Here is a 57,671-nt window from a genome sequence, read left to right as displayed (position 1 = left end):
TGTGGTATAACCTGCTCATAAGCATGTGCCTTTTGGCTTTTTCCCTGGTGGTTGGGGTAATTGGCTTTCATTTCCTCAATGAAAGCGGCTGGATTGATTCCCTCCACAATGCAAGTATGCTGCTGGGTGGCATGGGGCCGGTGGTTGAAATGAACAATAATGCCGCCAAGCTCTTTTCTTCGGGCTATGCCCTCTTTTGCGGTATAGTTTTTATCACCAATATTGGCATATTCCTGGCACCGGTCCTTCATCGCATAATACACCGGTTCCATCTCGGGGACGAGGGTAAATAAAGCCTTCAGCCGGTAAAGCTTACACTCTTCCCGATTTCGTAACCAGTATCGTTTTATCCTTGGTATTTTTGCGCCTACTAATAAGATGGCCAAAGGAATGTTTCAAATAGGATTAGTCGGCAACCCCAACAGCGGAAAAAGTTCACTTTTTAATGCCCTGACAGGATTAAACCAAAAGGTTGGCAATTTTCCGGGAGTTACAGTGGACAAAAAAACCGGGCAAAGCATATTGTCAGAGGGTGTATCTGCGTCTATTATTGACCTTCCCGGAACCTATAGCCTTTACCCCCGGAGAAGTGATGAGTGGGTCACTTACATGGTTCTAATGGGACAAGACCGGGAAGTGAAACTGGATATGCTGGTCTTACTGGTTGATGCCAGCAACCTGAAAAGGAACCTGCTCTTTGTTTCCCAGATTATTGACCTTAAAATCCCTGTTGTTGTAGCACTGACAATGATGGACCTCGCCCGCAGTAAGGGGATTGAAATTGATACTGATGGCCTTGAACGGGAGCTGGGTGTTCCAGTGGTTACGGTGAACCCCCGGAAAAACAAAGGTATACCGGCACTTAAAAAAGTGATGGCCGCAACCGCGAAACAACAATACAAGGCGCCACTAAGGGATTTTATACCCAACCGCGACCTGGCCATTAATGCCGTCGACAGGGTAAAAGAAATGGTAGACGGACTAAGTGATTATAAGGCCATTCACTACCTGATTAACCACGAAAGCTTCCATCTTTCGCATGACCTGCAGGAATCGATAGAAAAAGTAGAGACCGAAAACCTGTTTAATCCCACTAAGACACAGGCAGAAGAAATTATGCAACGTTATGTTCGCATAAAGGGGATCATGCAGCAGACTGTTTCAGAACCTGATCCGCTGCAAAAAAGCCTCTTTACCGAAAAACTGGACAACCTGCTGATTCACCGGGTTTGGGGGTACATCATTTTACTGGCGGTACTCTTCCTGCTTTTCCAAAGTGTATTCCTGATTGCACAATACCCCATGGATGCCATCGAATGGAGCTTTGGAAGTTTCGGGTCCTGGTTATCGTCTATCCTGCCTGAAAGCTGGTGGAGTGACCTTTTGATTAATGGCATAGTTGCCGGACTAAGCGGCATATTGGTATTTGTCCCGCAGATTATGATATTATTCGGACTGATTACCATACTGGAAGACACGGGCTATATGGCAAGGATAAGCTTCTTAACAGATAAGCTCATGCGAAAAGTCGGATTGAACGGGAAAAGTGTGATGCCCATGATCAGTGCATTTGCCTGTGCGGTTCCGGCCATCATGAGTGCAAGGAATATAGAAAACAAAAAAGAGCGCCTGCTGACAATACTGGTTACCCCTTTGATGAGTTGCAGTGCGCGATTGCCAGTATTTACCATTTTGATAGCCCTGGTTATCCCTCAGGAAAAAGTCTGGGGCCTGATCAGCTTACAGGGATTGGTAATGATGGGATTGTATTTGCTGGGCATTGTAATGGCCATGCTTGTTTCGTGGGTGGCCAAATGGTTCATCAATATCCAGGAGAAAAGTTTCTTCATCCTGGAATTACCCATGTACAGGGCTCCGCGCTGGAAGAATATTTTTACAACCATGGTTCAAAAGGCGCGGATATTCGTAACTGATGCCGGTAAGGTAATTATGATAATCAGTTTGTTGCTCTGGGCGCTCAGCACTTATGGTCCGGGTGACCGTATAGAGCAGGTAAAGGCAAAATACGCCCTCCTGAAACAGGAACAACCTGCAAGGGAGAAAGAGCTGAACCGGGAAGAAGGCGCAGCGAAACTGGCCAATTCTTACGCCGGTATAATCGGGAAATCCATGGAGCCTGTAATTGCACCGTTAGGCTACGATTGGAAGATTGGTATCGCACTGGTTACATCCTTTGCTGCAAGGGAAGTTTTTGTAGGCACAATGGCTACTTTGTATAGCGTAGGAGATAATGACGACGACAGTGGGATGTTGTTACGGGAAAAAATGCACCAGGCTAAAAAAGCTGATGGTACTGCAGTTTATACATTGGCAACCGGACTATCTTTAATGGTATTTTATGTGCTGGCCATGCAATGCATGAGTACCCTTGCTGTTGTTAAAAGGGAAACCCGAAGTTGGAAATGGCCGGTAATCCAACTTCTCTATATGACTACCCTGGCTTACCTGATGAGCCTGCTGGTTTATAAAATATTCTCCTGAGTTTATCAGCGTAAAGAAACCAACAGGCCCTTAACTTTTTCACGGATATAATCGCGGACCTTGTTGAATTCTGCTGGCTCCATATGTTTCGGATCTGGAATTTGCCAATCAATAAATTGCTTTGCCGGCATCCATGGACAAGCATCGCCACATCCCATAGTTACGACCACATCAAATGGTGCGAAGGCTTTAACTTCATCAAGTGATTTTGAATCGTGAGTAGTAAGGTCATAGCCCAATTCTTTCATCGCTGCAATGGCTTTTGGGTTTACCACACCACTTGGCCGGCTTCCTGCGCTGTAAGCTTCTACATTTTCGCCACCCAGTATTTTTGCAAATGCCTGGCTCATCTGGCTCCTGTTGGCATTCTCGACACAAACGAATAAAAGTTTCTTCTTGTCCATTTTATTACCCTGACTAAAATTATATGATCTTCTTCATGATGCTGTACGATGCCGGGCAAAGTCCATTGAATTCAGCGGATCTTGCAACTGCTTTTCTGATAATTACCTGTTCCATCATTGCCCCCTTTTATAACTTAACAGCATCCCTTTCCAGGTTCGCAGGCTGCCTTTGTATCCACCGGCTTTTGTGCAAAAACGGTGATGCTTTTAATTTTTACAGTCCCTGTTTTATAGGCACTGATTTCAGATGGGGTCAGGTATTGCGCCAGGATATCATCAGGTATCCTGATATCTTTTTCCTTCTGGATCGTGCGATTGGTAAACCCGGTTTGGTCAATGATTTGCAGGTAGTCCTTTTCCTGGATTGCACCTGATACACAACCAGCATAAAGTTCAGCGACTTCTTTCCATTTATCAGGCAGGTTGCCATCTAATACAATGTCAGAAATAGAAAAATGTCCGCCGGGTTTCAATACCCTGTAAATCTCTTTAAATACTGCGGTCTTATTGGGAACCAGGTTCAGTACACAATTACTCACCACCACATCTGCCTTGTTGGCGGTTACAGGCATATGTTCTATATCTCCCAGCCTGAACTCGACATTGTTGAAACCAAGCTGTTCGGCGTTTTCGCGGGCTTTGGCAATCATCTTTTCAGTAAAGTCGATGCCAATTACCTTACCTTTTTCACCAACAGCTGCCCTTGCGATAAAACAATCATTGCCTGCACCGCTGCCCAGGTCAATAACAGTATCGCCTGTTTTTATTTGTGCAAATGCGGTCGGCAATCCGCAACCCAATCCCAGGTCTGCGTTCTTGTGGTAACCCTCCAGCTGCGTATAATCATCTGCCATGATATGGTATACATCTTCACCACAGCAGGAAGTGGCGCCACAGCAGGATGTAGCATTTTGTGCGGCGGACTGTTCCGCGATTTCGCTGTATTTTTCTTTTACGACCGATTTAATAGCCTGATCATTTTGCATGATTATATATTTTAGTTAACAACATTTTTTTGCCTGGTCAATTTGCAGGGATTTGAAAAGGCCGCTAAATTCTGAATTGAATAATTCAAATGCTTCCCAGTTAATGCAGTAGCAACTACGCGGGCCATCGATGGATCCATTGATTAAGCCTGCGTCTTTCAGTTCTTTCAGGTGTTGCGATACGGTGCTTTGTGCAAGAGGGAGTATCTCCACTATTTCCCCGCAGATACACTCGTTTTTTTCAGCCAGTACTTTCAGGATAGCGATGCGGGCCGGATGGGCGATCGCTTTGGCGAAAGCCGCCAGGTCCTGCTCTTTCCGGGAGAATATTTCTTTTTTATGGATGGCCATTTCTTCTAGTTTAAATCCAGCGGGTACTTCAAAATGGATATACTGCTGCGATACCAATATCTTATATCGCAAATATACGATAAAGACTCATTCATCACCAAAAAACTTCCTGCTTTACTTTGTAATTGCCGGGTTAAAGTTCATATTTAACACCCGGTAATCTTTTTGAATAGCTTCAAATGCCGCCCCTTTTGGACCTTTCCTTAAAAACGGAAATCATAATCCCGCTACATATAATGCAAAGTATACCCGCCAGGCTGATTATATCAGGGAAATGGTCACCCATCAATACACCAAGAAATACACTGAATACAATATTGGCATAACTAATGGCCGATACAACACTTGCTTTATCCGATCCATAGGCACGTGTTACAAAATATTGACCAAACAGGGCAAACAATCCCATACCGATGATCCATATCCATTGCCCCCCAACCGGCCATTGCCATTTAATTAACCAGACGCCGTCTGCAGGAAGTCCGGAATAATATTGGATGCATGTAGAAAGCAGGGGAATTATAATTCCGCCCGAAACAAAAGACAACACAATTAAACGGGCATCAAAAAAACTGCTTAACCTGCCTACCGTCAGGTAGGCTATACCTGAACATATCCCCGAAATAAAACCCGCAAAATGAAAATACCAGGGCATGTGTATATTAGGTTGGTAGACTAGCACCATTCCTGCAAATCCTAAAAGGATGGCAATAATTACCGGCTTGCCGGCGTACTCCCTGAATACCAAAAAAGAAAATAAGGCTATCCAGATGGTGGAAGTAAGGTTATAGGTCATCGCCGTGCCCAATGGCATATTAATAACACAATACAATAAAGCATATACTGCTACAGTACCCATAAAGCCACGAAAAACCAGCCAACCGATTTTTCCACCGGTTTTCTTTTGTGGTGGCCTAAGGATTAATCCGGGTACCAATACTAAGGCGCCCATCATGTTGCGCCAAAAAACGAGTTGACCGGCGCTGAAAGTCTCTTTAACCATTTTCGCGGAAGCTCCCATCAGGGAAAAGCCGGCAGCGGCCAAAAGCATATATATAATGCCGCGGTATCTTCGTCCTGGTACCACTAGGTCAATATCGTTTTCCGTGTATATTCCAGATGTGCAAAAACCGCCTTTATTTCCGGGTAGCTGTATCCATCCCCCAATATTTCTTTTATTTGCCCCGAATGCTGCACGCCTTGCGATTGAATAGCTTCTGTTATTTTTTCTATTTTATCTGAATTTACCAACCTGTCAACCGCCAATTCCCCACTTGCAACAAAAGAAACAAGGTGACCCGTAATCGTTGAAATAGCAAGATCCCTTTCTTTGGCAATATCAGGAATGCTTTTCCCGGAAATGTACATGTCAAAACTAGTTCGGTGGCTGTCCCCCTTTTTTGCGGCTTCTTTTTTATTTCCGGTTTTTACCGGTTTTTCTGCATTACCATTAATACCCTTGTCTTTTGACGATATTACAGGCTCAATTTTAGGCTTTTCCGCAATTAATTGCAGGATGCTGCCGGCACTTGAACCCGTATGTAAAGCATTGGTCATTTTTTCTGATTTCCTGATTTGTTCAATCCTCAGTAATAGTACAGATTCAATTGTTTCCAGCTCCTTAATGTATTTTCCTGTTTTGGTTTGCTTTTTCAATGCTTCACTATGTTGCTTCAAGCCTTCCCGCATATGCTGTAATGCATTCGAAAAATAACCGGCTGCAGCACTGGTCCTTTCTACCAGCTGGCTGAAACCAGTGCTATCGCCTAACCGAAAATGAGCTTCAAGATGGTCCATGGTTTTTTTTGCTACCGGCACCAGTTGGTTCACCTGCTGCCGGAATAATAATGCCCATTCCCTGATCTCCACTTTACCGATATTGTTTTTCTTTTCGGATTCTGCCAGCCATTGTTCGGCTAATTCCTGTAACCCTTCAACCTGGAAGGCATTTATTAAAGAGTTCCTGATAAAATCCTGCTGCCCTTTTAACAACTCTGTTTCAAGAATATCCACCCCTTTTTCGAGGTCAGTAAATTGCAAGACCTTCGGATCTGTTTGAATAGCACCGCCACCAATCCTTGACCTTAGTACCAGGCCTTCAATATTTGTGAGCCGGCTAAGCGCCACATACACCTGCCCGGGTGCAAAAGCAGCCCCCGCATCTATAATAGCCTTGTTAAATGTAAGCCCCTGGCTTTTATGAATTGTTATTGCCCAGGCAAGCCGGACAGGATACTGGGTGAAAGTTCCCAGCTCTTCCTCTTCAATGCTGTCTTTTGTTTTATTATACTGGTACCTGATATTCCGCCAGGTTTCCCGTTCCAGTTCGAGTAGTTGTTCTTCGCCGGCAAAACTGACCTGGATGCTTTCCTCACTGATCGCCTGCACAATACCTAACTTACCATTAAAAAACCGGCGCTGTTCACCCTTATCATTTTTAATGAACATCACCTGAGCGCCTTTTTTCAAAACCAGTTCTTCATCTGCCGGAAAAGCTTTTTCTGAAAAGTCGCCAATTATTTCAGCCCTGAAATGAAAGACCTCCTCATTAAGTTGCAACAGTGCCTGCTGGTTGATCTGGTCGGCCCTGGAATTGTGTGTGGTCAATGTAATATATTGATCCCCCGAACCAGGTTGAAACCCATATTGATAACGGCTGTTCAATAACTGCAAATCTTCTGTACCCATACAGTTATTCCTGACTTTATTAAGCAGGTCAATAAATGACTGTTCGTTTTGCCGGTAGATTTTTTTCAGTTCGAGGAAGATTGGTTGTTCAGTTTTTAGTACCTGGGCATCGAAAAAAAACGGACTTGCATATTCTTCCTTTAAAAAACTCCATTCTTTGTCAGAAATAACCGGGGGCAACTGGAATAAATCGCCAATAAACAAGACCTGCACTCCCCCAAAAGCCTGCGAAGGCCTTTTCCTGACATGCCGAAGAATGACGTCAATAGCATCAAGCAAATCAGCACGCAGCATACTTACCTCATCAATCACTAATAATTCGAGCTCACGCATCAACTCACGCTTGGCTTGCGATAAGCGAAGGTTCCTGAGCAGGGTTTGCCGGTTATTAAACAATTGGTCGCCACTGTCTGGTATTATCCCGCCAGGCATATAGGCTCCCAATGGCAACTGGAAAAACGTATGCAGGGTTACACCGCCTGCATTAATAGCGGCTACCCCGGTCGGTGCAACAACTGCCACTTTCTTTGAGCAATGGCTCCTGATATATTTCAGGAAAGTTGTTTTACCTGTTCCTGCTTTACCTGTAAGGAAAATATTCCTGTTGGTATGCTGCACAAATCTGCTGGCCAGTTCAAAATACTTATTCGTTGTATCGGTTTCCATAATCTCCTGTAAAGCTAGGAATAATGAAAGGTATGCCCGCAAAAACGAGCTTTGCAGGCATACCAACCCGGTTTTTCATGCATCTGTTTTACTCCGCTGCTGAAGGCAAACCAATTCAATGACACTGATTTCCGTTACATTTTTCTTAGCGCCATCCTTGTCGATGTAATTGCGGTAAATAAGCTTTCCTTCAACAGAAACCTCAGCCCCCTTTTGCAATTCCTGTTCAGCCTTATCGGCCAGCTTACCCCAGGCAACCATATGGTGCCATTGTGTTTCAGTTACTTTCTCTCCCTGGCTGTTTTGGTAGGTCTCACTTGTTGCTACTGAAAATTTCGCCACTTTGCGGCCAGTCGGCGTTACTTTAATTTCGGGGTCTGATCCCAGGTTACCGACCAGCAGGACCCTGTTCTTGTTTTCACTCATCTTCCTTCTTTTTATTTGTTTATAATATTTGGTGTTCACCCCGGCGCCTGGGGGAACAGTGCAAATATGAAAAAAGCAAAATCCAGCAATCGGCTGCTAAGTGATTTTACCCTGAATTAACCGTTCAAAAACGATTGTAAAGAAATGTTGCCTGTAATACTTTAGCCTAAAAAAATGGCCAGACCAATCATCGCCCGTTATTGTCAATGGTGCGAAAAACAAATCAGGGGAAGATCAGATAAAAAATTTTGTGATGATACCTGTCGCAATGCCTTCAATAACCAGCGAAACATAGGCGAATACAACCTGGTACGGAATATCAACCATGCACTGGTGAGGAACCGGCGTATACTTGCCGATCACCTCAATGGCAATACCCTTATGGCCCGCACCAACAGGGAAAAACTTTTACAAAATGGATTTCAGTTCAAGTATTGCACCCACTTTCAACTTAATGAAAGTGGTGAATTGTTTTATTTCTGTTATGATTACGGATACCAGCCATTGCCACAGGATGGATACCTGGTGATCAGGCAACAAAATAAATTTTAGCAGGCGAAATCCACCTGTAGTAACTTTCAGGTATGTCTGCAAACCTGCTTTTATACGGCGCCAATGGTTACACAGGAAAACTGATTACCGAAACCGCGGCATTATATGGTTTACAACCCATTCTTGCCGGACGGAATAAAGCCGCCATCCAGCAATTGTCTGAGGAGTATAACCTCCCTTACCGGATTGCCGGATTAAATGATCCAGGTGATGTTGATGCACTCCTGGATGATATTGATGTTGTTTTGCATGCTGCAGGACCATTCTCCATCACCTCGAAACCAATGATAGAAGCCTGCATCAGGAACAAAGTGCATTACATCGATATCACCGGTGAAATTCCTGTTTTCGAAATGGCCCGTAAATTCCATGAAGAAGCCCGGGCAGCCGGCATTATGATTATGCCGGGTGCCGGGTTCGACGTGGTGCCTACGGATTGCATGGCCCTTTCACTAAAAGAACAATTGCCCGATGCCACACATCTTGAACTGGCATTCACAAGCCCCGGAGGTGGTATCTCCCATGGTACGGCCACAACCATGGTGCAGTCACTCGGGCAGGATGGCGCCATCAGGCAAAACGGCCTGATTATTTCAAAGCCTATTGGCTATACAACACGGAAGGTGGAATTTGGAAAAAGCCCCATACTGGTAATGAGCATTCCGTGGGGGGATATTTCCACTGCCTATCATACAACAGGTATCCCTAATATCATTACTTATACCGGTATTAATCCAGGCATTTACCGTATCCTGAAATTGCAAAAACTTTTCAATTGGTTTTTACAAACAAATTGGGCCAGGAAAAAAGCCCAGGATTATATTAACAGGAAACCAGCCGGCCCTTCTGCTGAAGAACGCAAAAGAGGGAAAAGCCTCGTTTGGGGTGAAGTATCGAATGCCCGGGGCGAAAGAAAAACCGGCAGGCTCAGTGGTCCGGATGGATATACCCTTACTGCGCACAGCAGCCTGATTATCGCCCGTAAAATATTGGAAGGAAATTTTTGTGCAGGTTACCAGACTCCCGCAGGTTGTTATGGCGCGAACCTTATTCTTGAAATTCCGGGAACAGAAAAATTCTGAACTATGCAATTCCTTAAAGTTATCCTCGGATTCCTTATCCTGTTCGCTTTTTATCATGGCGCAGAATACATGATGTTATTTAAAAATAGCCCTGCCGGGTTTTTACTCCTCCAGGCTGCTTTCTTTATTGCTGCCTATACAGTTGCGAGGTTCCAGGGTTTTGGCGGACTTGGAGCATGGGGCATACAATTCAATAAAAAATGGTGGCGGAACCTTTTTGCCGGTTTGATTGCTGGTGGACTTGTTTATATCCTTTACTTTATTACCAGCCTTGCCTTTGATGTTGAACGGATTTCCAATATGCCGTCCTTGAATAAATTCCTCCCTTCATTTTTTCTTTTCACGTTCGGAACATTTTTTTCCTCCTTATCGGAAGATGTATTGACAAGGGGCTATGTATATCGCCATTTTAACGGAATTCTTGCCCCGCGGATATTATTGTACGGTTCAGCAATCCTCTATGTTTTAAACCATATTTACAGGCTGGCAGACGGACTACCTGTCTGGACCTACCTTTTTGTTATTGGAATTTTCCTGATGATGGCCCTGGTTAAAACAGGTAACCTGGGACTGACCCTAGGATTGCATTGGTCCGGCAATATTGTTTACCAATCCACCAATAATATTATTCAAACAGGGCCCGGCAATAATGCTTTTGCCGGGAACTACCTATACATTTTCTTTCTTCTTACACTGATTCCTGTAACGCTTTATTTAGGTACGCGGTTAACGAATTCTTTTGGGGAAACTATTGGGCGGGAGAAATAATAATTGATGAGTTCAAGTCCAGGGCCCGTCATGAGGGTTGTTGATAAAGCCATAATAACCATCATGGCAAAAATCTCAGGGGAAAGAATGCCCAGGTCAAAACCTATATTCAACACTACAAGTTCCATGAGTCCCCGGGTATTCATCAATACGCCCACGGATAATGCATCCTTCCACGATTGTCCCACTATCCTTGCGGCTAAAGTACTGCCACCGAATTTTCCGGTTACCGCAACCAATATGATCAGGATGCAAATCCACCAGTAATTTCCTTCGGTCAATAATCCAATATGTGTCCTCAATCCGGTAAAAGCAAAAAATATAGGCAGGAACAGCAATACGCTGATATCTTCCACTTTATCCGTCAGCAGTTTCTTGATGGAAGCTTCCTGGGGCATGATCACCCCAGCCAGGAAGGCACCGAATAATGCATGTATGCCGATCACTTCGGCTAGCCATGCACTTAAGAGTAAAACAAAAAACGATCCCGCAATAAGTGTTTTTGAAGTGGCTTTTCGTTTTACCAAATAGGCAGAAGTTTTTGACCACCAATTTTTTAAAGGGTAAAGCATAAAAACCACAAATAATACAGCTAACCCAATTGCCAGTAACGCACTCAACATGCCTCCGGCTTTTACAATTGCTATAACAACCGCCAGGATACACCATGCGGTAACATCATCAGCTGCCGCACAGGTAACGGTCAGGATTCCCAGAGGCGTTTGAGTCAGCTTTCTTTCCTGTAAAATGCGAGCCAGGACCGGGAAAGCAGTTATACTCATGGCAATTCCCATAAATAAGGCAAAGGAGAGAAAACTTGTACCAGTATATGCGAAATGTTCATAAAGAAAATAAGCAAGTAATGTTCCCAGGAAATAGGGGAAAAGAATACTGGCATGACTAATTACAACCGCATCTTTTGCCTTATTCCGCACCTGGGCAATGTCCAGTTCCATACCAATAACAAACATGAATAATACCAGGCCAACCTGGCTTAGGAACTGAAGGCTTTTGAGGGAATCAGGGAAAAACAAAAACGCAGAAAAACGGGGAAACACCCAACCCAGTAATGAGGGACCAAGTACAATACCTGCAATCATTTCACCAACAACAGACTGTAACCTCAGCCTTCTTGCCAGTGTTCCAAAAATGCGCGCTACCAGCAGGATAACAATGACCTGGAGCAATAAGCGACTAAGCGGTTGTTGCATATGCTGGTAAAACACTTCCAGTGGCGTTTCAGAAATAATTGACGGTACCCGTTCTATTGGGGTATTTACATTTGTTTCAGTTTGGGCCAGGCTACTATAATGAGGCACCAGCTTCTTACCTTTAGATATTATCCACCACATCAATCCAATGAAAAGGACAAAAACAGCTGAATATGTTAGCATGTATTTTTTCATTCCGGAAGATTGACAGGACAAAGAAAGGATAATTAGACAATGAAACTATCTTTATCAGAATGATTAAAGTTTTTCTGTTGGTCAGCGTATTGGCTATGGGCTGCGAGCTTCCTGCACAAAAATCAGGAAGCCGGTCTTCGCATTCATTTTCGGATCATTTTGATGCGGGCCTGGAAGTTAGCAATGGATGGTTTGCCATTGAATATGGCCGCAAGGAAAACCTTAAACTGGTAACAGACACCGCAAGGGCAGGTGCAAAAGCATTGAAAATAACACTCAGGAAAAATGACCCCGAATCGCAATATGGCAATAAGAGGACTGAACTCACCTATAATTATTATCCTGATTCCAAATTAATTGATACCACATTGCGGTGGTATGGTTTTTCGAATTATTTTCCATCAACTTATGGCGCTGATCCTGCTGAAGAAATCATTGCGCAATGGCATATTAGTTCACCCAAATGCGGCGCCAGTCCCACCCTGGCAATTGAAATTAAGGATGATCATTTCAGGGCAGTTGTTCGTTTCAGTACTGCTGATTATTGTGACAGCCCTAAAAGCATAGTACAAAAAATCTTTGATCTGGGCCCTGTAAAAAAAGACAGCTGGATGGATTGGAAAATTCAATACAACCCCAACACCAATGCATCTGGGCGAATACAGATCTGGAGGAATGATAGTAGTGTATTGAAGTATTCCGGGCCCTGCCAATATATTGGATCACCCTTCCCTTATTTCAAAATTGGTTTGTATAAATGGTGCTGGATGCCAGGTTGGACAGGAACACAAAGTAAACAGGAAGAAAGAACTTATTTCCTGGATGAAGTTATGATCGGTGCAAACAAATCAGATATAAGGCGTCCCGCGGGTAAGGGCCGGCCTGCTTTATGAAAAACCTGTAACTTAAAATTATCACTCACACGTAGTAGTAAAAAATCTGCTTATGGTAACCCAAAGGGACCGGCAACATTATATTGACTGGATAAGAGTGCTTGCATTCATATTACTGATTATATTTCATTCGTCAATGCCTTTTGTACCTTATGGATGGGAAGTAAAAAATGCGCAAACATCACAAGCCTTAATGAATTTGATCTGGTGGTTCCACCAATGGCGACTTCCGCTGTTATTTTTTATTTCCGGCGTAGGCGTATATTTTTCACTTCAGCGCAGGCCGGTTCCGGTTTTTCTTTGGGAAAGGGTTAAAAGATTATTTATCCCGCTGGTTTTTGCAATGTTATTTACCATTCCACTGCAGGTATGGGTCGAATACACGCAAAAGGGCCGAATACATGAAAGTTACATCGATTTTTATCCATCAGTATGGAAGTTCATCCCCTATCCCGATGGTAGTTTAACCTGGAGCCATATGTGGTTTGTTGTTTACCTCTTCACCTTTATCCTTATACTAACCCCCATATTCTTCCTGTTCAAAATAAAATTGCTGGCCAATTTCAAGGAAAAAATTACTGGCCTGTTAGCTTCCCCTGTTGGTACTGTCCTTATGGTCATCCCGCTGATGTATATTTATTATACTTTATTTCTTGCCTGGCCCGAACAAGGAAGCCTGTTCGACGACTGGTTTGTCTTCATTTTTTCGATCACCCTACTGCTTTACGGGTATTTCCTGGGTGGGTCTTTATCCTTTTGGAGCAATTGTGAAAAATACCGGAAGCCTTACCTGCTTGTTGCAGTTATAACGGTGGCATCACTTTATGCAATGTACTGGTGGCCCTTGCAAATCCCAAAGGAGTATGGGCCAAAGTACACTTCCTACGCCTTATTAAACTGCCTGGAAATCTGGATGGTCATCCTGGCTATATCGGGTTATGCAAAAAAATACCTGAACTTTTCTTCCCCGGTCCTGACTTACCTGAACAGGGCTGTTTACCCTTTTTATATCCTGCACCAAACTGTAATTGTGGTTATAGGATACCAGGTTGTGCAATGGAGCCTGCCTTTACTGGTAAAACTTATAGTGCTAACCATTTTAAGCGCAATTACCATTTTTTCCATTTACCACTTTATCATCAGGCGAACCAGGTTAACCAGGTTTTTGTATGGGGTAAAAGATTGAATTAACCCGGAAGTATAGCTATTCTGTCCTCAGGCTTTTCACCGGGTTTTGCATGGCCGCACGCACGGTATTCACGCTAATGGTCAGCAGCGCTATGAGGATAGCTAAAAATGCTACGCCGGCAAAGATCCACCATGGCGTTTCGGCCTGGTAAGGAAAATCCTGCAGCCATTTATGCATGACTATCCAGGCAATAGGTGTCGCAATCAATACCGCGATCACCACAAGCAAAAGGAATTCTTTTGATATCAGCAATGAAATATTTTGCACGCTGGCCCCGAGGACTTTTCTGACACCAATTTCCTTAACGCGGTGCTGGATGACCAGCAATACCATGGCCAGCAGTCCCATACAGGAAAGCGCAATAGAAACAAAAGCGGCAATGCTGAATAATACGGACATCATTTTTTCCTGCCTGTACCAGTTGTTTATATTTTCTTCTACAAAGCTTCCCATGAATTCATGGCCGGGTTCCAGTTTGGCCATTTCATTTTTTAGTGTCTCCATTGCTGAGATCACATGCCGGGAAGATATTTTTACAAAACAATAGGATAACCTGTCATTTTTATACATTGTTAAGGTGAGCGGGTGTATAGCTTCATGCAGGGAATACAAATGGAAATCGGGGAAGATACCCACAACATGCCAGCGGGGTCCCGCACTGTCAATCAGCAGGTCCATGCCTACCAGGTTCTTTTCATTGAACTGCTTTGCCACACTTTCGGAAACCAGCACATTGTATAAGGAATCGCCTCCGTAAGCCATGTCAAAATCCCTTCCATCAATCGCCTTCAGGCCCATGGTCTTCAGGTAATCGTAGTCCACCGCCGCCAAATTGGTAATAATATTTTTTTCTTTGTAATCGAACCCGATTCTCGATCTGCTGGTGCTTCTGTCCAGACCCTCGCCAATATTGATATTGCTGCCGGTTATGGAAAGGATTTCCGGATCATTCACCAACCTGGTCCTTAGTTTATTGATCGTTTCTTTTCCTTTTTCCGGATTGTATAAAGGAATACTGACCATATAGTCTTTGTTGATGCCCAGGTCAGCGGATTGCAGGTATTGGAACTGCCGGTATATCACCAGAGTGCAGGTGATCATGATACAGGCTACGGAGAATTGTGCCACGATCAGTGCATTCCTTAAAATGCTTTTCCGCTGCAGGCTCAGCTTTCCTTTGAGCGTTTCTACCACCTTAAATTTTGCCATCAGCCATGAAGGATAACCGCCGGCGACCAGGGAAACAAACAATAAGAGTCCAAGTGAAAGGCCGATAAACACTGGCTGTAGCATAATTTCATTCATGTCAATATTCAACTCCCGGATATTGGTAATATAATGACCGCCTAATTTGATCATTAGAAGTGAACCCAGGAAAGCAATTGCACAGACCAGGAAACTCTCACTCCATAACTGCCCGAATAACCGGCCTTTTGCTGCACCCAGGCATTTCCGTACGCCGATTTCCTTGCTTCGCGTAAAAGCATTCGCCAGGTTAATATTGATAAAATTGAAACTGGCAATTAGAATGATCAGCAAACCAACAATCAGTATTGAAGCAATTTGTGCATAGCTGGTGGTAGAGCGTCCATTCACCCTTGGGCTAAAATGTATTTTACTTAAGGGCAGTAATCTTGTAGCCCATAGGTCGCCTTGCTTATCGGGAAGGCCGCCGTCTTTTTTCATCTCTGTATACCATTCAGGCAAGTACTTTTGGTTAACCTGCTTCAGTTGTGCTTCGGCCTGTGCCTGTGTGGCACTTTCTTTTAATAGCACATACACCGGGTGGTGCTGGTTGTCCCAACGATTTTTATTGATGGCATAATCCGACCGGTTTTCAATACGGGTCAGTACATCAAATTTTATACTTGAGTTAACAGGGAAATCTTTTAGTACTGCAGAAACCGTCAGCGCCTGCATGGTTTCGCCTGCGGAGGCATTGACGGTTTTCCCGATCGGGTCTTCATTACCAAAGATCTTTTTTGCAGCATATTCGGTAATAACAATATCTGTTAAGCGTGTGAGCGGATTGCCACTGTTGCCCTTAACGACAGGAAAACTGAAGATGGATAAAAAGTCTTCATCCACCATCATATTTGTTACGGAAAGCTCTTTGTTATTATAAATTAATTTTTTCCCGCCATTCAGGAAACGGGTAGATTTTTCTATAGCCGGGACTTCTGCTTTAAAAGTTGGTGCTGCCGGGTAACCAAAGGAATTGCCAATATCTTCACCGGTCTTTTTGTTGAAGACATTATAGGCCTGGTAGATCCGGTTACCGTTCTTATGAAAATTATCAAACCGCAATTGGGTGTACACGGCCATCAGGATAATAATCCCAATGGTAAAACCAATGATTAATCCACCGATATTGATCGAAGTATGCAGTTTATTCCGGAACAGGTTTCTCCAGGCAATTTTGAAATAGTTGGTCAGCATAACAGAATATTTTTCCCACTCCTGTCGCTACTAATGCAATGCCAATTTCATAAATAAATAAAGATCAACATATTATGGTAATATAAAGAGGGTACACTGTCCGGTTTTGATACGCAATCCGTCCGGTTTCAAAACCATCTTGTTTAACTTTTTAAAAAACCACCTGCTTTTTCCTGAAGGCTGTAGGATTCTCGCCCGCAAATTTTTTGAAGGTCTTGTTAAAGTGGGACAGGTTTTCAAATCCAGTTTCATAACAGGCATCTGTGACCGACATGTCCTGCATCAACAATTTTTTCGATTGGTTGATCCGGTACTGGTTTAAGAAGTCGGTGAAGGTCAGGTGTGTTGATTTCTTAAAATAACGGCAAAATGCAGGGGTAGATAAATTTACCAGCGCCGCCACTTCATGTACATCGATGGTTTCTGTATAATGGGATTCTATAAAATGATAGATCTTATGCAGGCGTTGTTGCTCTTTTAAAACAGAAGCCCTGGCAATCGGCCGGGTATTCAATGGAATAAATTCTTCACTTGATGCTAACAGCTGGAAAACCTGCAATAAGGTGATTAATTGGTCAAAGTGGTTAAGCGTCGTAAGTGTTTTTAATTTATTACCGGCCAGCCTTTTTGTTTCTCCATAAAAAGCAAATCCGCTCCTTGCCCGTTCAAATAAATCATTGATGGCAGCAATTTCAGGCAGGCCAAAAAATGATGCACCTAAAAAATGTTCTTTCATCTGCACGACCACTGTTTCTGCAATGGTCTTCACACCATAATCAAAATTCAGGTGGGGAATATTTGGCCCTATCAGGGCCAGGTCACTTCCTGCATATTTGGAAATATGGTCGCCGATATGCCGGATACCATTGTCGGCTTCTACATATACAATTTCATATTCCGGGTGGAAATGCCAGTAAAACAGTTCATTTAATTTAGGCGTTAGTAGTATCTTGAAAGAACTGTCCGCATCGGGTTGTATGGCTTCAAGTTTTACTTTCAATTTGGAAGATTTTGTCCTGGGTTGTGTTTTTTGTGCCAATAATTTACAAAAAATGTCAATACAGCACAAATACTTGCGATTACAGGGGTAGGAACCCGCTTATAGCAGGTTGTATTTTTGGTATATAATTCACAAAAACGATTGCACCATGAACTCCAGGATTTATACCGTTCGCTGGATTGCAAACACCACCACCTAAATAGCATTTTATGGAACAAAAAACAATGGCACCCACGATTCAGCCAACAATGGCACCTGCAATGATGCCCAACAATGCCCATAAAGATATTCCGGGCAATCCTTCAACTGCAAAAAGCAGTGCCACCAGCCTGAACGACCGCAGCAATGGTAAACCACTGCGTGTTTTGAGCGAAGAAGACTGGAATTTCTGGACCACAAATGGTTACATCGTTATTAAAAATGCAGTGCCCCGTGAACAGGCCCTGGCTACTGCCCGGTTCCTTTGGGAGTTTGAAGAGAAGGATCCCGATAATCCGGAAACCTGGTATACCCCGCCACGTGCAGAAATGAAAATGAAAGAACTGACCAATACGGGTATGGTTGAAGTTTACAACAACCAGCACTTATGGAATAACCGCCAGATGCAAAAGGTCTATGATGCCTTTGCAGATATCTGGGGGACTGAAAAACTTTGGGTTACCATTGATCGCGCCAACCTGAATTTTCCGATACGGCCAGGATTTGAATACAAGGGATTTATCCATTGGGATTATGATCCGGAAACCAAACCTGTAAATGTTCAGGGTGTATTGGCACTTGCTGACCAGGATGATGAAAACATGGGTGGGTTCCAGTGTATCCCTGAATTGTTCCGCACGTATGATACCTGGAAGCTTACACAGCCGGAAGACCGCGACCATTTTAAGCCGGATACTACAGGCTTTGAAACAGTGAAAGTGAAAATGGAAGCAGGCGATTTACTTATTTTCAACAGCCTCCAGCCTCATGGTATCCGGCCAAATTTAAGCGGTAATAAAGTTCGTATGGCACAATATATTTCCATGATGCCTGCTGAAGAAGATAACGAATCATTACGCCAATGGCGTATTACTTCCTGGCGCGACAGGGTTGCCCCTGAAGGTTATGCATTTCCTGGTGACCCAAGGAATTGGGAACAGACAAAATATGAAACCGCCGTATTATCTGAATTAGGAAAAAAATTATTAGGATTAGAAAAATGGTAAACAAACAACAACCTTACACCACGCTCAGCAATGGGATCCAAATGCCATTGCTGGGCCTTGGTGTTTATGACATGTATGATAAAGAAGCAGAACAGGCTACGCTCGATGCACTTGAAATTGGTTACCGGCTAATTGATACCGCATCCCTGTATAATAACGAAACTGAAATCGGAAGGGCAATAAAAAAATGCGGACTACCACGCAATGAAGTTTTTATAACTACAAAAGTGGGCAACGGTGACCATGGTTTTGACGCTACTATGAGGGCGTTTGAAACCAGCTTAGGGAAACTGCAGCTGGACTATGTTGACCTTTACCTTGTGCACTGGCCGGTAAGCGGGAAACGGAAAGAAACCTGGCTGGCGCTGGAAAAATTATACACTGACAAAAGAGTCAGGGCTATTGGTGTTGCCAATTACCTCGTTCCTTTCCTGGAAGAGCTTTCCGGTTATTCAAGTTTCACACCCATGCTGGACCAGGTTGAATTTACGCCCTGGCTGTTCCAGGAAAATTTACTGGAATATTGCCAGGAACGAAAAATCCAATTGCAATCTTATTCGCCAATCACGCGCGGAAAAAAATTGGGTGACCCGAGGCTATTGGAGCTCTCCAAAAAATATGGCAAAACACCAGCACAAATTGTACTGCGATGGAATCTCGAGCATGGCATTTCTACAATCCCAAAATCTTCCAGTAAGAACAGGCTGCTGGAAAATTTCGAGGCAACAGGTTTTTCACTGGGCAAAGAAGATGTCGCCTACATAGATACATTCAATGAGGATTTCAGGATTTGTGATAATCCTATGGACATGTTTTAAGCAAGTATTTTCGTGGTGATATTTTTATAGCTTGTTGCGATATTTTCCAACGGGTTTGGCGCGCCATCCTGCTCAACAAAAAAATGTTTCATGCCTGCATCTTTTGAGGCCGCAAATATTCTTTTGAAATCGACAGTACCATTACCCACTTCCGTCGGTGCCTGCTTTTCGGCTGTAATATCTTTTACATGCCATAAGGGAAAACGTCCCGGGTACTTTTTAAATAAAGCAACAGGATCGGCACCCGCTTTAGTAGCCCAGCCAAGGTCCAATTCCATTTTCAGGAGATCTGCGCTAACCTGTGAAAGCAGCATATCATAAGGAACCTGTCCTTCTACTGATTCAAATTCATGGGTATGGTTATGATAGCAAAAAGTAAGTCCCGCTTTTTTAGCTGCTTCACCTGACCGGTTTAATATCTCAATCGCTTCCTTGATTTCATCCAGTGTATTTAAGGGAATTGAAGAACAAACCAGGAATTTTACACCGCCTTCTGCAGCTTCATCAACAATCTGCTGGTGGTTCTCTTTCAGGTTCATCATCGGCGGGAATTTCATTGGCGGTTGTTGCTTAGTGGTATCCGCGCCTGCAGGTGGCTTGAATCCACCCGGTGGCATTTTGAATGGCGCCCCGATTGTATGATGTGATACCCAGGATAGCCCCAATTCCTTTGTTAACGCCGCAAATTCTTTTGGCTTCATTCCATAATACCCGCCTTTCATGCTAAAGGCCGATTCCAAATCCTTATACCCAATTTCAGCCACTTTTTGTAATGTGCCACGAACGTCATTATCAATTACTCTTCCCAGTGTATACAATTGTAGTCCCAATGGATGCATCTTTTTCTCTTCTAAAAATGCAGCGTATCCTTTGCGGGACAGAACCAGTCCGCCCAATGCCAGTAACCCGGAATTCCTGATAAAATTTCTCCTGTTATTCATATTGATATTTATTACTTGTTAATGAACGTGATATTTGAGAAAGACATTAATTGATCGTTGGGTTTTGCTTTATCATTCCTGAAAACAAAATACAGGTCATGCTGGCCATCAATTGGTTTGATATCTACCTTGATACCCGGCCTTGCAAAAGGATTGAAATTCGCAGGCATTTTTTTAGGCGCTGCATTTTGTTTTGTAGCAAGTGCTGCTGCTGGTGGCTTTATTGCATCTGCACCAGTCTTTGCTTTGGCTCCACCGGCGTTTTGTACTGAGTTTGCAGTCATCCCCGGAAAAACCGGGTTTGCCGCAACGATTTCAGTCTGGGCAAGTAATTCACCGGTCGGTCCGTCAAGCCTCGTTTCGATTGTCCCGCCAACAAATCCCTGCATAGGCATTGCTGAAGCGCTTAATTCGAGTTGTTTTATCCCGGTAAGGTCAATTTGCCTGAAACCAATATAGCCATTGGATTTTGGAATTACATTCAGGGAAACCGCGAACATTGTTTGCAGCTTGGTATTTGCATCCTGGAAAATATCAGCAGTACCCGGACTCACCTGCGGACTTCTTAACAGGACTATTTTTTCACTGGTAAGTGGTGCTGATGATGGTGCGCCTTTATCAGTATACGCTGCACGGACTACAATGCTACCCTTACCGTTATCACCTTCCGGAATTTTCGGGGTGTAATTGCCTTTTAATGGTAAAGAACTAATTGTTTTCTCCTTTACACGAAGGATATAGTTAACGATGGTGCGGGCATCATTTTCCGAAATGGAAGGATGGGCGGGCATATTCACTTCACCCCAAACGCCGGTTCCGCCTGTCCTGATTTTCCTGGGAAGGGAATCCAGTGCCCATGCAAACCTGGCCTGGTATTTATCTGCTATATCAATAAACATTGGGCCAATGGATTTGGTATCCACGTGGTGACAATTATTACAATCGCTTTTACTGATGAATGCCTTTGCAACTGCAAACCTTGTTGAAGCATCAACACTTCTTTGTCCCTGTATCAATTCTGCAAAATCAAATCCTTCAGAGGTATAATCAATACTTGCAGCAACCTGCGCCGGGTCGATACGGCCGTCTTCTTTATCACTTGCTTCGATCGTATAGGACAATGGTTTACCCGGGAAATAGAAAGTCTTGTTGCCCGTAATATTGAGGCTGATTACCGGGGGTTCATTACCCGCTATGATTTTCACGGACTGGTTGTTTTTGGCACCTTGCGGATCAGTAACTGTTAACGTTGCCGTGTATTCGCCGGGTTGTGTAAATTCAGCTTTTGGATTTGGTTCATTAAAGGTCATCGGCGCTGCACCTCCGGCTGAAGTAATCTTCCATTCATATTTCAGGGAATCGCCATCAAAATCTTTGGTGCCGGCAGACGAGAAGTTTATAGTTAGTGGAACAGCACCACCGCTGGCACTTGCTGATGCATGGACAGTTGGCGTGCGGTTGCCAGCATTGTACTCTATACGCACCAGTTTTGCATTATTACTTTTCCTGAACCAATTGCTGCCATACTCAAGCACATACAGGTCGCCGTTATGTCCAAATTTAATATCAATGGGTTCAATAGGCAGGTATGACGGCAGGAATTGTTCCATCGATTGGTAATCACCTTTATCATTCATGGTTATGGCCATTATCCAGCCCCTTGTAAGGTCAGCCGCAATCCATTTGCCTTCATAATATGCCGGGAAAGGACGTGTTGCATTTTTAAAATCAGACTGGTGGTATATTGGTCCGCCTACTGCGCAACGGCCACCGGAACCGACCAGCGGAAATTTTTCAGAACTCCTGTACGGGTATGATATAAATGCCGGCTGTGCCGGGGGCAATTCCGTCAGGCCGGTATTATTAACAGATAGATTGATGGGCTTTTTCGGATCCTTACCCGGATAAACAGAATCCTTTGTATAGTCGTAAAAAGGATATGCCCGGTTCTCCCCAATAAAATAGGGCCATCCAAAATAACCCGGTCCACGCGCCTGGTTTAATTCATCCATGCCTGCCCGGGTTGTGCGGGTATCTTCGTTAGCATCCGGACCAACTTCACCCCAGTACAGATAACCGGTCTTGCTATCGACGGAAGGGCGCCAGGGATTACGGTCACCCATGATATAAATTTCGGGCCTTGTTTTGGCGGTGCCCTTTGGAAAGAGGTTTCCATCCGGAATACTGTATGTTCCATCCGGTTCTGGATGTATCCGTAAAATTTTTCCACGAAGGTCATTAGTATTGGAAGAACCCCGTTGGTCATCCCAGCTGCTGCGGTCGGGCCTTTCGTCGGTTTGTGATTTATCGGCCACATTGCCGGTATTATTGCCTACAGTCAGGTAAAGGTCGCCATTAGCATCCCAGGTCATGCCGCCGCCGGTGTGGCAGCAGACCTCCCTTTGTGTGGGAATTTCAAGCATTACTTTTTCAGAACCCTGGACGAGTTTATCGTTCTGCAAGTCCCAGCGGGAAAGCACAAACTTTTTTTCAGTAGGATGTGCATAATATAAATAAGCCCAGTGGTTCTCCTCGAATTTCGGGTCAACGGTGAAGCCATTAAAACCTTCTTCAGCCTCAGTCACCCTTCCTTCCCTGCTGGTGTATTTTGTGTTTACAGCTATTGTCCCGGCATCTGAAACAGTTTTTGTAAGCGGGTCGAAGAGCTTCAGGGCGCCTTTTCTTTCAGCAATAAATACTTTGCCGTTTTTGAGCACTTCAAAATTCATTGGCTCATCCAGGGTCCCTTCCGGTGTAAGTGTTACGGGAGTAAACCTGTTATCATCCGGTTTATTATTGTCAGTTACGGTGGCCGTTTGTTCTGTGCCGGCCTGCTTTTGCTTACAGGAGCTGGCTAAAATAAATATTGCGGAAATTGCCAGCAGGCTGAACCGTGAAAAGATTTTTAGTCTTGTGCAGCAGTCGTTTTGCATATCGTGGGAGTTGTGTATTGAAAATATAACCAAACTCCACCCGGAAGCAAAAAAAGCGACAAACCTTAAAAATTCAGATACGTAGCCGAACTGCACACTTTACTAGAGTTTTCTCGGCGAATCGGCCAGGAAGTGGCCAGGACCATCTATGGAAGCTACTTGGACCTGTTACTGATAAACCCGTCACCACTATTAATATCATCCGCCAGCTGCTGGATTGTTTTTTTTTCAAATAAGTCAATCAATTGTTCCTTGATGACTTTATATTTTGAATGCATCGGACAGGGTTTTATTGAAGAACATTTCGCCAGTCCCAGTACACATTTTTCAAGAACATCGTCTTCTCCCATCGCTTCGAGTACAACCCTTACCGACTGCTTCCTGGCTTTTTCAGTCATGTAAAACCCACCATTCGGTCCGCTTACAGACCGAATGACTTTATTATTCTTTCGAAGCGACTGTAAAATTTTGGCAGTATAGGATTGTGGTGAATCGATGGCTTTAGCGATTTCGTCTATCCCGATTTTGCTTTCCTCAGTACCTTTTTGGGCGATGTAAATAGTTGCCCTGAGTGCGTATTCCGTTGCTTTAGAAAACATGAAAGGTTATTTATTAGGGAATGTACATCAATAGCCAATCGCTTCCAAAGCCACAGGCAAAATAATTAAGGACAAATATATCCTTAATTAGTATTTTTACCGGCAAATTCCTGCTTATGGCGAAAAATAATTCAATTATTTACCTGCTGAATCCGAAAAACTGGTGGCTGCCCCTGCTGGTTATTTTTGTGATCAGTATTGCCGGGGTTACTATGATTGGCGTACATACTTACACTGAAGCTCCGCCAATCCCTGCTTATGTATCCCCAGGTAACGAGGTGATATTTACCAGCGATGAAGTATTAAACGGACAGGCAGTTTTTCAAAAATACGCCCTGATGGAATACGGGAGCATGTTTGGTGATGGAGCCAATCGCGGTCCGGATTATACCGCAGAGGCATTGCACCTTGTTGCACTATACATGAATGACTTTTACCTGTCGCAGTATAAAGATGGTGTAAATGCTGATTTGCTGGAAAAGGGGGTTGCTGAAAAGGTAAAAGCTGAAATTAAAAACAACAGTTACCATGAAAAAGATAACCGTGTAATACTTACGGATGCACAGGTTTATGCAACCGGGGAACTTGTAAAATATTACCAGCAGAAGTTCACTGATGCCAGTGCACCCGGAGGTTTTAAACCATCCGGATATATTTCAGATGCAAAAGAAATCAGGTCACTAACTGCCTTTTTCTACTGGGGTGCCTGGGTTTGTGGCGTTGAAAGGCCAGGGGAGCAATACAGCTATACCCATAACTGGCCCTTTGATCCGAAAGCCGGTAACACACCAGGTGCTGCAATTGTGCTATGGAGTATAATTGGTTCCCTGGGATTGATCTTAGGATTAGGTATCGTATTGTATTACCATGGAAAACTTGAAAAGCTGGATGATGAAGCCTATACCAATCATGCACAAGCTTTTATGACCCGGGGTGAAATTCAAAAGTTTCAACCCGATGCTGTGCAAAAAGCAACTTACAAATACTTTTACGCAGCCATTTTACTGTTTGGGATCCAGGTGCTTTCAGGCATATTAACTGTTCATGATTTTGTAGGATTTGTCAATTATTTCGGATTTAATATTTCAGAAGTTTTACCAATTACAGTTACCAGGAGCTGGCACGTACAATTATCCATTTTATGGATTTCAGCCTGCTGGATTGGCGCTTCCTTTTTTATGATGTCACTGGTATCACCCAACCAGGCAAAAAGCCAGGTCAGGCTTATCAATACTATTTTCTGGCTTACCATAGTATTAGTGGGCGGTTCCTTTGCGGGAATGCTGCTGGGACCAAAAGGAATCCTTGGAAAGTACTGGTACTGGCTGGGCCACCAGGGATGGGAATATGTTGAAATTGGAAAACTTTGGCAGGTAATCCTTGGCGTTGTGTTTATCCTCTGGGCTGTTACTATTTACCGTGGCATTAAACCGGTAATGAAATTGAAGCAGCCCTGGGCCTTACCCAATTGGTTGGTATATACCACCTTCAGCATTATTTTTCTATTGATTTCAGGTTTTATTGCAACGCCAAAAACCAATTTCGTGATTGCAGATTTCTGGCGCTGGATGGTAGTACATATGTGGGCAGAAGCTTTTTTTGAAGTATTCACTACTGTTTTGATCGGTTACTTCATGGTGGTTATGGGATTGGTCAGCAAACAGGCTGCCACCCGTGTTATATACCTGGCCACGCTATTGTTTTTAGGCTCAGGTTTACTCGGTATCTCCCATAATTTTTATTGGAACGCCAAACCTGTTGGCACTATGGCATTAGGATCCGTGTTCTCCACTTTACAGGTATTACCACTTGTATTGCTAACCCTGGAAGCCTGGCGGTTCAGCAAGCTCCCAAAACTGTTGGAAAATAATAACGGTGCACATGGTGATGCCAGCAAGCGGTTTGGCTTTTCAGAAGTTTTCTTGTTTTTGGTGGCAGTGAATTTCTGGAATTTTTTCGGAGCCGGCGTTCTTGGATTTATCATCAACCTTCCTATCGCAAACTATTATGAACATGGTACCTACTTAACCGTAAACCATGGCCATGCCGCCCTTATGGGAGTTTATGGAAATCTCGCTATTGCAGCCGTATTATTTTGCTGTCAATTATTATTTAAGGCAGAATGGTGGAAACCCCGTGTTATTAAGATTTCCTTCTGGTCAATCAATATAGGCTTGCTCCTGATGGTATTCCTTGATTTATTCCCGGCAGGAATCTGGCAATTCAAAACTGTCACTGAACAGGGTTTATGGTTTGCCCGTAGCCATACATTTATTGAGAGCAATGCATTCCAAACGCTTACCTGGCTGCGAATTATCGGCGGTTCGGTATTTACCGCCGGAGGTGTAATACCATTAGTGTGGTTTATCACCAGCAGGAGAAAAGGATTGAAAGAAAAGGATATTCAGCTTACAACAAAAGAAATAGTAAATGAAATTATTACGGTGCCTGTGGCTCAATATTGAAATTCATACCATCAGGCGGATTGAATTTCAAATGTTATTGCTGAAGAAACATATTTCAGAAAGCATCAACACCGGATCGTAAAGCCAGGTCCATAAATGCGCTTTAACCAACAGCTGCTTTAAAAAGAAAAAAACCATATGAATTATACTTCAGCACACAAATTCCACATCCCGGTAATGGGCCTGGCATACACAATTGACAGTCCGATTAAAGTAGCAAGGTTTGGCATTTCGTCCGCTATTTCAATTGTCGAGGACCGGTTGATAGAAATGATGAGAAAACATTATTACCCGACTATTAACCAGGCGTACAAACCTATTTCTACCCATGAAGAAGATTACCGCGCTAAAAGGATTACAGATTACCTGAACCTGATAAATACCATAGTAAAGGCACAGGTTGAAAAACTAAAGCAGCTTCGGTTTGAGGCTGGCTCCGAAATAGAAAAATATTTTGAAATGCTGCCAGAGGATAATTCGCTGAAACAATTCTACCGAAGCATGACGAAAACCCATAACCCTGCGGAAAAAGAAAAGCTTGAATCTTTTTTACGGGAACAAATTAGTCCGGGTAGCATTGATGTAAACATCATGACCAAAGTAGACCGGAATAATTATGACAGCCGGGGCATTTTACTGGAAAATGGATCAGACGCTGTTGCTGCTTTAAGGGGCTTTGTAAAAAGCAACCTCGATAATTCTTCCGTAGTATTTTCAGCCGGTTTGAACCCAAGGTTATATAATTACCTGGAAAACTGCACTGAATTTGATGCTGATGAAAATGGCAGGTTTGCCAAAAAGGTAATTGTAAAAGTCAGTGATTACCGTTCCGCATTGATACAAGGCAAATACCTTGCAAAAAAAGGCATTTGGGTAAGTGAATTCCGCATTGAATCAGGACTAAACTGTGGCGGCCATGCTTTCGCAACAGATGGCTACCTGTTGGGCCCAATACTTGAAGAATTCAAAACCAACCGGCAGGAACTGATTGATTCCATATTTGACTTATACCAGGCTGCACTACTTAAAAAAAATGGCCGGCAATTTAACGCCCCTCATGAAATAGCAGTTTCTGTACAGGGTGGCATTGGTACCCATGAAGAAGATAATTTTTTACACCAGCAGTATAATATTACAAGTACAGGATGGGGAACGCCTTTTCTATTGGTTCCGGAAGCAACTACTGTAGATGATCATACCCTGAAGCTATTAAGCGAGGCGAAGGAAAAAGATGTAGTACTGAGCCGCAACTCACCCCTTGGCGTAAGGTTCCATTACCTGAAAGGGACCAGCTCCGAAAATGAAAAATTACTGCACATAAAAGAAGGAAAACCAGGTAGTCCGTGTACCGAAAAACACCTGGCATTAAATACTGAATTTTCAAAGGATCCCATCTGTACAGCTTCTAAAAAATACCAAAAGCTGAAACTTGAAGAACTGAAATCACAAAACCTGCCGGAACAGGAATACCAGCGGCTGGTGAATAACGTGCTGGACAAAGAATGTTTATGCGTAGGCCTGAGTAATTCGGCAGCCATTACCTACAAAGAAACCTTCGTTAAAAACCGGAAGGAAGTGAATATCTGCCCAGGCCCGAATATTGCCAACTTTTCCAGGGTTGTGTCCTTACAAACTATGACCGACCATATTTATGGAAGGAAAAACCTGGTTACCAACCCCAACAGGCCACATATGTTTATTGCCGAACTGCACATATACATTGATTACCTGAAATCAGTACTGGAAGAAGATCTTCAATCGGGGGAATTTTCTAAAAGGAAAAAATTTTACACTTCCTTTTACCAGAATCTCAAAGATGGCATAAAATACTACCGCCGGTTCTCGTATACATCGGAGCCTTTCGGTTACCAATTTGTTAAATCCCTCGACAATGCTTCAACAGAACTGGATGCTTTAATTAAACAGTACGCTCTCCAGGATGTGAACAGCTGACGGCTAAAATAATTTCCATAATAAAAGTATTTAAATGCTTTTATTATGGATTTCTTTATATCTTTGCAGTATTGATTCAAATCTAAACATCAGTATATGCAAGCCACAGCAGAAAATATCTTGAATGTAACGCTACTGGAACCACGGCAAAAACATCCCACCATTTTTGTTCGTTTTGATGAGCTGGAAGAAGGTGAAAGCCTGACTATCCATAACGACCATGACCCTAAACCATTATACTACCAGTTATTGGGGGAAAGGGGAAATATTTTTACCTGGGAATACCTTGAACAGGGTCCGGAGTGGTGGAAAGTTCAGATCACAAAGCGCATCACGGGAGAAAATGAGGAAACACTTGGGCAGATTGTTGCAAGGGACTTGCGTAAAGCGCAAATCTTTAAAAAATATGGCATCGACTTTTGCTGCGGTGGTAAAAAAACAGTGAAGGAAGCTTGTGCAGAAAAAGGGCTCGATACCACTAAAATTGAACAGGAATTGCAACAGGCAGATAAAATGCCCGCATCCCGGCCACTTCCTTACGGGGACTGGAGCCTTGATTTCCTGGCAGATTACATTGTTAATACCCATCACGCCTATGTCAGGAAAAATTTACCCGATATCCGGGCTTATGCAGAAAAAGTAAACCTGGTACATGGCGGCCGGCATCCTGAATTAGTTCGTATTCACCAGCTCGTAGAAGAAGTGTATGCAGAACTTACAAGCCACATGATAAAGGAAGAAAAAGTACTGTTTCCCTATATCAAAGAATTAGTGGCAAGCCTGAACAATGCACAACCATTGCACGCCGCACACTTTGGAACAGTACAAAACCCCATCAATATGATGGAGATGGAACATGAGATGGTGGGAAAGAACCTGGAAGAAATCAGGCAACTTTCCGGCAATTATAAATTACCAGAAGACGCTTGTGCCTCCTACAGCCTATTGTACAGGTTGCTTGACGAATTTGAGGATGACCTTCATTTGCATATCCATCTTGAAAATAATATCCTGTTTCCGAAAGCGCTTGAAATTGAACAACGAATCACCAAATGAAAGACCATACTCCTATAAAACGGCACCAGGCCCTTGTCTCATTTTCCAAAGACCATCACTTTGGTCTGTTATTGGTTTGGAAAATCAGGCAGGGCCTGGACAATGCCATAAGTACTGAACGGATCTGCAATTATATCCAGTACTTTTTTAAAGAAGACCTTGCAAAACATTTTAAGGAAGAAGAGGAAATGCTTTTTAGCAAATTGCCTGCTGATGATAGTTTGAGAAAACAGGCAGAAGGAGAACACCAGTTGATTAAGAACCTTGTAGCAAATATGGCATCTAAAAACCCTGCACTCCCCGGCCAACTGGCAGACCTTTTAGAGAAACATATCCGGTTTGAAGAAAGGGAATTATTCAACCACCTGCAGGAATCAATGCCCATCCATGATTTGGAAGCTATTACCATGCGCATGTCAAATAACAGCAAGGAGATTGATGATAAATGGCCGGATGCTTTCTGGCAGAAATAAACCGGGATATTATGACAATCAATGCCCATACAAAAATTGGCGCTCTACTGAAGCAAAATCCCGAAGCGCTGGATGCTATAGTTAGCCTCTCCCCAAAATTCATCAAATTGCGAAACCCTGTTTTACGTAAAGTAATTGCAGGCAGGACGAGTATTGCTACTGCATCCAGACTGGGGGGTTGTTCCGTGGAAGATTTTTTTAACAAACTACAACCATTGGGATTTGAGATAGACAGGACATCAACAATACAGGAAGCAACTGGTATAAGTAGCGTGATGCCCGATTTCCTGAAAAATTGCCCGGCTGATCAAATTACCGAATTGGATGTAAGGCCATTAATTGAATCCGGAAAAGACCCGCTGGATATTATCCTGTATAAATTAAAAGCGCTGGAATCCGGCAAGGTTTTAATGATTGTCAATAGTTTTGAACCAACGCCATTAATATTATTGCTCAGTAAGAAGGGTTTTAAATCATTTACTGATACGATTAGCAACGACCTGGTGCATACTTTTTTTTATAAAGATTCAGAGGCGCCCCTGATATTTGATGCTAATGAATCCCTGCATTTACCAGAAGGGAAGCCTGAAAGCTGGGCAGAATTATTGGACCGGTTTAAAGGCCGGCTGGAAACCATTGATGTCCGGAGCCTGCCAATGCCCTTGCCCATGCATACCATCCTGGAAGCACTTGAAAATTTGCCGATGGATAAGGCCCTTTTTGTTTATCATAAACGAATCCCCGTATTCCTGCTACCAGAACTTAATGAACGGAAATTAAGTTACCGTATCAATGAAATCAGCGAAACGGAAGTTGAGCTCTTAATTTACAAGGAACAACATGCTTAGTTTTAACGGAAGTCCCGGACCTGCACGTACTACTTCATACAATGTAGTCCTTCCGTTTTATACATATGCTGCCTTTGCATTTTTCGCAGCTACATTACTGATGGTATTCTCACCTGGTGATTTTATTAACCATTATTTCCAGCCGCATATATTGGCCATCACCCATATTATGGTTCTGGGCTTTGGCACAATGATTATTCTCGGCGCCAGCCACCAGTTGGTACCGGTGCTGATTGAAGGAGAATTATATAGTAAGCAGCTCGCTCTATTTTCCTTTTTAGTTGCGGCTGCCGGTATCCCGGTATTGTCTTATGGCTTTTATGTTTTTAATATGGGCTGGCCGGCCAAATGGGGTGGGCTACTTGTGGTTCTTGCCATTATTGCATATGTCATAAACCTGGCAATGAGTATGCATAAAAGTAGCCAGGAAAATGTGCATGCTGTATTTGTGTTAACCGCTTCACTATGGTTGCTGGCAACCGCCTCCGTAGGGTTATTACTGGTGTACAATTTCAGTTACCCGATATTGTCCAGGAATTCGGTTGAATATTTATCCCTCCATGCACATATGGGAATAACCGGTTGGTTTTTATTACTGATTATCGGGATTGGTTCGAGACTGATTCCCATGTTCATGATTTCCAAATATAACCAACCAAAAATTCTTTGGTGGATCTACGGATTGATCAATGCCGGGTTATTGTTGTTCGTATTGATTTTTATTTATAGGCCTGGTGGATGGATATGGATATTTCCGGTTTTTCCTATCGGCATGGCGCTGGTTTTATTTGGAAATTATTGTTACCGCTCCTGGCAGCAGCGTATTCGCAAGAAACTGGACGAACAAATGAAAATCTCGCTGCTATCTGTGCTGTTGGTGTCTCTGCCGCTGCTCTTTCTTATAGGGATTATCATTGCGATAGTGATGGCAAATGAAGTACAGAGAAGTCTTGTTATTGCTTACGGTTTCATAATAATTTTTGGATGGATCGCTTCTATCATCCTGGGAATGACCTTTAAAACACTCCCTTTCATTGTATGGAATAAAGTATATCACCTGAAAGCAGGGATTTCAAAAACACCTAACCCAAAAGACCTCTTCAGTGCCGGAATTTTTAAATGGATGATCCTGTTTTATATACCCGGGCTTGCATTATTTACAGCAGGGATCCTGTTCCGTGAAATCATTGTTTTACAATTGTCGGCTATCCTGTTACTATTCGCAGCTGCATTGTATAACCTGAATGTAATAAAAGTGATGATGCATAAACCTGTTACCTTATGAGCGTTATTACCAACGACAATATAAAATGTACAGAAGCCCTCGCGGGTTTGGAAAATGTCATTGATCCCGAGATTGGTTTAAATGTTGTTGACCTTGGATTAATTTACCAACTGGATTTTGATGAGATGGATAAAAAGCTTTATTGTACTATGACATTAACCACGCAATTTTGCCCAATGGGTGAATCCATTGTACATGCCGTGAAAGAAAACTTAGGTAAAAGCTTCAGTAATTACGATGTTCAGGTAGCATTAAATTTTGACCGGCCCTGGAGCCATGAGATGATATCAACCAAAGGAATGAATTTTTTAAACGAATAATAAATGCTCAGCTTAACCTGCAAGACAGCTATTAAAGCCGTTATTTACCTGGCATCAAAATTTGAGAGCGGTGAGAAATCTGGCATTAAAGAAATAGCAGAATTCATTGATGCCAGCGAACATACCGTTGGCAAAATGCTGCAAACACTGGTGAAGGCCGAAGTAATTAATAGTGCAAAAGGTCCTACTGGTGGATTCTTTATTACTGGGAAGCAAAAGAACCAGGCAATAATTAAAATTATCGATGCCGTTGATGGCAAAAACGTTTTTGAGGAATGCGGACTTGGGTTAAGTAAATGTTCCGCAACCCATCAATGCCCGATACATAATGACTATAAGGTTGTCAGGGATAAGTTCAAGACCCTTTGCCAGCAAAAAAAAGTAAGCGATTTGTGTGATACCGTAAATGATGGACTGGCTTACCTGGTTGGTTAAATCAATATGGATTAGACGGGCTCAATTCCCATGCTTTCACCGTTTTTACTTTCAAATTACCTCCCTTTGCAAACAGGCTTATCCCTTTGCCCCCGAGTGTAGGATAAACCCTTCTTGCAATCGCCTGGCGATCGTTAGCAAATACTTCAACTATCGATTTATCAATGAAAATCCTTAAAACAAGCGGTTCCCCGTTTTTTAGTTCCAGTGGCGCTTCTTCAATAATTTTACGACCAGGTCCTAAACCGGATTTCCTGGTATCAACCTTTAATTTCTTATCTGAATTATCGTAATAAATTACAGTTTCCTCGCGACCATCTTCAGATACATTTACTTTTACGCCATACTGCTTAGCAGTATTAGGACGGAATGTTACTTCCAGCTCCATCAATTCATTTCCCGGCTTTTCCAATTTTACTTCGGTACCAGAGTTTACATTCACATCTGAAAGCAAGGATTCTTTCATTCTTAAGGTTTCATATTCTTTTACCGGCCTCATCCTGAGCGTGCCATCCTCGCCTGACCACAAAGTCCGGGCCAGTCCATAAGTGCCTGTCCAGCCATTATAATCAATGGCTGAATCGGGCCTGTCATCAAATATCCAGCTCCAGGTGATTTGTCGCCCTTTGTCATCCACCAGGGCTTCAGGGGCAAAATAGGCATTGTCATTCCAGGTCATCCGGCCATGACTCCCAGGGTAAAATAAATTGTTAGCGTAGTTGCCTACATAATATTGCGCACCCTTGTTATGGCTGATAAAGAGCAAAAGATGTTTGCCACCTGGCTTCCCGCCTTCCGGCCCGGATGGTAAAGGCAAAAAACTGGGACACATATTATCTTCCGTATTATCGGTCCATTTGCGGTCCGATTTATAAAACTCATGCAGGTATTCCCATTGATTCAGGTTATCAGATGAAAATAAATAGAGATGATCACCCTGGTAATTCAGCGAGTCGGGAGGAAGTCCAGGTCCATCTTCCATATTTGCAGGTAACCCTGGCCCGCGGGACCCGTATTTCCTGAGTACTAATAAATTCCCGGTGAGGAGATAATATTTACCGTCTTTCTTCCAAATGTTGGAGGGGTCTGCAGAGCCTATATGGAACTCTTTACCCTTTGCATCCTTCATATCAGTGATACCCCATTCGGTTGACTTAATAACCGGGTTATTTTCCAGTTTCTTCCACTGGTTAAAGTTATGGTCTGTACTTTTTGCAAGTCCAATACCTTTATTTCCCCAAAGCATCCAATAAGACAATATTGCCGAGCCATCATCATCAACAAATGCCCCGCCGCTAAAACATCCTTCATCTCCATTTCCAGGCATGATTGCATCCGGATGATGGCGCCAGTGCAAAAGATCCGAACTTGAAACATGCCCCCATGAAAAACCTGTTCCCTCCCTGTTATACAGGTACATTAAATGATATTGCCCATTAGCGTAAAATGCCCCGTTAGGATCACCCGGACGGCCGTCACCTTCGGGAAAAGAAAAATGATATGCAGGCCTATAAGGATCTGCCAAAAGGCGCTCCCTGAATTCACGGGTTGTATTAATGACCTCCTTAGGGATGTTTTGGTTCGCCTCAATATGAGCAGGGGCAGGCAATTGTTTTTCCTGTGATTCAGATGACAGGCTAAGTAAAAAAAGAGCTGCCAATAAAAATAGAAACTGTTTCATGATCAAAAAGGTAATCATTATGCAGCAAAATATATGACCTGGTATTTATATAATTGATTGTATTTTAACTCTAACTTTAAAATAGTCTATCCACCAAAAACAATTGCTATGAGCCTGAACCGCAGACAATTCATAAGAAATTCTTCTGCCCTGCTGGCCCTCACTTCCCTGCAAGCTGCCGGACTTCATGAATGGGGTTATCTGCCCAAACGGCGGGTCGCATTGATCGGTACCGGCTGGTATGGTAAAAGCGACCTGTTCAGGCTGATGCAGGTAGCGCCAACAGAAATAGTCGGGCTCTGCGATGTGGACAAACACCAGCTCGAGGAGGCTTCACAACTCATTGGCACTCGGTTGGGCAGCAATAAGAAAATTCCTCTTTTCGGCGATTACAGGAAACTGTTAGCAGAACAGAAACCAGAGATCGTGCTGATTGGATCACCAGACCATTGGCACGCCATGCAAGCCATTGATTCGATTAAATCCGGTGCACATGTATATGTCCAGAAGCCAATCAGCGTTGATGTGCTGGAAGGAGAAGCCATGCTTGCAGCGGCCAGGAAATATGACCGTGTTGTGCAAGTGGGCACCCAAAGGAGAAGTACGCCGCATTTAATTGAGGCTAAGAAGAATATCGTTGATGCCGGACTGTTAGGGGAGATCCATCATGTGGAAATGTGCTGCTATTACCACATGCGCAACAATAGCAATCCGCCTGCGCAGGCAGTGCCCGATTACCTGGATTATGAGATGTGGACCGGTCCCGCGCCATTGCGTCCTTATGACGGTTTACCGCACAGGGGCTGGTGGCGTGCATTCATGGAATATGGCAATGGGATCATGGGAGACATGTGTATCCATATGTTTGACGCAGTGCGGTGGATGCTTGGCCTGGGATGGCCAACCAGTATAAGTTCAACAGGAGGGATCTACCTTCCTAATCCTGGTAAAAGCAATATAGCAGATACGCAGACAGCGGTCTTTGCCTATGATAAATTGAATTGCGTATGGCAGCACCGCACCTGGGGAACAGCTTCGGATCCTGAATATCCCTGGGCTTTTAAAATTTATGGTGATAAAGGAACACTTTGCGGAAGCCCGATGCAATATGATTTCATACCGGCAGACAATGGTAAAAAGATCCACCGCGATACAGTGTATGAAAGGGAGAAATATCCGGAAGACCTGAAAGAAAAAGATATTGAGTTACATGCGGCACCAGCCACCAGGTTGCATATGCTAAACTTCCTGGATGCTATCAACACCCACAGCAGGCCTGTTGCAGATATCGAGCAGGGGCATATCTCCACGGCAAGTTGTATCCTGGCAAATTTGTCCATGAAACTAGGAAGGCCATTGCGCTATGATCCTGTAAAAAAAGAAGTGGTTGGCGATGCAGAAGCCACCAGGCTTTTGCAAAGGCCTTACCGGTCACCCTGGGTTCATCCGCATCCGGATACTATTTAAATTTAGTAGGTAAGGATCTTTTCTAAAAATCCAGTTGGCAGTTCGTGTGTTGGATTGAATTGGTTACCTGCTGCATAGTTTAATAAGCTTGCTTTCAATTGTCGTGCAGCGGGACGATTACCGGCATCGGTATCAAGGTCCAATGAACAGATAAGCAGCTTCCCCTTTCCAACCTTAGTTTCGAAAATAAGTCCCAGTTTATAATTACGTTCATAGTTGTCAATCATTTGTACGATAGGCCGGTAATCTGCGGGAGTCTCATTAAGAATGATTGCCTTCGACCTGTCGAATTTATCCTTCCAATCATGCTGTGCCGTATCGCCGGCTATGCTATAGGAGGACTGTGCCGTATACCTTCCCAACAGGTCGGCCCATTGCCAGTCGCTATGTTCTTCAGTCGGGAATCCAGCCAGGGCGGGATGCTTAGGGTTACAAAGAATACCCAATGTACCAACCTGGTTAAAAAGCCGCATGCTCCAGAAAGCGGGCATAAAAGAACCGGGAATGGCACTCCTGCCTTTCGTCACCGCAGGGAATTCACGTACTTCATCGGGGCCCATAAATGAAGACTGAATCTCATTCAGACCCTTATTGGGAGAAGAAAACAAAACGACATTTTCACCCCTTGCCAATGCCTGTTTTGTGGCATCATCAAAGTCATACACAACTTTAACCTGCCGGGGTATTTCCGGTTGCCGGTCCGGGTAGACCCAGATATTCCAACTGTTGGAAGTCCCCGCACCACTCAAGGTGACGATCAGGCGCGCCGGTCCGGGAACTGCTTTCAGTGATGCATGGATTTCTCCAAGTGCTGTGATTTTCCCGGTAATAATTTCCCGGTTTGCAAATTTTCCCGAGGCGATAATTTTCCCTTGTTCATCTTCTATCTTCCAGTTGGATGCCCCATTTAAACTTTTCGGGGCGTAATGGGATATTTCTGCTCGCGCATTAAATTCTTCATCGTTTGTATATACCCGTTTTGGCATACGCAACAGGCAAACAGTTGGACCGCAGAAGCGCCTGAAGGCTTCGGGTGTAATGAGACCCTTTGAATCCCAGAAAGCATCCAGCCAGCCGATCATTGCAGCACCCTCGCCCGTAAAATCACGGGCTTCAACAATTCCAAACCCGCCAAACGGATAAGTCCTGAAACAACCTTCGATCTCATCCTTATAAAGAGACACAGCAAACTGCCCGCTTGCCCGGGCAAATGATTTGTTCAGATCTGCCATATTATGCCTTGCGAGAGAATTGCGGTAGTTCTCGTAATTATATGGTTTCAGGTTGCCGGTGAACTTTGAAATCTGGTCATAGTCGGGGTAACTGGCCCACTGGCCCAGTTCATGGCCAATAGTTGGCAGGTCCAGCTGTTTGTATTTCTCCACTTCCTTTGTGCGGATTAGTGACCAGCGGTCCCAGTCGGTGGTCGGGCCTTTAACACCACGCATGCCGATCTCGGTTCCCCTTTCTGCGAAATCACCCTTTGTGATTGTATCGCCATCCTGGCAACGGTATAACATCCTTGTATCGACGCTTTTTCCCTTATTGACCAGTACATCCATTGGTCCGGGTGATTCGTTGCCCATAGCCATGAATGCGAAGGAGGGATTGTTGCCATAGTTTTCGAGAATGTGTTTCAGTTCATCTTCGAGGAACTGTTCGCGGGCAGGATGGGCTCCATATTCATCTGTAAAAATTGACCAGAAGGGAATTTCGACCTGTAAGAAATACCCCAATTCATTGGCGGCGAGGAAAGCAGCTTCAGGCGGGCACCAGGAATTGAAGCGCATGAAATTGAATCCGTAGGATTTGCAAATAGTAAATAGCCGAAGCCAGGAGGCTTTATCCATGGGCGGGTATTGCGTTTTCGGGTAAACGCATTCGTTATTCGGCCCCCGGAAAAGGGTGGGTCTTCCATTCAGGATAAACTGTCCGTTTTTTGTGGCCAGGCTTCTTATGCCATAAGGTATAATTTTCGTGTCGCTGTATTTTGGGGTGCTCAGGGTAACTTTCAATGCATTCATTTTGGGGGAGAACTCATCCCAATTGGGCAAGGTTGATTTGAAAGGTATCGCAATAACAGCACCACCAACGGGAACGGTTACGCGAGTATCCTGAACTGATGCCAGTTGCATTTTACCGGTAATGTTACCGATCTTAATTTTCAGGTTACCGGCAAAAACCTGTACCTGTTCAATCCAGACAGGATCTGTGGCGCGGAGTTCAATGCGGCCGATAATGCCATTCCAATTGCCCTGGGTATCATCAGCAATAGCAAAACCCCATTCACCGATGGGAAGCTTGATGGAATTGTCTACCCTGATGAGAAGGGTATGTTCACCAGGAGGGAGTATGCCGAGGTCGTACAGGTGCGGGGTAGATAAACTGTTCCTGAGGCCGAAGGGTTTACCATCCAGCCAGGCGGCGGTTTCCCACATGCATCTTTCCAGGAATAATTCCACACGCTTGCCTTGCCATTTTTGGGGAATCGATATTGTTTTCTGGTACCAGGCTTTACCGACGTACCTGAATTCGCGGGTCAGGCGGTTTGAGTCCTTGACCGTTGCCTTGGTGCCGAAGCCCTGTTCTTCACAGGAGCCAGGCAATTTGATATTGGCCAATTGCTGCACGGAATCAAAACGGAACTGCCATTCGCCGGCCAGGGATTGGACCTGGCTGAACACCTGTCCGGAGAAAAATAAGAGGATACCCAGCAGGATAGTCCTGTTTTTGCCAATGGGGTTCATTGGGGTTTGAATATTCATGCAAGTTTTTTTGGTCATGTTGCCTGTGGCGAAAAGATCGCGTAATAAGGGCAAAAAGCAAGTGATATTGCCGTAATCCCAGGAATAATCCTCTTTGGTTCCTGTTTACTTCTTTAGGTGAAAGGCCGGATGCCCGCACTGCCTGGATAGAAAGTTTTTTTCCTTTAATGTACGTGGTCGGGTCAAAAAGCAATTGCTCTTTTCCCATTATGCCCTGGCGGTAATATAATTTACCAAAGTTTTCGCCCGGCATTATTTTGAGATAAAAAACCCGTGCCCCTTCATAACGTGTCATCCCGGTCCCTGGCGGTTGCAATTTGTCCAGCATTTTCCATTCGGCAATCAATTCATCCCGACCCGTGATGTTATTCAAAACAGCATTACTAAAATCGGCTTGTTGTTTGAACCAATCAACGGCTTCGGGGTCTTTAAGATTTTCCAGCCAGCGATAAGGGTCTTTGTAGGTAACACCAAAATACGTATCGCTGCTGTCAACCGTTTTTGTTAGTGGATAGCGATACTGCGCCGATGAAGAGAAGAATAAAACGCATATAAGGAAAAAGGTGATGGAACTTTTCATATAATGCGATTTAGTTTTATGTTTTAGTACCCCTGGGAAACCGCTTAATTTAAGAGCCAATGAGCAGGCATTGCCAATGGTAAGGAATTTTATATTCGTCCTTCCGGAACAGCTGTTTCAGGAAATGTATTTACAGTAAAAATAAACAAGAATATAACCATAACGTTTCAAATGCGTAATAGCAGTGTTCGTGGCCTGTGAAACAGCCAATTTTCAGCAGGAAATTGTTATATTAATACCCTTGAAATTCTCCCCGGTCTATCAAATACAATCAAATGAAAAAGTATCTCCTGCTCCTGTTCATTGTAAGTGCAGCATTGACATCTCATGCGCAATTACAGGGTCAACCACTTATTGATTCTTTGATCACCCAAATTGCTAAAGCAAAGGAGGACACCAATAAAGTGATCATGCTGAATGATCTTAGCCTTACCTATTATTCGATAAACCCGGACGAAGGATTGAAGTATGGCCTGCAGGGCCTGTCGCTTGCTGAAAAATTGAATTGGAAAACAGGAATGGCTTATGCCTACAAAGTGATCGCCGGAAATTATGGATACGGAAAATCCGATTATGTCCGGGCGATAGAATATGCCTTAAAATCATTAGAACAGTTTAAGGAAATTGGCGATAAAAAAGGCACAGCTAAAATCCTGGGTGATATCGGGGTCATTTATTGGTTTAAATCCGATTTACCGAATGCCTTGAAATACTATTTTGATGCCTTGAAAATTCATGAAGAACGCGGCATAAAAAACGAAGTAGCCGCTACGCTTTGCAATATTGGCATCGTTTATAACAGCCTGGAAGATTACCCTAAAGCGCTGGATTATATGTTAAGGGCAAACAAGATAGATGAAGAACTGGGAAATAAAAGCGGCGTGGCAGCAAACCTGGCCAATATCGGGCAACTCTATATGAGCTTAGGCGACACTGCGAAATCTTTGGAAAGTAATCTACAATCGCTCGGGTTCTATGAAGCCGTAGGCGATAAAAATGGAATAGCCAGGAACCTTGGTAATATCGCCACGCTCTATACCTATAAAAAGGAGTATCCCAGGTCCCTGGAGTATAATGCAAAGGCCCTGGACTTATTTCAACAGCTTGGGGATAAAAGCGGAACAGCAAAAATCCTGGCTGATATCGGCAATACTTACTTAGAGATGGCAAAGAATAACAATACCGCTATGGCCTTGCAACATGCAAAAGACTATACGGCCCGGGCAATAACCATATCAGGGGAAATCGGTGATTTAAATACGCTATTGAACAATTATAAGCGATTGAGCGAAATACAATCCTTACAGGACGATTATAAAGGCGCGCTTGAAAGTTATAAGCAATACACCCTGTTCAAGGATTCTGTTTTCAATATGGAGAAAGATAAAAAGCTCACTGAAACAGCCATGCGATATGAGTTTGACAAAAAGGAAGCAGCCACCAAAGCAGCACAGGAGAAAAAAGATAGTACACAGCGTAATATTCGCAATTCCTTTATTGCCGGAGCTATCCTATTGTTATTGTTGCTTATCGGCTTAATAAATCGTTACCGGTATAAGCAAAAAGCCAATCAAGCGCTTACTGCAGCTTATGATAATTTAAAAGCCACACAACAGCAATTAATCCAATCAGAAAAAATGGCTGCATTTGGCGTTATGGCTACAAGAATGGCACATGAAATCCAGAACCCCCTCAACTTTGTCAATAACTTTTCAGAGATCTCTAAAGAATTGGTTGAGAACATGGTTACTGCTGAGGATGCAGCAGATAAAAAAGAAACTGCAGATCTATTGACCAGTAACCTTGAAAAAATACATCATCACGGCAACCGGGCAGCCGATATTATCAACCAATTGCAGAAACACGCACGGGCAGGAACAGTACAGAAATTTTTTGAGGATGAAAAAAATTAAGCCCTATAATAAAGCATACCAGGTCCTGTCCCGCCCAAGCGGGATATTTATTTACAACAGTTGAAAGCTCGTGATTATTATTTACGGGCTAATGCCGGGGGAGTTGGCTGAACTGAATTATTTTTTATGGGTTTAATGGTTCTCAGGTAGGCAAATATGGCCTTCAATTCATCGTCAGACATATGTTTAACCGGCATCATGGACATAGGGGGCATAAGGTGCCTTCCACCGGCAATTCCTTTACTGATACTATTCCTCAGTGCATAAACAAACTGTTCTTCCGTCCAACTGCCTGTGCCCGATGGATCAGGTGTCAGGTTAGCCGAATAAGAAATACCCCAGGGGCCGACCCAGGAAGTAAAATCTGCTGTAACGACCAAGCCCTTGCTTTCCGTTGCCTTCCTGTCGACTTCTGGTGCAGGTAATGTTTCAGGATGCCCGGATAACATTAAAGTGCTGTCATCTACAGGCCCCATGGGTGTCATTTTCTTGGGGGTATGGCAATCATTGCAACCTACAATAGTAACGAGGTGTTCACCCCATTTAGCCTGGGTTTCAAACCCTCCGAAATTGGGTTTTTCAGCTACAGTAGTTGGTTTAGTGGCCGGTTCTTCGGTTTTGTTGTTTGCACATCCGGTAAAACAAATGGCAGCGAATACCAGGCCTGTGATCAGGAGCAAATAGGACTTACGCATAAACGTGCGGTTTTATGATTAAAGAATAATTGTATAACTAAACCAGCAAGGGGGGTAATACAGATCATCGTTTGCCGATTAACCTGTTTTCGGAGAGCGGATCCTAATTTTAGAAAGGCCGGAATTCTATTTCAGTTAAAAGCTAAGAAATTTTATTCATTTCCGCAAACCCCTTTAGCGTGTACTGTACTTACTATATTGACCTATCCCGAGGTATGCCTGTTAATTAAAGACGCAATGAATTTGGTGGCTTCCTGTTCGCTCAATAGTAACACTACGGTTGGTCAACCCTGGTATAGATATCCTGAAAATGGATATCTTGTACGAATAACAAGAACCGGGATTCAATATGCAGACAATTCAATCATTCAAAAAAAGTTTATTTTATATTATCCTGTTTTTCTTGTCCCGGTCGGCTCATGCACAATTTACAGGTGATCGCAGTTATGTTTCAGGCAGTTCGTCGAATAGCAAAGACAGTATATTGAAGCCTGTTCGGGTGCATCCGGATAATCCGAAGTGTTTTTTATTCAGAGGTGAACCAATGGTGTTTTTAACAGCTACCGAACACTATGGCTCTGTGATGAACAGGCCGTTCCGATACGAACGGTACCTGGCAGATGCAGCTGCCAAAGGCATTACCTACACGAGATTGTTCCTCCTCTTCAGGGAACTTCAAAGTGCGCAGAATCCATACTCTACCTGTAAGCCGGAATCGCCGGATTATATTGCTCCTTTTCTTAGGACAGGCCCAGGCAAAGCCCTGGATGGAGAATTAAAATATGACCTCAATCAATGGAACCCTGAGTTTTTTTCCAGGCTGGATAAGTTTCTTGCCCTCGCCTCGCATTATGGAATTGTGGTGGAGTTAACGCTTTTGAGCAATACTTATGAACCGCCTGTCTGGGACCTGAACCCGGTAAAAGCAGAGAACAATATCAACGGAATGGAGAAGATAGAGTGGCCTGACTATATCACGATGCGTAATCCCAAAATATTTGACTTGCAAAAAAAATATGTCCGCAAGATCGTTGAGGTAACAAAGCGATTTGACAATATCATCTATGAAGTTTGTAACGAGGCCGGTGGAAATCTCCAGGGCAACAGCAAGAATGCCAGGCCATGGGAAGTCAATCAATGGCAGATGCAAATAGCAGATGTTATCCGCGATGCTGAAAAAGATATGCCCAATAAGCACCTGGTTGCGGGATTAGAGGCCTATAACGATTCTCCCTGGCAACAGTCTTCAGATAGTACTTTTCGTGGGCTGAAATTTGATATCGTGAATGTTCACCCTTTGCCAAATACCACCTATCATGGAAAGAGCTACTATATGGGTGATTTTATGTCAAAGCAACTAAAACTGAGGGAATTACTTGACTTTTGCCTCGCGACCTACAACGAAGCCAAACCTTTGAATTTTGATGAAGATAATGTTGCCAGTTCGTATAAGGATTACGAAGGATGGACGATTGACCGGAAGCGGGCATGGGTAACCCTTTTATCCGGGGCACATTATGATATCATTGATTTCAGTATCATTAACTATTCCGAAACAGGCACAGACAGTTCACAAAAATACCTCAGGACCTGGTTTAAAAATTTGTCTGCCTACATGCGAAGTGTTGACATCGTGCATGCGAAACCGATCGCGAACTGGTTAAAAGAAAAACCGGACCATTTATTAGCGGCAGTATATGGGATACCGGGTAAAGATTACAATATTTACCTGGCGGATGAACGGGAGCTGACCGATAAGGATGCAGGCAAACCGATTCGTGGCAATATCCGGTTTGACCTTCCAGAAGGATCTTATGAGATGCGTACTTACGCACCAGAAACCGGATTGTATTCACCTGGGATAAGCATTCAGGGATCAAAGGATCTACAGTTTTATACCCCAGAAATCCATGGAGATCTTGTTATACGGATAATGAGAATTAATTAGCCTGGGATAGCAGCTTTCCAGGTATAACGACTAACGATCACGGCTTAGCGGAGGTCCAAGCAGTGTCATTTCATATTTTTCAAAAAGTTGGGAGACCACCATTTTATCTGGCGAACCATTGTGCATAAGAGGCCCCAATTCTTCAAAAAATTTATGACCTCCTCCTGGAGTATACACAACAATAATTTCTGCGCCTTCATCGGTGAGATTAAGGAAGGCATGCGGCACTTTCGATGGCAGGTAGGCGAAGTCTCCTTCATTGAGATAGAAAATATCATCCCCTATCCGTACTTTAAACTTGCCTTTAAGAACGTGAATTGTTTCCTCCTGTTTATGGTGCACATGCAATGGCGGGCCTCCATATGGTGCTACCTCTACAATAAAATAATCGAATGCACCACCAGTATCTTCACCAGTAAGTTTGAAAATAAGGTCACGACCGGGGCCAGACTGTAACCTTAATCCCTCTTTGGGGGTTAGCACGTTTATTTGAGTTGAAGTCATGTTTTTTTTTTAGTGATTGCTTAATTAACAGATACTAAGGTGCCCTGGATAAAATAAAAAACACTTAACCAGGGTTAAGAAATTAAAGCAATAAAAACAAATTCAATGTTTATTTGTGAGCCTGTTTCTCATCCGGCTGAGGGATTGCGGTTCAATGTTCAAGTAAGATGCAATGTGTTGCAATGGAATACGCAGAAAAATATGAGGCTGTTTTTCTATTAATTTGAGGTAGCGTTCTTCTGCAGACAGGGTTTTCATTTCTTCAATTCTGTTTCTTGAAGCAATTGCTGAACGAAGCATTTTAGAAGAATACCATTGTTTGAGTTTAGGGATTTCCTGTTCTGCTTTTTGAAATTTTTCTTTTGAAATTACCAGTAGTTCTGAATCTTCCAGCATTTGGATATAGTTTGTTCCCGGATTTCCCGAATAGTAACTATCGAAGTCACCAAGCCACCAATCTTCAAATGGAAAGAATAAAATTCGTTCATGTCCTTGTTCATCCAACACAAAGTTTCTTGCGCATCCTTTATTGAGATATGCTTTTGATTTGCATACTTCGCCAGCTCTCAAATAATAATCTTTTTTGGAAATTGTTTTACACTTAAAAGAAGATAAAAACAATGCAAACTCCTCCTCAGTAAATGCGAAAGTTTGCGTGAACAGTTCTACAAACTTAGGATTGATATTTTTTAATTCAACTTCCATTTACGTTTGTTTGTTCATGTATGCCGAGTCGCCAATGGTTGCTGCTAATGGACCGAGTATTGGCGAAGGTGGGATATTTAATAACGTCCAGCCCGGAACTGCTGTCTGGTTTTTTGATAAAGTTAAATATTATGAATTAAAGCTGGGCTTTATTCGTCAAGCCCCGAACCGCAGTACGGCAGTATTGCCACTGCTGATTGTTTCAATGTCAAGCCCCACAATTGACAATACCAATTTTACCTGCTGTTTTTTCATTGTCTGTATGCGTCCCATATTAATTTTCCGTCAAAGTCTATTTTATATTTCGTCTTAGCAAAGTCAGTGAGCAAAATTCCATCATTTTCAATTTTAAACTCTTCTTCATTGTCTATGGATACAAAAATGTCCGCACCGCCAAATTCCCATTTTATTATTCCGTCTTTGTCAAGTTTTGTTATTTGAAGTTCTCCGTGTACAATGTAGTCGTCTTGCTGTTTGAAAATTTGAAAACAAGTCGCTTGGTCTGCTTGCGTTTTCCATTTTAATTCAAGGTCTGGGAGTGTCAAACAAAATATAGTATCACAACAACAGATTAGTAATTGGTCTTTGTCAAGAAGTGATGAATTTTGATGAATACCTGTCGCCCCACCAGAACCAATAATTATACAACTGTCAATAATTTGGTCGCTTTGATAAATTTTTATTCCGTGTTTTGAAGTCGGATACTCTGTCGCACCATTACCAAAGTAATGTTTTGAGAAATTGAAATTATTGTCAGACGACCCAAGCTTATAAGTCGGTTCGTCAAACACTTTAATTGTCAATTCTTTATATTGATGCCGGTTCATTTTATTATCGGTGTCTCGTCTTAAAATAGCAGGTAACGACCATGCATTGGTTTAGGTACGGCATTTTTTATCTACTGCCTGGTACTAAAGCTGATCATTGATATTTTGTTGATGTTTTATTACAAATTTTCAGTAGCACTACTGTCGGCGAAACTACTGCTGATCAGTGAAATAATTGTTGATTCGTATTGCGTCCGCCGTGCTTATACTAATGCATTTGTTATGTTCCACTTTTATTGTCATTTGTAGTAATAGTACCAATTACTTTGATAATTTTTGTCAAAATTTTCTTTGCTATCAATTAAAACTTGAATCTCATCTCTTTTAAAATAATTAAACTCGTCAAATTGCTTGACAAGTCCATGGTATCTGTCAGCCCACATTTGCTTTATTTCAGGTTTGTCATACTCTTTTACTTTCGCATCTGTATACATAAAAAATGTTGGAATAGTAAACCCAATAGAAATTGTCCAAATGTCAGGATTGTGAAATGAGTTAATAAAATCGTCAATCTGCTCTTTTTTGATTTTATAAGTTGCCTCAATTTTTGCTACAGGTTCAAATGCTCCATATATAACAAATACATTATCTGTAAAATATTTACCAGTTTGATTTACTCCGAATATTTTTGAAATAGAATTGTTACTTTTTGAAAGCCCTTTTTGGTTTATTATCTCACTAAATTTTTGTCCAATTGCGTCTTGTTTTGCTTTGTCAAAATATGAGCTGTCATGAGTCAAAAACTTATTCTTATCCTTCTCAAATTCGAAACATACTTGAATTCTAGGTATTTTATTTTCCTATGAATCGTAGATAATGTTTACCGTTCTTACATCATATGTTTTGTCTATCCACTCCGCAAGAGGTAAAAATTCAGGGCTCATCCGCTCTATCCCAAGGATAATTCGCTTAGTTTGAGTATACTCTTTGTCAGATGGCAAAATCATTTTGTAACTGTCGGGTTAAAGTGGCACATAACGAAAAGATTTACGAAAATAAATGATCCACATCGATAACACTGTGCCTGATTATCATTCACAATTACATTCCAGATTGTCGCTATTCAAATCATATTGTCGATGCCTGCGCATATTTAAATGGTAATCTCCGGCCTGGTATCATTTCCGAGTATATCTTAGGCTGTTACGCAGATAATGTAGCAGGCACAGACCAGGTTCACTTATGTAGCTGATCATAAAACTCTTTGCAAACCGAATCAAGCCATTCGATTGGTTCCGTTCCGATTCTTTGAGCATATTTTTTGTGATGTACCTGAGTAGCGGGTCTGCCGCAATGAACACAACACCAGTTGTCACGTTGTAGTACAATGAGACGTTTTTTCTGCCAGGCGGCTGAGTTAAGATAAACATCCCTGTAATAATCACGTCGACTTTTGAAGGTCTGTGATAAAATATCTGATAGAAAATCGTCGCCCTCGTACTTGTAAGGATTAGAACCACTTTTAGGGGAAGCTTACACCCGAACCGCTGCTGATAGCGAACAAAAGATGAGGAGTTATTCGTCTGCCAGCATATCAGCAAACCAGATGTTTGCTGCGGTAACTACTCGTTATCTGGAACGGTAATTTCATTTGCAAATTTTGCAGTCTTTGTTTTTAAGATGTTTCTATTTTTGTCCATCCATGACCAAAGTATTTGTTTGCCATTATTTATAACTTCACCTTTTATTATTTGTCCATTTTTTAGCCATTTATAATATGGAAAGTCCATACCATCACCATAATATTTCATCATTTTTAATGTGTCCCCATTTCCATAAAAGTAAAGTGCATATCCTTGAATAGTGTCATTTTGGAACGTTGCTTTAAACGCCAGTATGCCATTGTCAAAGTACTTTTCAGCTTTTCCATTTTTACGTCCATTGACCATTTCATATTTTGTTTCCAACCTGCCTAAAGTGTCGTATGTAAATACTAGCCCGTCTTCAACTCCGTTTTTATTTATAAACGTCTCTTGTAATATTCCATTTTCCCTATAACGTTTTACTAAACCGTCACAACAGCAAAAGTCTAAAGCACATGGTTTATATAAACTATCAATTTGCTTGATAGTGGCATTTTCATAGTAATTTATTTTCTGTCCTACAAATAATTTATTAATTACATTTCCTTCAAAGGATATTTGTCCGCTTGGATAATATTGAACGATTTTAAAATCGGTGCTGTCACTATTGAAATATGTTCTTTCCTCTTTTGGCTTCCCATTAGAGTGTCGTTCTGTTACTTCTGTGTGGTTGCAAGAAGTCAAGCAGAGTAATGTCGATATGAAAATTAAGGTGTGTCGCATGTTATCGCAGCTAACGTTTACGTATTGGCGAAAGCAGGGCCATTACTAACGTCCCACCCGGCCCAGCAGATTTATTATTTACAAATGTTCATGTTTAAATCCAATAGCCCTATTGAAAACTTGACAAGCCTGATCCGCTACCGATTATAGTTCCAATGCCGTTGACCTTTGATGTCCCGCCCTGCCTTTTGCCAATACGCCTGTTAGCACAAGTTTTTCATTGTCGCACTTGAAAAAATCCAGGAGGGCAAGCTGCTGATATAAATAACCTGTCTTTGTAAATCGCTGGGGCTTCAATGCACATTGGTGAAGGCATATCTTCTTTATTCCATGTTTTACCACCATCATTTGAAATAAGGAACGAACGAATTACTCCAATAGGTCCAACTTCGTCTTGCCTGTTGCCGATTGCCATTAATTTGTCACCATAAACAAATACCTCATCTGGTTCATACTTGGAATATGTGCCAAATTCAATTTTTTCATATCCTGCTTTATTTAATTTCAATATGTAGCCAACATTATCCTTGCTTGCGGCTAAATATAAATTGTTATTGTACTTGTAATGAGAAGCAATGAAATAACTTTTATCAAACTTAATTTCTTTGATGCTTCCGGTCTTTATATCAGTAAGTAAATAGCTACTATAATTCGTAGTTGAGGGAACATTCTTTAATGAAATCACTTCGTCCTTTAAGAAAGTACATGGATAATTCTCGGTGAATTTTTGAACTGTGTCGAACTGATTATGCTGATATATTATTAAATATTCATTCTGCCTGTCAGTCGTTATGAGTCGTCCATTAGTACTGTTTACGAAATCCATATCGACAATTCCAGCATGTTTGGTCAAGGTCAACAGGTTTCTCCAATCTTTACCGTGATTATTGCTCTTAACAAGTATTGTTGTGTCATTGTCGGTTTTTATTTTCAGTATCAAGGTGTCACCGAACGTAGTTATTTTTTCAACAGAACCTAAGAATGGTAGAGGTATTTGTTTCCAATCCCCTCCTTGATTATGAGTCTTATATAAAACTGCAGTGTTTTGAAAATTAATTGTGTCCTCACTTTTTGAGTCTAACAAAGTAAAATGTCTACCGCCAATGTATCCCGTCTGTCCGTCAACGAAGTATATATCGTTGTAAGTCACATCTTGGTCTGGAAGTCCATTACCAGAAAACTGTCTCCAGTTCGGATTTTCCCCACAGGAAACGAATAGAATGAGTAATGTGATTATTGAAACGGGTCTCATTAAAATGTGTGCTAACGTTTAAGCATTGGCGATGTGGCGGTATTCTGTGTTCCGTTTGCCTGGTGCTGCTGCTGGTTAAAGATTCAAAAGGTCATTGTTTATTCTGCTGTCCGGTTTTATTACTCTGCAAATACTGAACCTGAATAGCGAACAAAAAGCTTAGAATATAGTCGTCGCCCTCCATATAGCCAATGCATTGTTAGGAACAGTTATTCGGTTTCAGCCCGTTGCTTTTCAACGTGCAATATGTTATTCTGTATGTCCTTCATAATCCACTTTGCCCACCAACTTGCGTAGAAGTTAAAAGTCGTTGTCAATTTGAAATGACTATACAAATGAAGCCTATACTTCTTGTAGCTAAGCTTCTCAAGTTCATACGTTCCATTTAGAACGTCAAAATAATTTCCACCAATTACAACATGTTCGTCCATGGTTGTAGATGGTATTTCATGCGGATAGGCTTTGATGGTAAAAACCATTTTCTTTTTATCTATGTACTCTGTCACAGTCTCATGAAAAATAAGTCCATTGGTAAAGATTGCTTTTCTGTAAGCACCAACGCCCAAGAAATTTAATTCCGCTTTGACTGGTCTCGGAAAGCCTAAGCTCCTCGTAAGCCAACCTTTATCCTGTTGCACTGGAATTTCTTTTACCTGTGTCACGTTATCCCAAATCTTGTCAGCCGTAGATTTTATGTCTATGTAAGTGTATGCTTCATATGTTCCAGGAATAGCACCGACCATTCGTTCAACAGGCGCAATTAAAAGTGGAAAAAGTGTCAATACAGATACATAAACTATATTGTCTTTCTTGCGAAGTTTGAGGTAACCGCCGATTAGTCCACCGATTGATGCAGCAAGGAGAAATAGAGGAAGAGCCATTGTCCAACATGCCCAACCTTCCCAAGCTAAGGCAAGTGTCAAAACGAGAAAGATTAGAATAGGGAGCCACGGAACAAAAAATCGGTACGCAAATTTCTGCACCTTGTCAACACTTGAAAAGTATACTGTCAGCGCACCTACGATAGTTGGCAAGCAAAACAAAAAGGAAACTGACATAACTGAATACAGGTCTCGCCAAGTGTCAACGCCAAAAAGCAACCTGAGAAAAACGGCATAAAGTATCGGTATTCCTAATATTATAAGTATTCTTTTTAAAAGGTTTTTATCCATAGTGGAGTGTCGGTATAATTGTGCCTAACGAAAAGGTATTGGTGCAGGTGGGATATGTTATAATGTCTGCCCGGAACTGCTGCCCGGTTTTGTTTAGAATTTGAAGATAAGAACCTTTGCTGTGCTTTGCTTTATTCGTCTAGCCGAAACTGCTGCTGATAGCGTCCTGAAGCAGATTGCTAATACTTCAAGCCCCACTTGCAGCAATACCCTTGTTGGGCGTTCGGGCCTCTCACCGCGGCATCGCTCATTAGTGAAATCGGTGACATGCGAAGGTTTCCCAATTTTTATCACCTCAATAGTTTTATTGGACTGATGCCCATGGAACACAGTTTCGGAGAAAAACAATTGCGCTCTAATTTGACCGTTAGAAAACACCGACAACTTCGCAGTCATCTGATCGAATGCGCCTGGGCGGCTAAAAGAAATGATCCTGCCCTGGCATTATATTATATTGAACAAATCAAAAGAGGCATCAATAGGAAAAAAGCCATCGTAAAAGTTACCCGTAAACTGCTTAGCAGAATATGGTTTATATGGCTAATGGAACAACCTTATCAAACTTCTATTGCAAAATAAATTAAGTAATCAATCAACCATTAATCATTACCTAACTACTAAATTACTCAGCCGGACTACAAAACATCGGTTGTCAACATGAAATATTCATACAGCGAGTCATTGACTTTGGCAAGACTGTAGCCGGCTGTTTATTGCAGATAACAATCCAGCAAATCATTAAACATTTAATCACAAGGACTTGTAGTGCTGAGAACTTCAGTTTCTACTTATCGGATGCTGGTAATTGATAATGACTGATTAAATTAATTTAGAAATAGTTTATATCTATAGCAAGGAAATAAACACGCTTCTGAAGGCCAAGTGTGGTTTGAATCTCTCTTACGGATGTCCTTTGTTTTCAAAAGAAAATTGTTGATATTTATTAGTACCTCTAAAGGGCTTAATACATAGGAACCCAACGTTAGGCGCCATATTATTTAACTAGTCTAAGTTGTGCCGAAATTTTCTCTGTTATTAATTCCGAATACTCTATCTCAAACTTTTCATTCACTGATTTGTCTTTTATCTTTAATTGATTTGATAAATAGCCCAACTTTCTCTTATTCTGTTCAATGAGTTCAGCCCATTCCATTACATAAACTTCAATGTTTTTTTCACTTTTTCTGTCATATAAAAATGGGAAGTCAGGGAAGCTTTCCCTTCTTGATTTCACCTTCGACTTAGCAAATTTTGTCAACCTAGATGAAATTAATAAAAGCTTGTACTTTACTTTGTTTGAGGGTAGTGCTGAATTTTCTTCAATAGTGAAAGCATATCTGTCAATTTGATTTAGTTCTTTTTCGCTTATAGCACATTTTGGTGCTTTCAATTCAACAACCATAATTTCTCGCTCATCAGAATCGTTAACCTTTTCATTTAAAAAGAACAAGTCCGTAATGTCATCTGGCGTGCCTTCATTAGTTATAAGGTTTCCATCCTCTATGGTAGGTTCATAATTGAAATATCTATCTCTTAATTCCTTTAAAATATTGCCAATTTTCTTATCTGACCATAGATTGGGAGTGCCATTGTAGTTTTCTCCAAAAACCCATAATTCATTTTCTATAATTTTATGTAATTGGCTACGTTCCTTCAAATAAGCTGAAATGTCGCCATAAGTCAACTCATGAAGGAATTGAAGAAATTCCAATTTGTCGGCAACCAAATTTGCGAAATGAACTACATCTTCTAAGTCGGTTTTGTCCAAAAGTGTTCTAAATTTAAGAACATTTTCATCTGACATTTTAAGAATCTTTCTGAAAATATATTCTATGTCGCCATTTGATATAGACCTATCTAAAAGCGGATATAAAAAGGTTCTGATTGAGTTATTCTTTTTTATTAAACCATGTTGCTCCTCAATAAGATATGCAGCTTTTTTAAAAATTATTTCTTGAGCTTTAGAAGCTGGCAAATCGTCTTTGTAAGGATAGTATTTGTCTTTCTCGAGTTCAAATAAGAATTTTTCAAATTTCTTATTCCGTGACTTAAAAAATTCATTTATTGTGTCCTTTAAATTTTCTTTAACTCCTTTAACTTCCTCTTCTCCTAAAGATTCGATATCAAGATTTCTGAACAAGTCGCTATTAAAAAAGTCGGATTCAACGTAAATAAACCATGTCCCCAAATCAAGAGTGTACCAATCAGACGAATATGTATACTCATGTGCTACGCTTTTTATTCCTGCATTATCGATTTGAAAAAAGACCTTTACTTTATTTAATGAGGATTTTATGTTGTAGAAGTAGAATCTAATTTCATGTTCATTTCCTTTTTTATCGATATGTTGAATAGTTTTTTTAATCGGTAAACCAATTAAAAAGTCATCCCTTTTTATTACACTTCCATTAACATGAAATTTAACTTTGTCATGGAATACTTCGTAAGGATAATTTTCAAAGATGGATTGTGATATATTTTGGGGCAAAAAGTCTTGAGTAATTAGATTTTTTCTTGCAGGTTTATAATTGATGTTATGATGCAAGTTTTCAATTGTAACCTTATAATAGGGATTTATTGGCTTTTCAGAATATTCATAGTCAACTTTAAATTCTGTTTGTTCTAATTGTGCGTCACGAAAGTCTGTAGTGTCAATGCTAAAGGAAGTTTTAGAGTACTTTTTTGTGACTTCATCAAAAGCAACTGTCTCAATGTGCATTAACTCACCAATTTGAAAGGAACTAAACCGTCCAATTCCTTGTCCGCTCAATTTTGCTGTGGTTCCTATTTCAAGTATTTTATTGTCAAAGTCTGAATAAGAAACTCCATGTCCATCATCTAAAATAATGATTCTATTAATGCCTGATTTAGTCAACACATCAGAAGTATATTGAATATCCACTTCTATATTCTTTGAATTAGCTTGAAGTGAATTGTTTATGAGTTCTTTAAGTGCAGCAAAAGTATCGCTATACTTTGTAAGCAAGTCTTTTATTACTCTAGAATTTGTAGTAATCTTTTTATTTACTGTTGTCATGGTAGTATGTGTGAGTATATTGCGGCGAACGACCGGGTATTGCTGAAGACGGGTCATATCAGCATTACCGTTTAATAAAATTACAAATGCTTATATACTTCCGTCCTTTCAATAGAATTAGTAAAACCTCGCTATTGGCAATACTTTGTTTTTGGCTGCCATAAGGTCAATTCATTTTCTTATGTATTATTCGTCCAAGTTCGTCTACAGTAAGATAGTTTCCATCAATATTTTTTCGATGCAGCATTCTGTGGCAATTTGCACAAACAATAGCCAAATCCTCAACTCTGGTTTCTCTTATTCCTCCTTGTGAAATTGGCTGTTTGTGATGGCATTCGATAAAGTCAACACCTAATATTGGATATTGATTTTCGAAGTTGAAAAGACACACTTCACAAAAAAGTCGTTTTTCTCTTTTTGCATTCGCTTTTGCTTTTTTAATAACAGTAATATCTCTTTCTCTAAATTTATGTAATTTCAATATTGTTCTTTCCTTTCCTTCTGTAGCTACATAGTCGTCAATATCTTCTGGTTCAATAGTCAGATTTGGAATGTTCTTAAATAAGCCTTTGTCGATATTCTTGAATAATCCCCAAATGAATTTTTGTTTTTGTTCAATTGATTGATTCAGATTGGTTCTCTGTTCAATGGTTTTAATATTACAAATTTGCCCTCGATTGCATTTATAGAAACTCCAAACGATTGAATCAATTAGTTTCGGATTGGGATCAATAGCGATAACTGATACCAGTCTCACATATGGATGACTTCCATTGTCTTCTTTGCTAATGATTTCGTCAACTGGTGTTACTAGATGAGTAACATACCAACCTCCTGGAAGAGTATCCGTCGTTTCCAGCGTCTGGAATAGGGCGATAATTTCTCTAGGTTTGGCTATTAAATAATTGGTCGGATACCATTTGGGATTTTTTGAGAAGTTTAAAGGGAAAGTGTCTCCTACATTCACATCCAAATAAGCCCAAGCCTTTCCCTTGTCCCTGGTTACACTTTTAATCCATTTTATTTGGCTTGGATTGAACTCTTGTTCTTCTGTCATTTTTATTGTTGAGTTACGTTTGTTCGTAAAATGGTTGCCTCTAACGTTGACGGCTTTCTGCTGTGCTGGAATTTTACAACTGTCAGCCTGGCAACTGAAGCCGATTGAAAAACCAAAGTAAAAAATAAATTCTACTGCTCAATAGCGTTCAGACACGCTTGAATTACTGGTGATGAGCGAACAAAAGTTAATGCTTTGTAATGTCAGCTAGCATAGCAGCAAACCGATTGTTGTAGGCAGCATCTTGTCAGTCGTAACAATGGTTTTGTGAAAGCCATGGTTCAGCATAACTAATAATTCCAGCATCTTCAAGTTCAATCAACTTAAACTTAATCGGTATATAATCCTTGTCAACAGGAATTTCCATTGCAAAGTATCGGTCGTTAAGCTTCTCTGAAATGCACCCCATATCTTTGAACTTGTCTCGAATTGTATTTATCTCCTTAGTTGTGTCTATGAGTACAACCTGTACAGTTGAATTACCTGAAGATTCAACGGTATTTCGGTATTTTAGGATTTCCTCTGTGTCATCGTATTCGGCAAACACAATGTCATCCGAGGCAACAGGTGCATAAAAAGGGATGCTGTCAAGTTTATAAAATCCCTTTTCCGCGTCCACTGTGTCTGCCAACATGGTTTCTACTGTCCACTCGTCCAAGACATTGCTGAAAAAACGGAAGAGAATTTTTATGGAATTGTCCTTTGTCTGTGTCATTATTAGTGTGTCACCAAGTTGCCTAGAACAATAATATTTGCGAAATTATATGATCCTCTTCGATAAAATCATTCTTGATTATCATCCCTTTTAAAGTATGCAATATTAATTGCAGTTAGGACAATCCGATTTACTTAAAACCACTCGCAGATTCCATTCACGTTTAAGATTGTCGCTATACAAATCTTATTGTCAATGCCCGCGCTAAATTGCACACGGCTTCGCCACATCGGTCACAGCTAACCGAAAAACGGCTTTAATATAAACAAATCCCCAATATGGTCATACCGGGAAAATACCCGTATCCGTAATTTTTTTATACTAAGCCCGGGAATGCCATGGTATCCTCCCGGGAAATGAGCTTGCTGAGCATGGGAATAGATTCGATTTTGGTTTTTTCGATAATGAAATTGAGCAGCAGGTCAAATAAACATTCATTGGCGGCGCTTTCGTTTATCAACTCGTCTAATTCATTCTTTTCTTCACCGGTCGCTATGTGCTGAAAATAATTATGCAGCAATGCTTCTGTATGTGGGGTAATATTGGCATAGGCCGCCACTTCTTTAATCCGTTGTTCCAGGGTAAAGGACTTTCCGGTTTTCGTATGCCTGAACTACAGCCCAGTCATCAGGCTCTTTTTCCTGCTCCCTGCTCAGTCGGATTTCACGGATTCTGAGTTTGAAAAGGTGGGCTATCCCCGGCGTGCGCATCAACAAAGTTTCGTAAACCTTTTATATAATACGGACCTCACCCGGCGTGATACGGGTAATGACCTGCCGGCAATGGTCAGGTCGGATTTGCCGATGGAACTGATATAACAAACTGAGCCGATACTCCCGGTCAACCTTTACCAGTTTGCGCAACCGCTTGTCGCAAACAACATACTGGATCCGGGAGATGGGTACACTGTCCCATTTACTGCCATTGGGTAACAACATTTCAGACTTGAGCATAAGAGGAATATTTGAATGGATATTCACCTGAAGCACGCACATCAATTTGGCACTGCCGGTGAGCTCCACTCTCTTCCGGGACCAGAAAAAGTCATTGGGGAAGCCGATCTTCGAATGCGGCAGCAATTCAACGCGGGAGCTGTCTGGCAGCCAAACGGTTTTGGTCTCATCTCCCGTTTCCACAGTGCGCTCCTCAAAATTCGGACCCTTTGGACCATATACCAATTCGCTGAGCGGATGCGATGGCATAAAATGATCCAGCAAAAGCACCACTACAACCACCAGTAAGCAACTGAGCATGAATTTCTTCTTACGGCTCATTGGTTTCGGAGGTGATTTTTTTACCAGCTTCATGAGCAAATGGAAGGAGGCCGCACCGGTTCCGCCCCTGTTCGCCTCAATCATCAGGTCGAACATCGTTTCATTGGCCTGGCTTTCATTCATCCACTCGTCGAGTTCATCCTTATCTGCCAGGGTCGCGACATCCAAAAAAAAGCGCTGTATCAGTTCTGCTGCCCCGGGCGTGAGGTTGAGTTTATCGATATCCTGTTGTTTCATAGGTTTGGGTTTAAAAACGAGGCTCAGAGCGTTTGTTCCAGCATGGTTTGGTTCCTGGGACGATCCGTTGCGGTAACACGGATGAGTGTTCCGGGCAGGGAGTCGTTTTGGGTTTTGATGGAGTAGTTCCAATCCAGGCTGTTTTCAGTGCAGACAATTCAGGCGGCATGAAAGCATCGGCAAAAGCGGCATTGTAAGCGGTTTGTCCGGGCAGCACTTTAGCTTCATAATCGAGCCGCAGCAGCGGGTCATTAGAAACGCTGGTGGCATATTTAGCCGCTTCCCGGAACCTTTGGCGGACTTCAAGTTGTTTGGGTGTTTTGACCCTGCGCTTCCTTCTTTTGGGGCGGTTGGAGAGAAAGGAATCGTTACCGCGGTTGCGGAGAACGAGCTGATTTCCGATAGCCCCGCTAGAGAAGCGGGTCGTGATGTTGTTGTCTACGCGAGCCATAAGAAATTGGTTTTAAAAGGGTTAAAGGATCTATTTGTACGAATTGTATAAGCTTTGCTTAAGGTGCGTATTAAGATCTGCTTAGCTGGTACATAAGCCCGACATAACGTTTACATAGCCGAAGCAGTCTAATCTAAGTCTCATCTAAGCTTCATCTAATAGTCATCCTATAGCCGGTGTATAAGCTGAGGAGGGTGTATAGCGGTTTCAGGATTAACGGTTCGGGCATGTATAGCGATTCCAGGATTAAGCGAGGCAGGAAACGCATAGGAACCACCGAGGCTGTAAAATGAACTGTGTCAAAGGTTAACTTTAATGCAGTTTTTTATGCTAGACAAACAACACCCTGATTATGAACGCCTTCAGAAAAAGGCGCTGGAGCAATTACGAACCGGTAAGTCG

Annotated in this window: 49 protein-coding genes (1 of these 49 running past the window's edge); 21 read left to right on the top strand and 28 right to left on the bottom strand. The window is 42.2% G+C overall.

Features of this window, described 5'->3' with window-relative positions:
* Positions 1-293: the 3' portion of a hypothetical protein gene (locus LAQ65_RS10000; protein WP_224116823.1), read on the top strand. Its footprint begins 55 nt before the window's first position; 293 of the gene's 348 nt are visible here — the last part of the coding sequence; its start codon lies off the left edge, out of view; its stop codon occupies positions 291-293.
* A gap of 97 nt (positions 294-390) precedes the next feature.
* Positions 391-2,502, top strand: a complete 2,112-nt coding sequence (gene feoB, locus LAQ65_RS09995) for a ferrous iron transport protein B (protein WP_224116822.1) — start codon at positions 391-393, stop codon at positions 2,500-2,502.
* Between the two features lie 5 nt (positions 2,503-2,507).
* On the opposite strand, the gene LAQ65_RS09990 is transcribed toward feoB, so the two are convergent.
* The 6 genes from LAQ65_RS09990 to LAQ65_RS09965 all read right to left on the bottom strand — a co-directional run bounded on the left by LAQ65_RS09990 (position 2,508) and on the right by LAQ65_RS09965 (position 8,023).
* Complete coding sequence (locus LAQ65_RS09990) at positions 2,508-2,906, bottom strand: arsenate reductase ArsC (RefSeq protein WP_224116821.1); 399 nt, start codon at positions 2,904-2,906, stop codon at positions 2,508-2,510.
* Between the two features lie 134 nt (positions 2,907-3,040).
* On the bottom strand, positions 3,041-3,892 hold the full coding sequence (locus LAQ65_RS09985; protein WP_224116820.1) for an arsenite methyltransferase: 852 nt from the start codon (positions 3,890-3,892) through the stop codon (positions 3,041-3,043).
* 15 nt (positions 3,893-3,907) lie between these two features.
* The gene (locus LAQ65_RS09980; RefSeq protein WP_224116819.1) at positions 3,908-4,243 is read right to left on the bottom strand and encodes an ArsR/SmtB family transcription factor; all 336 of its coding nucleotides are present in this window, start codon (positions 4,241-4,243) and stop codon (positions 3,908-3,910) included.
* Between the two features lie 175 nt (positions 4,244-4,418).
* A complete protein-coding gene (locus LAQ65_RS09975) occupies positions 4,419-5,330 on the bottom strand; it encodes a DMT family transporter (RefSeq protein WP_317196995.1) in 912 nt (303 codons plus the stop codon).
* Positions 5,330-7,597, bottom strand: coding sequence for a helix-turn-helix domain-containing protein (locus LAQ65_RS09970; protein ID WP_224116817.1), 2,268 nt, complete (start codon positions 7,595-7,597; stop codon positions 5,330-5,332). Before LAQ65_RS09970 ends, LAQ65_RS09975 begins: the two co-directional genes overlap by 1 nt.
* A 75-nt stretch (positions 7,598-7,672) precedes the next feature.
* Positions 7,673-8,023, bottom strand: coding sequence for a single-stranded DNA-binding protein (locus LAQ65_RS09965; RefSeq protein WP_224116816.1), 351 nt, complete (start codon positions 8,021-8,023; stop codon positions 7,673-7,675).
* Positions 8,024-8,197: 174 nt separating this feature from the next.
* Between LAQ65_RS09965 and LAQ65_RS09960 the strand changes: the two genes are divergently transcribed.
* Genes LAQ65_RS09960 through LAQ65_RS09950 form a run of 3 tightly spaced genes read left to right on the top strand, consistent with a single transcriptional unit; the run spans position 8,198 to position 10,425 of the window.
* The gene (locus tag LAQ65_RS09960) at positions 8,198-8,575 is read left to right on the top strand and encodes a hypothetical protein (RefSeq protein WP_224116815.1); all 378 of its coding nucleotides are present in this window, start codon (positions 8,198-8,200) and stop codon (positions 8,573-8,575) included.
* A 32-nt stretch (positions 8,576-8,607) separates the two neighbouring features.
* Entirely contained in the window at positions 8,608-9,657 is a 1,050-nt protein-coding gene (locus tag LAQ65_RS09955; RefSeq protein ID WP_224116814.1) for a saccharopine dehydrogenase family protein, read from the top strand.
* A 3-nt stretch (positions 9,658-9,660) separates the two neighbouring features.
* Positions 9,661-10,425, top strand: a complete 765-nt coding sequence (locus LAQ65_RS09950) for a CPBP family intramembrane glutamic endopeptidase (protein WP_224116813.1) — start codon at positions 9,661-9,663, stop codon at positions 10,423-10,425.
* Here the strand turns inward: LAQ65_RS09950 and LAQ65_RS09945 are convergent.
* Positions 10,368-11,831 carry a cation:proton antiporter gene (locus LAQ65_RS09945; protein WP_224116812.1) on the bottom strand — a complete coding sequence of 488 codons (1,464 nt, stop codon included), beginning with the start codon at positions 11,829-11,831 and terminating at the stop codon, positions 10,368-10,370. The two genes, LAQ65_RS09950 and LAQ65_RS09945, sit on opposite strands and share 58 nt — an antisense overlap.
* 59 nt (positions 11,832-11,890) lie before the next feature.
* Here LAQ65_RS09945 and LAQ65_RS09940 point away from each other — a divergent pair, with 59 nt between their 5' ends.
* Both LAQ65_RS09940 and LAQ65_RS09935 read left to right on the top strand, forming a co-directional pair.
* Positions 11,891-12,724 carry a polysaccharide lyase gene (locus tag LAQ65_RS09940; protein WP_224116811.1) on the top strand — a complete coding sequence of 278 codons (834 nt, stop codon included), beginning with the start codon at positions 11,891-11,893 and terminating at the stop codon, positions 12,722-12,724.
* A 52-nt stretch (positions 12,725-12,776) separates the two neighbouring features.
* Positions 12,777-13,910 (top strand): acyltransferase family protein, encoded by a 1,134-nt coding sequence (locus LAQ65_RS09935; RefSeq protein WP_224116810.1) that lies wholly within the window; start codon positions 12,777-12,779, stop codon positions 13,908-13,910.
* Positions 13,911-13,928: 18 nt separating this feature from the next.
* Here LAQ65_RS09935 and LAQ65_RS09930 read toward each other — a convergent pair whose 3' ends face one another.
* Both LAQ65_RS09930 and LAQ65_RS09925 read right to left on the bottom strand, forming a co-directional pair.
* Positions 13,929-16,352: an ABC transporter permease gene (locus LAQ65_RS09930; RefSeq protein WP_224116809.1), complete on the bottom strand. Its 2,424-nt coding sequence runs from the start codon at positions 16,350-16,352 to the stop codon at positions 13,929-13,931.
* A gap of 151 nt (positions 16,353-16,503) precedes the next feature.
* On the bottom strand, positions 16,504-17,352 hold the full coding sequence (locus tag LAQ65_RS09925) for an AraC family transcriptional regulator (protein ID WP_224116808.1): 849 nt from the start codon (positions 17,350-17,352) through the stop codon (positions 16,504-16,506).
* A gap of 209 nt (positions 17,353-17,561) precedes the next feature.
* Between LAQ65_RS09925 and LAQ65_RS09920 the strand changes: the two genes are divergently transcribed.
* Positions 17,562-18,557 (top strand): phytanoyl-CoA dioxygenase family protein, encoded by a 996-nt coding sequence (locus LAQ65_RS09920; RefSeq protein ID WP_224116807.1) that lies wholly within the window; start codon positions 17,562-17,564, stop codon positions 18,555-18,557.
* Entirely contained in the window at positions 18,551-19,375 is an 825-nt protein-coding gene (locus LAQ65_RS09915) for an aldo/keto reductase (protein WP_224116806.1), read from the top strand. The genes LAQ65_RS09920 and LAQ65_RS09915 overlap by 7 nt, the downstream gene beginning before the upstream one ends.
* Here LAQ65_RS09915 and LAQ65_RS09910 read toward each other — a convergent pair.
* The 3 genes from LAQ65_RS09910 to LAQ65_RS09900 form a co-directional block, all read right to left on the bottom strand.
* Complete coding sequence (locus LAQ65_RS09910) at positions 19,372-20,316, bottom strand: sugar phosphate isomerase/epimerase family protein (RefSeq protein WP_224116805.1); 945 nt, start codon at positions 20,314-20,316, stop codon at positions 19,372-19,374. The genes LAQ65_RS09915 and LAQ65_RS09910 overlap by 4 nt on opposite strands.
* A gap of 11 nt (positions 20,317-20,327) precedes the next feature.
* Positions 20,328-23,249: a PQQ-dependent sugar dehydrogenase gene (locus LAQ65_RS09905; RefSeq protein WP_224116804.1), complete on the bottom strand. Its 2,922-nt coding sequence runs from the start codon at positions 23,247-23,249 to the stop codon at positions 20,328-20,330.
* Between the two features lie 155 nt (positions 23,250-23,404).
* On the bottom strand, positions 23,405-23,848 hold the full coding sequence (locus tag LAQ65_RS09900) for an RrF2 family transcriptional regulator (protein WP_224116803.1): 444 nt from the start codon (positions 23,846-23,848) through the stop codon (positions 23,405-23,407).
* A 116-nt stretch (positions 23,849-23,964) separates the two neighbouring features.
* Here LAQ65_RS09900 and LAQ65_RS09895 point away from each other — a divergent pair, with 116 nt between their 5' ends.
* From LAQ65_RS09895 to LAQ65_RS09860, 8 genes are all read left to right on the top strand, one after another.
* Entirely contained in the window at positions 23,965-26,313 is a 2,349-nt protein-coding gene (locus LAQ65_RS09895; RefSeq protein ID WP_224116802.1) for a nitric-oxide reductase large subunit, read from the top strand.
* A 138-nt stretch (positions 26,314-26,451) separates the two neighbouring features.
* On the top strand, positions 26,452-28,266 hold the full coding sequence (locus tag LAQ65_RS09890) for a hypothetical protein (protein WP_224116801.1): 1,815 nt from the start codon (positions 26,452-26,454) through the stop codon (positions 28,264-28,266).
* A gap of 96 nt (positions 28,267-28,362) precedes the next feature.
* A complete protein-coding gene (ric, locus tag LAQ65_RS09885) occupies positions 28,363-29,322 on the top strand; it encodes an iron-sulfur cluster repair di-iron protein (RefSeq protein WP_224116800.1) in 960 nt (319 codons plus the stop codon).
* Positions 29,319-29,795, top strand: coding sequence for a hemerythrin domain-containing protein (locus LAQ65_RS09880; protein ID WP_224116799.1), 477 nt, complete (start codon positions 29,319-29,321; stop codon positions 29,793-29,795). The genes ric and LAQ65_RS09880 overlap by 4 nt, the downstream gene beginning before the upstream one ends.
* An 11-nt stretch (positions 29,796-29,806) precedes the next feature.
* The gene (locus LAQ65_RS09875; RefSeq protein WP_224116798.1) at positions 29,807-30,643 is read left to right on the top strand and encodes a DUF2249 domain-containing protein; all 837 of its coding nucleotides are present in this window, start codon (positions 29,807-29,809) and stop codon (positions 30,641-30,643) included.
* Positions 30,636-31,928: a cytochrome C oxidase subunit I gene (locus LAQ65_RS09870; protein WP_224116797.1), complete on the top strand. Its 1,293-nt coding sequence runs from the start codon at positions 30,636-30,638 to the stop codon at positions 31,926-31,928. Before LAQ65_RS09875 ends, LAQ65_RS09870 begins: the two co-directional genes overlap by 8 nt.
* Positions 31,925-32,248, top strand: a complete 324-nt coding sequence (locus LAQ65_RS09865) for a metal-sulfur cluster assembly factor (RefSeq protein WP_224116796.1) — start codon at positions 31,925-31,927, stop codon at positions 32,246-32,248. The genes LAQ65_RS09870 and LAQ65_RS09865 overlap by 4 nt, the downstream gene beginning before the upstream one ends.
* A 3-nt stretch (positions 32,249-32,251) precedes the next feature.
* Positions 32,252-32,683 (top strand): RrF2 family transcriptional regulator, encoded by a 432-nt coding sequence (locus tag LAQ65_RS09860; protein ID WP_224116795.1) that lies wholly within the window; start codon positions 32,252-32,254, stop codon positions 32,681-32,683.
* Between the two features lies 1 nt (position 32,684).
* Here the strand turns inward: LAQ65_RS09860 and LAQ65_RS09855 are convergent, their stop codons facing one another.
* A complete protein-coding gene (locus LAQ65_RS09855) occupies positions 32,685-34,364 on the bottom strand; it encodes a glycoside hydrolase family 32 protein (RefSeq protein WP_224116794.1) in 1,680 nt (559 codons plus the stop codon).
* A gap of 108 nt (positions 34,365-34,472) precedes the next feature.
* Between LAQ65_RS09855 and LAQ65_RS09850 the strand changes: the two genes are divergently transcribed.
* On the top strand, positions 34,473-35,831 hold the full coding sequence (locus tag LAQ65_RS09850; RefSeq protein ID WP_224116793.1) for a Gfo/Idh/MocA family protein: 1,359 nt from the start codon (positions 34,473-34,475) through the stop codon (positions 35,829-35,831).
* A 2,634-nt stretch (positions 35,832-38,465) separates the two neighbouring features.
* Here LAQ65_RS09850 and LAQ65_RS09845 read toward each other — a convergent pair.
* On the bottom strand, positions 38,466-39,176 hold the full coding sequence (locus LAQ65_RS09845) for a hypothetical protein (protein WP_224116792.1): 711 nt from the start codon (positions 39,174-39,176) through the stop codon (positions 38,466-38,468).
* A gap of 275 nt (positions 39,177-39,451) precedes the next feature.
* Here LAQ65_RS09845 and LAQ65_RS09840 point away from each other — a divergent pair, with 275 nt between their 5' ends.
* The gene (locus LAQ65_RS09840) at positions 39,452-41,089 is read left to right on the top strand and encodes a tetratricopeptide repeat protein (protein WP_224116791.1); all 1,638 of its coding nucleotides are present in this window, start codon (positions 39,452-39,454) and stop codon (positions 41,087-41,089) included.
* A gap of 77 nt (positions 41,090-41,166) precedes the next feature.
* On the opposite strand, the gene LAQ65_RS09835 is transcribed toward LAQ65_RS09840, so the two are convergent.
* Positions 41,167-41,784: a c-type cytochrome gene (locus tag LAQ65_RS09835; RefSeq protein WP_224116790.1), complete on the bottom strand. Its 618-nt coding sequence runs from the start codon at positions 41,782-41,784 to the stop codon at positions 41,167-41,169.
* A gap of 349 nt (positions 41,785-42,133) precedes the next feature.
* On the opposite strand from LAQ65_RS09835, the gene LAQ65_RS09830 reads away from it, so the two are divergent.
* Entirely contained in the window at positions 42,134-43,732 is a 1,599-nt protein-coding gene (locus LAQ65_RS09830; RefSeq protein WP_224116789.1) for a DUF6298 domain-containing protein, read from the top strand.
* A gap of 30 nt (positions 43,733-43,762) precedes the next feature.
* Here LAQ65_RS09830 and LAQ65_RS09825 read toward each other — a convergent pair whose 3' ends face one another.
* From LAQ65_RS09825 to LAQ65_RS09795, 7 genes are all read right to left on the bottom strand, one after another.
* Positions 43,763-44,236, bottom strand: a complete 474-nt coding sequence (locus tag LAQ65_RS09825; RefSeq protein WP_224116788.1) for a cupin domain-containing protein — start codon at positions 44,234-44,236, stop codon at positions 43,763-43,765.
* A gap of 102 nt (positions 44,237-44,338) precedes the next feature.
* Positions 44,339-44,941: a Crp/Fnr family transcriptional regulator gene (locus tag LAQ65_RS09820; RefSeq protein ID WP_224116787.1), complete on the bottom strand. Its 603-nt coding sequence runs from the start codon at positions 44,939-44,941 to the stop codon at positions 44,339-44,341.
* Between the two features lie 251 nt (positions 44,942-45,192).
* Entirely contained in the window at positions 45,193-45,768 is a 576-nt protein-coding gene (locus tag LAQ65_RS09815; RefSeq protein WP_224116786.1) for a hypothetical protein, read from the bottom strand.
* Positions 45,769-46,007: 239 nt separating this feature from the next.
* Positions 46,008-46,508 (bottom strand): hypothetical protein, encoded by a 501-nt coding sequence (locus LAQ65_RS09810; protein ID WP_224116785.1) that lies wholly within the window; start codon positions 46,506-46,508, stop codon positions 46,008-46,010.
* A gap of 822 nt (positions 46,509-47,330) precedes the next feature.
* A complete protein-coding gene (locus LAQ65_RS09805; RefSeq protein ID WP_224116784.1) occupies positions 47,331-48,074 on the bottom strand; it encodes a toxin-antitoxin system YwqK family antitoxin in 744 nt (247 codons plus the stop codon).
* A gap of 217 nt (positions 48,075-48,291) precedes the next feature.
* Complete coding sequence (locus LAQ65_RS09800) at positions 48,292-49,326, bottom strand: beta propeller repeat protein (RefSeq protein ID WP_224116783.1); 1,035 nt, start codon at positions 49,324-49,326, stop codon at positions 48,292-48,294.
* 209 nt (positions 49,327-49,535) lie between these two features.
* Positions 49,536-50,498: a hypothetical protein gene (locus LAQ65_RS09795; protein ID WP_224116782.1), complete on the bottom strand. Its 963-nt coding sequence runs from the start codon at positions 50,496-50,498 to the stop codon at positions 49,536-49,538.
* A 198-nt stretch (positions 50,499-50,696) separates the two neighbouring features.
* Between LAQ65_RS09795 and LAQ65_RS09790 the strand changes: the two genes are divergently transcribed.
* Complete coding sequence (locus LAQ65_RS09790) at positions 50,697-51,077, top strand: IS110 family transposase (RefSeq protein WP_224116781.1); 381 nt, start codon at positions 50,697-50,699, stop codon at positions 51,075-51,077.
* A gap of 415 nt (positions 51,078-51,492) precedes the next feature.
* On the opposite strand, the gene LAQ65_RS09785 is transcribed toward LAQ65_RS09790, so the two are convergent.
* From LAQ65_RS09785 to LAQ65_RS09760, 6 genes are all read right to left on the bottom strand, one after another.
* On the bottom strand, positions 51,493-53,592 hold the full coding sequence (locus LAQ65_RS09785) for an ATP-binding protein (protein WP_224116780.1): 2,100 nt from the start codon (positions 53,590-53,592) through the stop codon (positions 51,493-51,495).
* Positions 53,593-53,701: 109 nt separating this feature from the next.
* Positions 53,702-54,592 (bottom strand): HNH endonuclease, encoded by an 891-nt coding sequence (locus LAQ65_RS09780; RefSeq protein WP_224116779.1) that lies wholly within the window; start codon positions 54,590-54,592, stop codon positions 53,702-53,704.
* 247 nt (positions 54,593-54,839) lie between these two features.
* Entirely contained in the window at positions 54,840-55,307 is a 468-nt protein-coding gene (locus LAQ65_RS09775) for a DUF4265 domain-containing protein (RefSeq protein WP_224116778.1), read from the bottom strand.
* A 316-nt stretch (positions 55,308-55,623) separates the two neighbouring features.
* Positions 55,624-55,866: a hypothetical protein gene (locus LAQ65_RS09770; protein WP_224116777.1), complete on the bottom strand. Its 243-nt coding sequence runs from the start codon at positions 55,864-55,866 to the stop codon at positions 55,624-55,626.
* Between the two features lie 172 nt (positions 55,867-56,038).
* Positions 56,039-56,818, bottom strand: a complete 780-nt coding sequence (locus LAQ65_RS09765; protein WP_224116776.1) for a FecR family protein — start codon at positions 56,816-56,818, stop codon at positions 56,039-56,041.
* Between the two features lie 10 nt (positions 56,819-56,828).
* Positions 56,829-57,269, bottom strand: coding sequence for a hypothetical protein (locus tag LAQ65_RS09760; protein ID WP_224116775.1), 441 nt, complete (start codon positions 57,267-57,269; stop codon positions 56,829-56,831).
* Positions 57,270-57,671 lie beyond the last annotated feature (402 nt).

The organism is Flavihumibacter profundi (genome assembly GCF_020076305.1).
Classification (GTDB): domain Bacteria; phylum Bacteroidota; class Bacteroidia; order Chitinophagales; family Chitinophagaceae; genus Flavihumibacter; species Flavihumibacter profundi.
The sequence above is the reverse complement of the archived record's forward strand: the minus strand, read 5'-3'. Positions and strand labels throughout refer to the sequence as shown.

Excerpts from the sequence above, each read along its gene's own strand:
- feoB (WP_224116822.1), top strand. The coding sequence starts at position 391 with ATGTTTCAAATAGGATTAGTCGGCAACCCCAACAGCGGAAAAAGTTCA.
- LAQ65_RS09990 (WP_224116821.1), bottom strand. The coding sequence starts at position 2,906 with ATGGACAAGAAGAAACTTTTATTCGTTTGTGTCGAGAATGCCAACAGG.
- LAQ65_RS09985 (WP_224116820.1), bottom strand. The coding sequence starts at position 3,892 with ATGCAAAATGATCAGGCTATTAAATCGGTCGTAAAAGAAAAATACAGC.
- LAQ65_RS09980 (WP_224116819.1), bottom strand. The coding sequence starts at position 4,243 with ATGGCCATCCATAAAAAAGAAATATTCTCCCGGAAAGAGCAGGACCTG.
- LAQ65_RS09970 (WP_224116817.1), bottom strand. The coding sequence starts at position 7,597 with ATGGAAACCGATACAACGAATAAGTATTTTGAACTGGCCAGCAGATTT.
- LAQ65_RS09965 (WP_224116816.1), bottom strand. The coding sequence starts at position 8,023 with ATGAGTGAAAACAAGAACAGGGTCCTGCTGGTCGGTAACCTGGGATCA.
- LAQ65_RS09960 (WP_224116815.1), top strand. The coding sequence starts at position 8,198 with ATGGCCAGACCAATCATCGCCCGTTATTGTCAATGGTGCGAAAAACAA.
- LAQ65_RS09955 (WP_224116814.1), top strand. The coding sequence starts at position 8,608 with ATGTCTGCAAACCTGCTTTTATACGGCGCCAATGGTTACACAGGAAAA.
- LAQ65_RS09950 (WP_224116813.1), top strand. The coding sequence starts at position 9,661 with ATGCAATTCCTTAAAGTTATCCTCGGATTCCTTATCCTGTTCGCTTTT.
- LAQ65_RS09945 (WP_224116812.1), bottom strand. The coding sequence starts at position 11,831 with ATGAAAAAATACATGCTAACATATTCAGCTGTTTTTGTCCTTTTCATT.
- LAQ65_RS09940 (WP_224116811.1), top strand. The coding sequence starts at position 11,891 with ATGATTAAAGTTTTTCTGTTGGTCAGCGTATTGGCTATGGGCTGCGAG.
- LAQ65_RS09935 (WP_224116810.1), top strand. The coding sequence starts at position 12,777 with ATGGTAACCCAAAGGGACCGGCAACATTATATTGACTGGATAAGAGTG.
- LAQ65_RS09930 (WP_224116809.1), bottom strand. The coding sequence starts at position 16,352 with ATGCTGACCAACTATTTCAAAATTGCCTGGAGAAACCTGTTCCGGAAT.
- LAQ65_RS09920 (WP_224116807.1), top strand. The coding sequence starts at position 17,562 with ATGGAACAAAAAACAATGGCACCCACGATTCAGCCAACAATGGCACCT.
- LAQ65_RS09915 (WP_224116806.1), top strand. The coding sequence starts at position 18,551 with ATGGTAAACAAACAACAACCTTACACCACGCTCAGCAATGGGATCCAA.
- LAQ65_RS09910 (WP_224116805.1), bottom strand. The coding sequence starts at position 20,316 with ATGAATAACAGGAGAAATTTTATCAGGAATTCCGGGTTACTGGCATTG.
- LAQ65_RS09905 (WP_224116804.1), bottom strand. The coding sequence starts at position 23,249 with ATGCAAAACGACTGCTGCACAAGACTAAAAATCTTTTCACGGTTCAGC.
- LAQ65_RS09900 (WP_224116803.1), bottom strand. The coding sequence starts at position 23,848 with ATGTTTTCTAAAGCAACGGAATACGCACTCAGGGCAACTATTTACATC.
- LAQ65_RS09895 (WP_224116802.1), top strand. The coding sequence starts at position 23,965 with ATGGCGAAAAATAATTCAATTATTTACCTGCTGAATCCGAAAAACTGG.
- LAQ65_RS09890 (WP_224116801.1), top strand. The coding sequence starts at position 26,452 with ATGAATTATACTTCAGCACACAAATTCCACATCCCGGTAATGGGCCTG.
- ric (WP_224116800.1), top strand. The coding sequence starts at position 28,363 with ATGCAAGCCACAGCAGAAAATATCTTGAATGTAACGCTACTGGAACCA.
- LAQ65_RS09880 (WP_224116799.1), top strand. The coding sequence starts at position 29,319 with ATGAAAGACCATACTCCTATAAAACGGCACCAGGCCCTTGTCTCATTT.
- LAQ65_RS09875 (WP_224116798.1), top strand. The coding sequence starts at position 29,807 with ATGACAATCAATGCCCATACAAAAATTGGCGCTCTACTGAAGCAAAAT.
- LAQ65_RS09870 (WP_224116797.1), top strand. The coding sequence starts at position 30,636 with ATGCTTAGTTTTAACGGAAGTCCCGGACCTGCACGTACTACTTCATAC.
- LAQ65_RS09865 (WP_224116796.1), top strand. The coding sequence starts at position 31,925 with ATGAGCGTTATTACCAACGACAATATAAAATGTACAGAAGCCCTCGCG.
- LAQ65_RS09860 (WP_224116795.1), top strand. The coding sequence starts at position 32,252 with ATGCTCAGCTTAACCTGCAAGACAGCTATTAAAGCCGTTATTTACCTG.
- LAQ65_RS09855 (WP_224116794.1), bottom strand. The coding sequence starts at position 34,364 with ATGAAACAGTTTCTATTTTTATTGGCAGCTCTTTTTTTACTTAGCCTG.
- LAQ65_RS09850 (WP_224116793.1), top strand. The coding sequence starts at position 34,473 with ATGAGCCTGAACCGCAGACAATTCATAAGAAATTCTTCTGCCCTGCTG.
- LAQ65_RS09845 (WP_224116792.1), bottom strand. The coding sequence starts at position 39,176 with ATGAAAAGTTCCATCACCTTTTTCCTTATATGCGTTTTATTCTTCTCT.
- LAQ65_RS09840 (WP_224116791.1), top strand. The coding sequence starts at position 39,452 with ATGAAAAAGTATCTCCTGCTCCTGTTCATTGTAAGTGCAGCATTGACA.
- LAQ65_RS09835 (WP_224116790.1), bottom strand. The coding sequence starts at position 41,784 with ATGCGTAAGTCCTATTTGCTCCTGATCACAGGCCTGGTATTCGCTGCC.
- LAQ65_RS09830 (WP_224116789.1), top strand. The coding sequence starts at position 42,134 with ATGCAGACAATTCAATCATTCAAAAAAAGTTTATTTTATATTATCCTG.
- LAQ65_RS09825 (WP_224116788.1), bottom strand. The coding sequence starts at position 44,236 with ATGACTTCAACTCAAATAAACGTGCTAACCCCCAAAGAGGGATTAAGG.
- LAQ65_RS09820 (WP_224116787.1), bottom strand. The coding sequence starts at position 44,941 with ATGGAAGTTGAATTAAAAAATATCAATCCTAAGTTTGTAGAACTGTTC.
- LAQ65_RS09815 (WP_224116786.1), bottom strand. The coding sequence starts at position 45,768 with ATGAACCGGCATCAATATAAAGAATTGACAATTAAAGTGTTTGACGAA.
- LAQ65_RS09805 (WP_224116784.1), bottom strand. The coding sequence starts at position 48,074 with ATGCGACACACCTTAATTTTCATATCGACATTACTCTGCTTGACTTCT.
- LAQ65_RS09800 (WP_224116783.1), bottom strand. The coding sequence starts at position 49,326 with ATGAGACCCGTTTCAATAATCACATTACTCATTCTATTCGTTTCCTGT.
- LAQ65_RS09795 (WP_224116782.1), bottom strand. The coding sequence starts at position 50,498 with ATGGATAAAAACCTTTTAAAAAGAATACTTATAATATTAGGAATACCG.
- LAQ65_RS09785 (WP_224116780.1), bottom strand. The coding sequence starts at position 53,592 with ATGACCCGTCTTCAGCAATACCCGGTCGTTCGCCGCAATATACTCACA.
- LAQ65_RS09780 (WP_224116779.1), bottom strand. The coding sequence starts at position 54,592 with ATGACAGAAGAACAAGAGTTCAATCCAAGCCAAATAAAATGGATTAAA.
- LAQ65_RS09775 (WP_224116778.1), bottom strand. The coding sequence starts at position 55,307 with ATGACACAGACAAAGGACAATTCCATAAAAATTCTCTTCCGTTTTTTC.
- LAQ65_RS09765 (WP_224116776.1), bottom strand. The coding sequence starts at position 56,818 with ATGAAACAACAGGATATCGATAAACTCAACCTCACGCCCGGGGCAGCA.
- LAQ65_RS09760 (WP_224116775.1), bottom strand. The coding sequence starts at position 57,269 with ATGGCTCGCGTAGACAACAACATCACGACCCGCTTCTCTAGCGGGGCT.